49 protein-coding genes and 1 other annotated feature are annotated in these 57,671 nt (G+C 53.2%); of the genes, 37 read left to right on the forward strand and 12 right to left on the reverse strand.

From position 1 onward, the window contains the following. A partial coding sequence (locus HYD27_RS08265; protein ID WP_219213529.1) for a transposase occupies window positions 1-342 on the forward strand: 342 nt, incomplete at its 5' end. A 210-nt stretch (window positions 343-552) separates the two neighbouring features. On the opposite strand, the gene HYD27_RS08270 is transcribed toward HYD27_RS08265, so the two are convergent. After that, window positions 553-942 carry a hypothetical protein gene (locus HYD27_RS08270; protein ID WP_219213533.1) on the reverse strand — a complete coding sequence of 130 codons (390 nt, stop codon included), beginning with the start codon at window positions 940-942 and terminating at the stop codon, window positions 553-555. Between the two features lie 325 nt (window positions 943-1,267). On the opposite strand from HYD27_RS08270, the gene HYD27_RS08275 reads away from it, so the two are divergent. The 3 genes from HYD27_RS08275 to HYD27_RS08285 all read left to right on the forward strand — a co-directional run bounded on the left by HYD27_RS08275 (window position 1,268) and on the right by HYD27_RS08285 (window position 3,179). Next, window positions 1,268-1,750 (forward strand): transposase, encoded by a 483-nt coding sequence (locus tag HYD27_RS08275; RefSeq protein WP_255596434.1) that lies wholly within the window; start codon window positions 1,268-1,270, stop codon window positions 1,748-1,750. A 484-nt stretch (window positions 1,751-2,234) separates the two neighbouring features. Next, the gene (locus HYD27_RS08280; RefSeq protein WP_228745049.1) at window positions 2,235-2,558 is read left to right on the forward strand and encodes a TrkA C-terminal domain-containing protein; all 324 of its coding nucleotides are present in this window, start codon (window positions 2,235-2,237) and stop codon (window positions 2,556-2,558) included. A 165-nt stretch (window positions 2,559-2,723) separates the two neighbouring features. Next, window positions 2,724-3,179, forward strand: coding sequence for a Dps family protein (locus HYD27_RS08285; protein WP_219213539.1), 456 nt, complete (start codon window positions 2,724-2,726; stop codon window positions 3,177-3,179). A gap of 133 nt (window positions 3,180-3,312) precedes the next feature. On the opposite strand, the gene HYD27_RS08290 is transcribed toward HYD27_RS08285, so the two are convergent. Further along, a complete protein-coding gene (locus HYD27_RS08290) occupies window positions 3,313-4,017 on the reverse strand; it encodes an AIM24 family protein (protein WP_219213542.1) in 705 nt (234 codons plus the stop codon). Between the two features lie 24 nt (window positions 4,018-4,041). Then, entirely contained in the window at window positions 4,042-4,551 is a 510-nt protein-coding gene (locus HYD27_RS08295) for an MlaD family protein (protein ID WP_219213545.1), read from the reverse strand. A gap of 282 nt (window positions 4,552-4,833) precedes the next feature. On the opposite strand from HYD27_RS08295, the gene HYD27_RS08300 reads away from it, so the two are divergent. The 10 genes from HYD27_RS08300 to modB all read left to right on the forward strand — a co-directional run bounded on the left by HYD27_RS08300 (window position 4,834) and on the right by modB (window position 15,267). Then, entirely contained in the window at window positions 4,834-5,520 is a 687-nt protein-coding gene (locus tag HYD27_RS08300; protein WP_219213548.1) for a M50 family metallopeptidase, read from the forward strand. A gap of 186 nt (window positions 5,521-5,706) precedes the next feature. After that, the gene (locus HYD27_RS08305) at window positions 5,707-6,390 is read left to right on the forward strand and encodes a hypothetical protein (protein ID WP_219213551.1); all 684 of its coding nucleotides are present in this window, start codon (window positions 5,707-5,709) and stop codon (window positions 6,388-6,390) included. 232 nt (window positions 6,391-6,622) lie between these two features. Beyond that, window positions 6,623-7,585: a helix-turn-helix transcriptional regulator gene (locus HYD27_RS08310; RefSeq protein WP_219213554.1), complete on the forward strand. Its 963-nt coding sequence runs from the start codon at window positions 6,623-6,625 to the stop codon at window positions 7,583-7,585. A 251-nt stretch (window positions 7,586-7,836) separates the two neighbouring features. Beyond that, complete coding sequence (locus tag HYD27_RS08315; protein WP_220101553.1) at window positions 7,837-8,826, forward strand: ABC transporter ATP-binding protein; 990 nt, start codon at window positions 7,837-7,839, stop codon at window positions 8,824-8,826. After that, window positions 8,823-9,815 carry an ABC transporter ATP-binding protein gene (locus HYD27_RS08320; protein ID WP_219213556.1) on the forward strand — a complete coding sequence of 331 codons (993 nt, stop codon included), beginning with the start codon at window positions 8,823-8,825 and terminating at the stop codon, window positions 9,813-9,815. The genes HYD27_RS08315 and HYD27_RS08320 overlap by 4 nt, the downstream gene beginning before the upstream one ends. Before the next feature lie 117 nt (window positions 9,816-9,932). Next, window positions 9,933-11,597, forward strand: coding sequence for an ABC transporter substrate-binding protein (locus HYD27_RS08325; RefSeq protein WP_219213559.1), 1,665 nt, complete (start codon window positions 9,933-9,935; stop codon window positions 11,595-11,597). A gap of 80 nt (window positions 11,598-11,677) precedes the next feature. After that, window positions 11,678-12,682 carry an ABC transporter permease gene (locus HYD27_RS08330; protein WP_219213562.1) on the forward strand — a complete coding sequence of 335 codons (1,005 nt, stop codon included), beginning with the start codon at window positions 11,678-11,680 and terminating at the stop codon, window positions 12,680-12,682. A 10-nt stretch (window positions 12,683-12,692) separates the two neighbouring features. Then, entirely contained in the window at window positions 12,693-13,589 is an 897-nt protein-coding gene (gene nikC / locus HYD27_RS08335; protein WP_219213564.1) for a nickel transporter permease, read from the forward strand. 190 nt (window positions 13,590-13,779) lie between these two features. Then, window positions 13,780-14,565 (forward strand): molybdate ABC transporter substrate-binding protein, encoded by a 786-nt coding sequence (gene modA / locus HYD27_RS08340; protein WP_375373902.1) that lies wholly within the window; start codon window positions 13,780-13,782, stop codon window positions 14,563-14,565. Between the two features lie 39 nt (window positions 14,566-14,604). Then, entirely contained in the window at window positions 14,605-15,267 is a 663-nt protein-coding gene (gene modB / locus HYD27_RS08345) for a molybdate ABC transporter permease subunit (RefSeq protein ID WP_219213570.1), read from the forward strand. A gap of 1,410 nt (window positions 15,268-16,677) precedes the next feature. Here modB and HYD27_RS08350 read toward each other — a convergent pair. Together HYD27_RS08350 and HYD27_RS08355 are read right to left on the reverse strand one after the other, a co-directional pair. Further along, window positions 16,678-17,664: a substrate-binding domain-containing protein gene (locus HYD27_RS08350; RefSeq protein WP_219213573.1), complete on the reverse strand. Its 987-nt coding sequence runs from the start codon at window positions 17,662-17,664 to the stop codon at window positions 16,678-16,680. Window positions 17,665-17,789: 125 nt separating this feature from the next. Continuing rightward, window positions 17,790-18,563: a polysaccharide deacetylase family protein gene (locus tag HYD27_RS08355; RefSeq protein ID WP_219213575.1), complete on the reverse strand. Its 774-nt coding sequence runs from the start codon at window positions 18,561-18,563 to the stop codon at window positions 17,790-17,792. Window positions 18,564-18,828: 265 nt separating this feature from the next. Here HYD27_RS08355 and HYD27_RS08360 point away from each other — a divergent pair, with 265 nt between their 5' ends. Next, on the forward strand, window positions 18,829-20,238 hold the full coding sequence (locus HYD27_RS08360; RefSeq protein WP_219213577.1) for a deoxyguanosinetriphosphate triphosphohydrolase family protein: 1,410 nt from the start codon (window positions 18,829-18,831) through the stop codon (window positions 20,236-20,238). 113 nt (window positions 20,239-20,351) lie between these two features. Here the strand turns inward: HYD27_RS08360 and HYD27_RS08365 are convergent, their stop codons facing one another. Further along, window positions 20,352-21,308 (reverse strand): D-2-hydroxyacid dehydrogenase, encoded by a 957-nt coding sequence (locus HYD27_RS08365; protein WP_219213580.1) that lies wholly within the window; start codon window positions 21,306-21,308, stop codon window positions 20,352-20,354. 90 nt (window positions 21,309-21,398) lie between these two features. On the opposite strand from HYD27_RS08365, the gene thpR reads away from it, so the two are divergent. Beyond that, entirely contained in the window at window positions 21,399-22,004 is a 606-nt protein-coding gene (gene thpR / locus HYD27_RS08370) for an RNA 2',3'-cyclic phosphodiesterase (protein WP_219213582.1), read from the forward strand. An 82-nt stretch (window positions 22,005-22,086) separates the two neighbouring features. Further along, entirely contained in the window at window positions 22,087-22,971 is an 885-nt protein-coding gene (locus HYD27_RS08375) for a cell wall hydrolase (protein WP_219213585.1), read from the forward strand. Between the two features lie 250 nt (window positions 22,972-23,221). On the opposite strand, the gene HYD27_RS08380 is transcribed toward HYD27_RS08375, so the two are convergent. Further along, window positions 23,222-24,424, reverse strand: coding sequence for an MGDG synthase family glycosyltransferase (locus tag HYD27_RS08380; RefSeq protein WP_219213586.1), 1,203 nt, complete (start codon window positions 24,422-24,424; stop codon window positions 23,222-23,224). A gap of 261 nt (window positions 24,425-24,685) precedes the next feature. Between HYD27_RS08380 and HYD27_RS08385 the strand changes: the two genes are divergently transcribed. The 5 genes from HYD27_RS08385 to HYD27_RS08405 all read left to right on the forward strand — a co-directional run bounded on the left by HYD27_RS08385 (window position 24,686) and on the right by HYD27_RS08405 (window position 34,955). Next, window positions 24,686-25,261 carry a TetR/AcrR family transcriptional regulator gene (locus HYD27_RS08385; RefSeq protein ID WP_219213588.1) on the forward strand — a complete coding sequence of 192 codons (576 nt, stop codon included), beginning with the start codon at window positions 24,686-24,688 and terminating at the stop codon, window positions 25,259-25,261. A gap of 177 nt (window positions 25,262-25,438) precedes the next feature. Beyond that, the gene (locus HYD27_RS08390) at window positions 25,439-27,793 is read left to right on the forward strand and encodes a YhgE/Pip domain-containing protein (RefSeq protein WP_219213591.1); all 2,355 of its coding nucleotides are present in this window, start codon (window positions 25,439-25,441) and stop codon (window positions 27,791-27,793) included. Between the two features lie 479 nt (window positions 27,794-28,272). Beyond that, the gene (gene gltB / locus HYD27_RS08395) at window positions 28,273-32,868 is read left to right on the forward strand and encodes a glutamate synthase large subunit (RefSeq protein ID WP_219213594.1); all 4,596 of its coding nucleotides are present in this window, start codon (window positions 28,273-28,275) and stop codon (window positions 32,866-32,868) included. 391 nt (window positions 32,869-33,259) lie between these two features. Beyond that, window positions 33,260-34,177 (forward strand): ABC transporter ATP-binding protein, encoded by a 918-nt coding sequence (locus tag HYD27_RS08400; RefSeq protein ID WP_219214013.1) that lies wholly within the window; start codon window positions 33,260-33,262, stop codon window positions 34,175-34,177. Next, window positions 34,170-34,955, forward strand: coding sequence for an ABC transporter permease (locus HYD27_RS08405; protein ID WP_219213596.1), 786 nt, complete (start codon window positions 34,170-34,172; stop codon window positions 34,953-34,955). The genes HYD27_RS08400 and HYD27_RS08405 overlap by 8 nt, the downstream gene beginning before the upstream one ends. A 13-nt stretch (window positions 34,956-34,968) precedes the next feature. Here HYD27_RS08405 and HYD27_RS08410 read toward each other — a convergent pair whose 3' ends face one another. Together HYD27_RS08410 and HYD27_RS32545 are read right to left on the reverse strand one after the other, a co-directional pair. Next, window positions 34,969-35,418 carry a bactofilin family protein gene (locus HYD27_RS08410; RefSeq protein WP_219213599.1) on the reverse strand — a complete coding sequence of 150 codons (450 nt, stop codon included), beginning with the start codon at window positions 35,416-35,418 and terminating at the stop codon, window positions 34,969-34,971. Between the two features lie 116 nt (window positions 35,419-35,534). Then, window positions 35,535-36,731 carry a M23 family metallopeptidase gene (locus HYD27_RS32545; protein WP_219213602.1) on the reverse strand — a complete coding sequence of 399 codons (1,197 nt, stop codon included), beginning with the start codon at window positions 36,729-36,731 and terminating at the stop codon, window positions 35,535-35,537. A 289-nt stretch (window positions 36,732-37,020) separates the two neighbouring features. Between HYD27_RS32545 and cls the strand changes: the two genes are divergently transcribed. Further along, a complete protein-coding gene (gene cls, locus HYD27_RS08420; RefSeq protein WP_219213605.1) occupies window positions 37,021-38,451 on the forward strand; it encodes a cardiolipin synthase in 1,431 nt (476 codons plus the stop codon). Window positions 38,452-38,690: 239 nt separating this feature from the next. Further along, a complete protein-coding gene (locus HYD27_RS08425) occupies window positions 38,691-39,530 on the forward strand; it encodes a YitT family protein (RefSeq protein WP_228745053.1) in 840 nt (279 codons plus the stop codon). A 194-nt stretch (window positions 39,531-39,724) separates the two neighbouring features. Here HYD27_RS08425 and ligD read toward each other — a convergent pair whose 3' ends face one another. From ligD to ku, 3 genes are read right to left on the reverse strand one after another with little or no spacing between them, the layout of a single operon-like run. Then, complete coding sequence (gene ligD, locus HYD27_RS08430; RefSeq protein WP_219213609.1) at window positions 39,725-40,609, reverse strand: non-homologous end-joining DNA ligase; 885 nt, start codon at window positions 40,607-40,609, stop codon at window positions 39,725-39,727. Between the two features lie 35 nt (window positions 40,610-40,644). Further along, the gene (locus HYD27_RS08435; protein WP_219213612.1) at window positions 40,645-41,592 is read right to left on the reverse strand and encodes an ATP-dependent DNA ligase; all 948 of its coding nucleotides are present in this window, start codon (window positions 41,590-41,592) and stop codon (window positions 40,645-40,647) included. 3 nt (window positions 41,593-41,595) lie between these two features. Next, window positions 41,596-42,570, reverse strand: coding sequence for a non-homologous end joining protein Ku (gene ku / locus HYD27_RS08440; RefSeq protein WP_219213615.1), 975 nt, complete (start codon window positions 42,568-42,570; stop codon window positions 41,596-41,598). 142 nt (window positions 42,571-42,712) lie between these two features. Here ku and HYD27_RS08445 point away from each other — a divergent pair, with 142 nt between their 5' ends. From HYD27_RS08445 to HYD27_RS08505, 13 genes are all read left to right on the forward strand, one after another. Further along, window positions 42,713-42,886: a hypothetical protein gene (locus tag HYD27_RS08445; protein WP_219213617.1), complete on the forward strand. Its 174-nt coding sequence runs from the start codon at window positions 42,713-42,715 to the stop codon at window positions 42,884-42,886. Window positions 42,887-43,023: 137 nt separating this feature from the next. After that, the gene (locus tag HYD27_RS08450) at window positions 43,024-43,209 is read left to right on the forward strand and encodes an H-type small acid-soluble spore protein (RefSeq protein ID WP_219213619.1); all 186 of its coding nucleotides are present in this window, start codon (window positions 43,024-43,026) and stop codon (window positions 43,207-43,209) included. Window positions 43,210-43,638: 429 nt separating this feature from the next. Next, window positions 43,639-44,646, forward strand: a complete 1,008-nt coding sequence (locus HYD27_RS08455) for a DMT family transporter (protein ID WP_219213621.1) — start codon at window positions 43,639-43,641, stop codon at window positions 44,644-44,646. Window positions 44,647-44,757: 111 nt separating this feature from the next. Further along, window positions 44,758-45,249, forward strand: a complete 492-nt coding sequence (tsaE, locus tag HYD27_RS08460; RefSeq protein ID WP_375373903.1) for a tRNA (adenosine(37)-N6)-threonylcarbamoyltransferase complex ATPase subunit type 1 TsaE — start codon at window positions 44,758-44,760, stop codon at window positions 45,247-45,249. After that, the gene (tsaB, locus tag HYD27_RS08465; RefSeq protein WP_219213625.1) at window positions 45,246-46,088 is read left to right on the forward strand and encodes a tRNA (adenosine(37)-N6)-threonylcarbamoyltransferase complex dimerization subunit type 1 TsaB; all 843 of its coding nucleotides are present in this window, start codon (window positions 45,246-45,248) and stop codon (window positions 46,086-46,088) included. The genes tsaE and tsaB overlap by 4 nt, the downstream gene beginning before the upstream one ends. Further along, window positions 46,088-46,612 (forward strand): ribosomal protein S18-alanine N-acetyltransferase, encoded by a 525-nt coding sequence (rimI, locus tag HYD27_RS08470; RefSeq protein ID WP_219213628.1) that lies wholly within the window; start codon window positions 46,088-46,090, stop codon window positions 46,610-46,612. The genes tsaB and rimI overlap by 1 nt, the downstream gene beginning before the upstream one ends. Further along, the gene (gene tsaD, locus HYD27_RS08475; protein ID WP_219213629.1) at window positions 46,609-47,658 is read left to right on the forward strand and encodes a tRNA (adenosine(37)-N6)-threonylcarbamoyltransferase complex transferase subunit TsaD; all 1,050 of its coding nucleotides are present in this window, start codon (window positions 46,609-46,611) and stop codon (window positions 47,656-47,658) included. The genes rimI and tsaD overlap by 4 nt, the downstream gene beginning before the upstream one ends. An 854-nt stretch (window positions 47,659-48,512) precedes the next feature. Further along, window positions 48,513-48,805 (forward strand) — a binding site (T-box leader). A 350-nt stretch (window positions 48,806-49,155) separates the two neighbouring features. Next, on the forward strand, window positions 49,156-50,715 hold the full coding sequence (locus tag HYD27_RS08480; RefSeq protein ID WP_219213630.1) for a 2-isopropylmalate synthase: 1,560 nt from the start codon (window positions 49,156-49,158) through the stop codon (window positions 50,713-50,715). A 1,466-nt stretch (window positions 50,716-52,181) separates the two neighbouring features. Further along, complete coding sequence (locus tag HYD27_RS08485) at window positions 52,182-54,239, forward strand: BglG family transcription antiterminator (protein WP_219213632.1); 2,058 nt, start codon at window positions 52,182-52,184, stop codon at window positions 54,237-54,239. Between the two features lie 17 nt (window positions 54,240-54,256). After that, window positions 54,257-54,745: a PTS sugar transporter subunit IIA gene (locus tag HYD27_RS08490; protein WP_219213633.1), complete on the forward strand. Its 489-nt coding sequence runs from the start codon at window positions 54,257-54,259 to the stop codon at window positions 54,743-54,745. Beyond that, window positions 54,742-55,026: a PTS sugar transporter subunit IIB gene (locus HYD27_RS08495; RefSeq protein WP_219213635.1), complete on the forward strand. Its 285-nt coding sequence runs from the start codon at window positions 54,742-54,744 to the stop codon at window positions 55,024-55,026. The genes HYD27_RS08490 and HYD27_RS08495 overlap by 4 nt, the downstream gene beginning before the upstream one ends. Window positions 55,027-55,093: 67 nt before the next feature. Next, window positions 55,094-56,356: a PTS galactitol transporter subunit IIC gene (locus HYD27_RS08500; protein WP_219213638.1), complete on the forward strand. Its 1,263-nt coding sequence runs from the start codon at window positions 55,094-55,096 to the stop codon at window positions 56,354-56,356. A 179-nt stretch (window positions 56,357-56,535) separates the two neighbouring features. Next, on the forward strand, window positions 56,536-57,567 hold the full coding sequence (locus tag HYD27_RS08505; protein ID WP_219213639.1) for a zinc-binding dehydrogenase: 1,032 nt from the start codon (window positions 56,536-56,538) through the stop codon (window positions 57,565-57,567). Window positions 57,568-57,671 lie beyond the last annotated feature (104 nt).

Here is a 57,671-nt window from a genome sequence, read left to right on the forward strand (position 1 = left end):
GATTTATGGCGTTTTTATAACCAGCGGTGTTGTATGGAAAACTACATCAAGGAAGCCAAACGCGGATTCTCTATCGATAAGATCGCCACGAGCTCCTTTGACGCCAATGAACTGGATCTGCTGATCAAGCTACTCGCGTACAACGTGTACGAACGCTTTAAACACGACTGCTGCGAACCAGTACATGCCGGGTATACGATTGCAAGGTTTCGACTGGGATTTTTTCAATGCGCGGCGACGCTTGTGAGTCACAGTCGAAGAGTGATGCTCAAACTCTCCAAAGAGTTTCCAAACCGTTACATCTGGAAACGGATGGAATCTCGTGTGGCCCAGTTAGAATGAGCCCCCTGGAATTTAACATGGAAATCCGAAGCCCGGTCCTCCTGGGGTAGGGGGAAGTGTGTCTTTTTCTCCACTTCGTCCATATTTCTTATGGATAGTCTTCCTTTTTATGTTATCTTTCGTGAGAGGTAATTTCAGGTAGGCCTTGTAGCTATGGGCTTTCGAAATTTAGGTTTATATGTTTTGGGGAAGCGAAGCTTATCCGCTATTTCACGGCTGCGCTGTATATGAAAGAATGGACCGGGACTTCGGCCAAGCAAACTGCGGTATTGCGTTGGCCGCAGCGGGCAGGTAGAGCAAATCAGAGGCAGAAGTGCCTTTGAATTTGCCTGAAGTCGGCAGGACGGTGAAATCAAAGGCAGAAGTACCTTTGATTTCGCCCGAAGCCGGCTGGACGGTGGAATCAGAGGCAGAAGTGCCTTTGAATTCGCCTGAAGTCGGCAGGACGGTGAAATCAAAGGCAGAAGTACCTTTGATTTCGCCCGAAGTCAGCTGGACGGTGGAATCAGAGGCAGAAGTACCTTTTAATTCGCCCGAAGCCGGCTGGACGAGGGAATCAGCGCGAAATAATTCTTCTCCTCCCCATTGAAATGGCAGCATTCTTATTATAGGACGCCGATAGGCGTCTTTCTTGAAATATAAGTTAAGATGAACAAAAAAGGCCAGCTCACGTTTGCAGGGCGTAGGTTAAAATGGAAGCGAGAAACCCCATTTCAGAGCTACAAGCAAAGGAACTGGTTGAAATGAATTATACCACAAAACGATCACACCGCCAGCGGAAATCAAGCGCAGGTGGACCAAACGCTACCGGCTGTGGCTGGAGGGGCTGGAGCTGGAGCTGGAAGCGCAAGCGATCACGTTTCGGGAATATCTGCACGCAGTAAAAGAAGGAGAAGAGCGGCTGAAGCGGATTGAAAGCGGACTTTTGGAACAAGCCGCCCAGGGGGCGAACGGAGCATGGGTCCAAGCGCTGCAAGGGTTGCGTGGAGTGGCGTTCGTGACGGCGGTGTCGCTGGTGGCTGAAATCGGCAGCTTCCGACGTTTTCGCAGTCCGATGCAGCTGATGGCGTACCTGGGGCTGGTGCCAAGGGAGTATTCATCGGGGCAGAGCGTGCGGCGGGGGAAACGGACAAAGACGGGGAACCGGCATGCGCGGCGTTTGCTGGTGGAAGCGGCGTGGAGCTGCCGGCACAAGCCGGCGGTACGGGGTGAGATTGCGAAGCGGCAGGAAGAATGGAGCCCGCAGATTCAACGGATTTCGTGTAAGGCCCAGGAACGGCTGCATACGAAATACCGGAAGTTGGTGCAGCGGGGCAAGGCGAAGAATCTGGCGGTGGCCGCGGTGGCGCGTGAGTTATGCGGGTTTGTATGGGCGGTGGCCTGCGAAGTGGAAACAGGGGCTAAATAAGGTCAACGCTCTAAGAGGGAACAAGGAATGTCCGGGTTGGAAGGCTGGGCCCGGGACAAAAGAAAAGGTTGGAGAGAATCCGCGATAAATTCTTGCACCCGGGATTCATCCAGGACGTGCGTTCTAAGTTTGCGGAAGCTCTCCATACGAAGGCTTACCCTGTGGTATCCAACCCACGAATAGCAGTGTGCAAGCCGACGACTGTATTTTTGTCCCGTGCCGAGCTGTATAGCCCTTGTGTGCAGCTGTGTGCTTGACAGATTTGTTCATAGCAGAATTTATATGTTTCACGCTATCCATTATCCTTCTATTTTTGGAGAAACGGATACCGTCTTTCAGAGGACGGCAAAGCCGTTTCTTCTTGTGTTGTTTTCTTTGTGGTACTAACCTCGGCGGTCATTCAGGGGACAACCATTTCCCCATTGACCTCCAGACTCAAGCTGGTTGGAAAAGACGATGGCCTTCTCTTATGGAGCTGGTGGCTTTGGGCAAGACGGACTCTGAATTCAATCATATTGCCATCGACAGGCATATGCCGATAGCCGGTATGCAGATTGCGCAGATGGGACTGCCCGGGGACATTCTTTTTACCGCCATCATCCGCAATAAAAGCATCGTGACTCCGCACGGGAACACTGTAATCGAGCCGGGCGACACGGTATATGTGCTCAGCCCTAAATCCAAGCAGGACGAGATGCGGGCATCTTCCGCAGCGGTAAAGGAAAGGCGGCGGAATCAAATATTCCAGCCATGTAACTTTATCTGCCGCAATGGAGTGATTTATGGCAATATCGCTGCTTTTGGCTAAATGTGATAGAAATAACAGGAGCGTAAGAGAGAGGTATGCTAGAATTTGCAACAACAAAAACCGTAAAACAATTGCAAAATCTGTTGGGATGTGTTAAATTGTATATAGATTTAGAACAAGTCTAAATACAAATAACAAATAAATAGTCCATAGGAGGTTATTGGAATGAGTACACAAATTAAAAACCAGACTGAACTGCATGCTGCCTTGAACCGTCAAACCGCAAACTGGACACTGCTGGGAGTAAAGCTGCATCACTATCACTGGTATGTCAGCGGGACCCAATTCTTCTCGCTGCATGCCAAATTCGAGGAGCTGTATACCGAAGCAGCCACTTATGTGGATGATCTGGCAGAACGCCTGCTTGCCATCGGTGGACAACCGGCCTCAACCATGACCCAATATCTTGCCCTTTCCGAGCTTAAGGAAGCGATTGGCGGCGAAACGGCACAGGAAATGGTTACCCAGCTGATTAAGGATTTCGCTGTTGTTGCCGAAGAACTGAAGAGCACGATCTCCGCAGCGGAAGAACTGAGCGATCAGCCTACTGCCGACCTGCTGATCGGAATCCGCAACAGTGTGGAGAAATCCGCCTGGATGCTGAACGCTTTTCTGGCGTAATACCGCCTTCTAAGACTTCTTACGGGTGCCCGCCATCAGTTACAGGGAGCGATGGGCATACCGCATACACAAAGAGCGCCGCGCGAAGCGATTCGCGGGCGCTCTTTTGCATAACGTATTTATATGGAGCTATTTATTTAATGAAGACTCCGCCGAATGGCAGGGCTTCACGCAGGAAACGCTTGATAATGCCGTCTTCGTTATTGTCACGCTCAAAGCGGCGGCTCTGGCGTCCTGCCTGGAACATCACCGGCCCGTGGCCGGTCATTTTCCAGTGATAGCTCATATGCTGGCTGGCTAAGTGATTGCCGTAGACGGTCAGCTCAAGCTTGGCATTTTCGGGATAGGCAATAATACTGCCGGCATCTACATATAGCGGATCGAAGGGATGCAGCTCGGCCTCGCACACTGTGCCTTCAGTCAGAATGCCGATGCTGCCCGGCCCGGAGAACTTGACCTTGATAATATCGCGTGTTACAAGCATGTTTCTCATGCTCAGAACCCTGGTCTCCATGGTAATTCCTTTGCTGTAAAAGAACAGATGCCTGAAATCATAGAGCAGATCGCTTTTCCTGTCCAGCTGGAAGGTTTTGACCCGGTAGCCGGGAGGCAGGGCGGCGACGAAGCGGCAAGGTCCAGTCATATCCGAGCGGATCAGCTTGCGCTTGCGGCACATGCCCTTGACATCCATCAGCCGGTCTGCGCGGCCTGAAGAAGGGCCCTGGTAGGCGATGATTTGCTGCGGATGCAGCACATGGATCTCTTCGCTCTCTTCGACCGTGAAGGCTACGGCCTGTCCACTGCCGCTGTCGCCTTCGCTCTGGACCTCAACGTTCATAATTTACACTCCCTCATATACACATTAACGCAAGCGGTCGCTTTTTCTGGACCGGTGACGCATGGACAGCCGAAGCAGCCGGATCAGCAGAAAGTAACCGAGTACAAGCGCAAGTCCCGTAATTACGGTAACTTTGATCCTGTTATAGTAGTTCTCCCTCGACGTACGGTCATTCTTCAGCTCATCGACCACTAAGCTAAGCTGGCGGTTCTGCTCCTGCAGGGCCGCATTCTGGGCCTGGTAATCAGCCATCTGCTGCAGGGTCTGTCCCAATTGATCTTTGGTCTCTCCAAGCTCGTCCACAGTCTGTCCCAGCTGTTCCCTGGTCTGCTGAAGCTCCTCTGCAGTCCGCTGGTAGCTCTCCTGGAGCTGATTGACTTCGCCGGGAAGCTCCGAGAAATTCTGCAATCCATTATATAAATCACTGAAATAATTAGCATTTGCCGCAGGAGCGGGGGATAGGACTGACAACCCCAGGAGCAGCAGCACTGAAGATAACAGCTTCGCATAATTGCGTTTAACCCTTTGCTTCATTAAGAATCACCACCCGGTCTAGGCTAGCCTGCCTTTTTATTTTATCATAGCAGCGCGGAATTGGCGCGGCATAAGGTGACGGAGATTGGCGTGATTTGGCGGCTTAATGGATATTTTGTCTTGAGCAGGAGCTTACAAGTTCTTACCCTGCCGTCTGCGTGGATAACCATCTCCAAATGTAATACAGCATAAGGACCCGAATGGTTTCTATTCGAGAGCCTTTGCATGGCTACCGTTTCCGCCTGAATTCAAGTATACTTTGACGGAAAGGGGCTGCATGCTATGAACAAATGGCTCAAAACTCTGCTGTTTCTTGCAGGTTCTGCATTACTGACACGGTTCATTCCATTCTCATCCCTGTTCCGTAATCTGGATACGATGTTTCATGAGTTCGGCCATGCCCTGGTGACACTGCTGCTCTCGGGCAGTGTGCTGCGCATCGAGCTGTATGCCGACCACAGCGGAGTGACCTACTCGGCTATAGAAGCGGGAAGCAAGGCTATCCTTGTCTCGCTCTCCGGTTATACGCTGGCGTCCTTATTCTCGCTGCTGCTGTTCTATTTGTATACCAGAGGCCGTTACAGATGGGGGCTGCTGCTGGCATCCGGTGTGGCGCTGATTATGCTCGTTTTGTATGTTCGGGGCGGCTTCGGAATGATATGGCTGAGCGGGTTCATTCTGCTGAATCTCATTATGCTGTTGGTCTGGCCCAAGGCCGGCAAATATTATTATTTATTTCTGGCTTTTTTGACCCTGGAGGAATCCGTCACGGGTACGCTTTTTCTGGTCTCGGCTGCGGCGCTTACTCCCGGCCGTGCGGGGGATGCGGCTAATTTGGCGGGACTTACACCGCTGCCCGCCATCGTATGGGCGCTCCTGTTTTTCGTATTCTCGCTCCTGTGCGCCAAATGGGCACTGGGCTTCTTCTTTAAGGAAGAGCGAAGCCGGCGCAATCCGATAAGCCGTTAGAATAATGGCAATCTTTCGCCATGTTTAGACAAAAGAATGATCTTTCGTAAAGAGGCACTCTACTTTTAAAGGAGATGGCCTCTTTTTTGTCGATATTATAGGACCGAACATATATTCCATGACAAGGAGTTGTCCGCCAATATTGGTACATTAATAGAAGACCCAAAAAAAGAAAGAGGTGGAAATATGCAAGCAAGTATTCAGCCCATATTTACATGGAGCCAGGAGCGGATTTTTGCGGGCTGTGCCCGTAATGTAGTTCTGCTTATAGAGTGGGAGGGAATCTCGAATCATGAGGAAACCCGCAAGCGAAGCCGGAAAATAGCGGCCCGTGAAATTGAGCTCAGGGTTTGGCTGGAGGGGCATGTGACTGTCACCGGCTGCCATGGCTGCACAGCAGAAGCAGGGGAAGGCCGCTCCATACTGCTTAAGCTTGGCAAAATACATTCCGGAATGCGCAAATATATCGCTCTGGAATTCAGGATAGCGGCCAAACCGGCAGGGATTCACGAAGCGCTCTGGCTCCAATGGCAGTACAAGCAGCCTCCGGTAGAACGTATCCGTGAGCTGCCTTTGAAAAAGCTCAGCCTGGAACATACGCATCATACAGATGTGCTGTCAGAGAGATGCTGTTTCCATGTCGAGAAGCACCTGGGGCTGCTGAAGACTGAAAAACTGCTGGAAGAAGCGGCCGTGCAGCGGGCCAAAAGCCCTATCCGGACGGACTTTGAGCATTTGCGCAGGCAAGCTGACAATCTGCTCCTGCTGGCTGCGAGATCCGGAGATATGCAGCTTGTGAAGGAAGCGGAAACAGTGTATAAACAGCTTGACGCAGAGGGGCAGTTATGGTGGAAGACAGCAACTAGATAGGGGGGGCTGCAGCATCAATACGCAATCCTGCCAGTACATACATATGCGCAATCTTTCACAATGCGTTGCGCGGATTTGTTGACAGTTAATGTGATTTATAAGTGTGGTAATATAGTAAAATAGTTCTATTATATTTTTTAATTTCGGTTATTACATCCAAGATTATAGATATATATAACTAATTTATTTAAAATAATGGGTCTATTTTACCATAAATCAAGGGGAACTGAATATGACAGACCGATTAATCCGGCTAATGCGCATTATTACGCTAGTGCAAGCCAAACCTGGAATTTTGGCCCGCGAACTGGCGGAACGCTGCGGCAACAGCGAGAGAACGATATACCGGGATATGGATGCGCTGAGCGCCATGCACATCCCTATAACCCATTTGGGACATGGGAAAGGATATGCTTTTATCGGTAATTTTGCATTGTATCCTTTGGATTGGTCGGAAGAAGAAGCGGCCGCATTTTCACAGCTGCGAGGTATTATGGATGATATCAAACACATGCTGCCCCCCAGCTTTGAGAGCGCCTATGAGAAAGTAATGGCCGCAGCTTACAAGCAGAAGGCGGAAAGGGAAGAAACGATGGAAACTGCCAAAAAAGAAGCCGGACAGCCCTGGATGGAAAACGGACAACTGGACGAGCCACCGCCCTTTTTGACCGAAATTTTAGCCGCCATTATGAAGCAAAACAGTATTTTGGCCGACTATAGTGAGAATACCTATGACGAAAGAGGCATCCAAATTGATCCCTATTGCCTTGTTCCCTTGGAGAATCGTTATCATTTAATTGGTTTTTGTCATCGATTCGGAATTATCCGCACCTTCCATTTGGGTGGATTCTCCAATGTGAAGCCGACGAATCTTTGGTTTTCCAAAGAGCAATTTGACCTGCAGGCTTTCATGGAGCAGAAGTGGTCCCTGGACCAGGACAGTCTGCAGGTAGAGTTTAAAATCAGGTTTTCGGAACAGATGATGGACCGGATCAAGAACGAGGATATGATTGTAAAGCCGAGCAAAGTAGACCGCCAGAGCAGGTGTCTGCATTTTAAAGTCGCCGTTGAACAGGACATCGGTTTTGTCCGGTGGATCCTGAAATTTGAAGAAGAGGCTGAGATTTTGGAGCCGCTTTATTATCGGGATATGCTGAGAAATCAGCTGGAGAAATGGCTGTCGCTATACAAGTAGCACAGTTTTTCTGTAATTCAGGACGGAATTATTCCATTAAAACCACTGGTGTTAGTTATATTCATAAATTTTCCTTGTCTACCATGGATTTATATAGTAATGTTATACATTAAATAACAACTATGTTGATTTAACCCCATATTTCTACCGTTTAATGTCAGATGTGAGTTATCCTTCTTCTCCTCTGTGAGATAACTCACTTTCCTGTCATTTGACCTTTGTTCAATTTTTAGTGGAAGAGAGGTATCATCTTGATTCAGCCCATTCTGAAAATTGAGGATCTGCATACCCATTTTTTTACCGACCGCGGCGAAGTACCGGCAGTGGACGGGGTTGATCTGTACATTGATCCAGGCGAGGTTCTGGGTGTGGTCGGCGAATCGGGCTGCGGCAAAAGCGTCACTTCGCTGTCCATTCTGAAGCTCGTTCCGAATCCGCCGGGCAAAATAGTGAGCGGACGTATTTTGCTGAAAGGCCAGGATATCGTGCCGCTCAAAGAAAAAGAGATGCGCAAAATCCGCGGCGATGCCGTGTCGATGATTTTTCAGGAGCCGATGACCTCCCTTAATCCGTTGTTTACCGTCGGCCAGCAGATCACCGAAACCGTGCGGCTGCACCGGGGCCTGGCCAGAAAGGATGCGCGTGTGCACGCGGTGGACATGCTTCGCAAGGTGGGCATTCCACGCCCGGAAGCCATTATCGATGAGTACCCGCATCAGTTGTCGGGAGGCATGCGGCAGAGGGTGATGATTGCGATGTCGATTTCCTGCAGCCCCGAGCTGCTCATTGCCGATGAGCCGACCACGGCGCTTGATGTAACGATCCAGGCGCAGATTCTTGACCTGATCCGCAGACTGAACGAAGAGCAGGGAACTGCGGTCATGCTGATCACTCATGATCTTGGCGTTGTGGCAGAGATGTGCCACAGGGTTGCCGTAATGTATGCCGGCAAGGTGGTGGAGGAAGGCCGTGTACGTGATATTTTTAAGAACCCGCTGCATCCGTATACCCGTGGTCTTATCGAGTCGGTGCCAAGAATGGACCAAACCCGGGAGCGCTTGCATTCCATACCCGGCAATGTGCCTGTTCTGAGCAAGGAAATGCAGGGCTGCCGGTTCGCTCCGCGCTGTCCGAATGTGATGGAGATCTGCCGTCAATCGCTTCCGCAGCTGAAGCTGCAGGAGGCAAGCCACAGCTGCAGATGCTGGCTGCATGACAGTCAACAGGAGGATGCGGTATGAGTGAACGCCTGCTCGAGGTGAAAAACCTTAAGAAATATTATCCGATTAACAAGGGATTCTTCAATAAGACCCGCGGATACGTCAAAGCCGTCGATGATATTTCCTTCTCTGTCCGGAAAGGCGAGACCTTTGGCCTTGTAGGGGAGAGCGGCTGCGGCAAATCGACAACCGGACGTTCCCTGCTTCGTCTGATTGAGCCGACTGCGGGGGAAATCTGGTTCGAAGGCCGGGATATTACGAAGCTGCCGCTGGAAGAGATGCGCAAGCGCCGGCGGGAAATGCAGATTGTTTTCCAGGACCCGTTCTCTTCACTCGACCCGCGCAATACCGTGCAGCGCATACTGGAAGAGCCGATGATCGTGCACGGCGCAGGCGATGCGAAAGAGCGGCGGGCTGCTGTTGAACGGCTGGCGGATGTGGTGGGGCTGTCCAAGGCGCACCTGCAGCGGTATCCGCATCAATTCTCCGGAGGGCAGCGCCAACGGATCGGGATCGCCAGGGCGCTTGCCTTGCAGCCGAAGCTGATTATTGCCGATGAGCCTGTGTCTGCGCTTGATGTGTCCATCCAGTCGCAGGTCATAAATCTGATGCAGGATTTACAGAAGGAATTCGGGCTAACCTACATATTTATCGCCCATGACCTCAGTGTGGTGAAGCATATCTGCGACCGTGTCGCCGTAATGTACCTGGGACGGATCGTGGAAATTACCGACAAGAACAAGCTGTATGATCAGCCGCAGCATCCATATACACAAGCGCTGCTGTCAGCGGTTCCTGAACCCGACCCTGATATCCGCAAGGAGCGGGTTATTCTGCAGGGAGAAGTGCCAAGCCCGGCGAACGCACCGGTAGGCTGTGCTTTTAATACCCGGTGCCCGCGGGTGATGGATGTGTGCCGTAATGTAAGACCGCCGCTGCTGGAAACCGGTGCCGGACATTTAACCGCATGTCATCTGTATGACGGCGAGGTTCACCCTCAGCTGGCCTAGAGGGTACAACGGGAGACAGTCCCGCGCGGCCGTTGGTCTTGGTATATGGCAGCGCTTTGGCGCAGCTCCATATAAACGTTTTAACACTTTTAATGGAAGAAGGGAGTTTTTCTGGAGATGAAGAAATGGAGTAGTCTTGCACTGGCAGTAACTCTGGGGGCGGCTCTGACATTAAGCGGCTGCGGAGGCAATAACAACAATGCCGGCACAGAAGCAACTGCAGGCCCGAATGCAGCAACCACCGCACCGGACAGCTCATCGGAAGCGGCGTCAACGCAGGATACCTTGATTTTGGGGCGCGGCGGCGATTCTGCCTCGCTGGACCCGGCCATAGTAACCGATGGCGAATCTCTTAAGATTGCCCATCAAGTATTTGATTCCCTGCTGGAGTACAAGCCGGGAACCTCCGAAGTACAGCCATCGCTTGCTGACAGCTGGGAAGTTTCCGCTGACGGTCTGACTTACACCTTCAAGCTGCATCCGGGTGTGAAGTTTCACGATGGAACGGATTTTGACGCTGAAGCTGTAGCATTCAACTTCACCCGTTGGAGCGATCCGGCAAGCGAATTCAAATTCGAAGGCGACACCTTTGATTACTACGACTCCATGTTCGGTCCTGACGGCAGCCGTGTAATCAAGGAAGTGAAGGCAGTGGATGCCACAACCGTACAATTTACACTGAACCAGCCGCAGGCGCCCTTCCTGCAGAACCTTGCAATGACCTCCTTTGGCATTGCCAGCCCTGCGGCTATCCAGGACAAGAAAGAAAACTTCAAGAATGAGCCTGTAGGCACCGGACCTTTTGTCTTCACTGAATGGAAGCACAATGATTCCATCACGTTGGACAAGAACGCTGACTACTGGAAAGAAGGACTCCCTAAGCTGAACAAAGTTATCGTTCGTTCGATTCCGGACAACTCGGCACGCTTCACTGCCCTCCAGAACGGGGAGATCGACCTGATGGAGGACTTGAGCCCGGATGATCTGTCCACGCTTGAAGGCAACACCGAGCTGCAGAAGATTGAGCGTCCGCCGTTCAATGTCGCTTACCTCGGCTTCAACTTTAATAAGAAACCTTTCGACAACGTAAAAGTAAGACAAGCCCTGAGCTATGCCGTCAATAAACAAGCAATCATCGATGCCTTCTTCTCGGGGCAGGCTACTGCCGCAGTGAACCCTATGCCACCATCGCTGTGGGGCTATAACGATGCTGTGAAGGATTATGAATACGATCTGGACAAGGCCAAATCGCTCCTGGCTGAAGCGGGATATCCTGACGGTCTGCCGGATACGGTAACATTGTACGCAATGCCTGTATCCCGTCCTTATATGCCTGACGGCAAAAAGGTTGCGGAGGCCATTCAGGCCGACTGGGAAAAAATCGGTGTGAAAACCGTTATTGAATCCCCGGAATGGGCGACTTACCTTGATGACACCAAAGCCGGAGATAAGGATGATATCTACATGCTCGGCTGGACCGGCGACAATGGGGACCCGGACAACTTCCTGTACACGCTTCTTGATAAGGATGCGATTCCCGGCAATAACCGCAGCTTCTATGTAAATGAAGAGCTGCACACGATCCTGATCAATGCACAGAAGGAAACGGATCAGACCAAACGCTCCGATCTGTACAAACAAGCCCAGGAAATTATCAAAGCGGATGCGCCTTGGATTCCGCTGGTGCACACCACTCCGCTGCTGGCAGCCAAAGCCAATCTGAAAGGTTATGTTCCAGGCCCGACAGGTACGGAATATTACAGCGGTATTTACTTCGAATAGTATGCTCCACAGGCATGTCCTTGCCGCCGCTGCCTGCGGCGGCAAGTTATGCTTAAGGAACTCTGGAAGGTGAGCCGAATTTGAATTCTTACCTATTAAAACGTGTTATGGTACTGATCCCTGTGCTGATCGGGATGACAATTATTGTTTTTTCCATTATTCATGCGATACCGGGTGACCCTGCGGAGACCATTCTTGGCCAAAAGGCTACGGAGCAGTCCAAGCAGGCGCTGCGGGAGCAGCTTGGTCTGGACAAGCCCTGGCTGCAGCAGTACTTCAATTATATGGGCGATTTGCTGCAGGGTGATCTGGGGACCTCGATCCGCACCAAAACGCCGATTGCCAAAGAAATCATGCCTTATCTGGCAGCTACGCTGGAGCTTACGGCCGCCAGCATGCTGTTCGCTACAATTGTAGGCGTCAATGCGGGGATTCTGAGCGCTTGGCGGCAAAATTCATGGTTCGACTATACCGCAATGGTTATTGCGCTCATTGGCGTATCCATGCCGATTTTCTGGCTTGGGCTGATGGAGCAGCTGCTGTTCGCGCTGAAGCTGCACTGGCTGCCTTCCATAGGAAGGATGGACCAGCGCAACCCGGTGGAGAGCATCACCAATCTCTATGTGATTGATACGATAATCGCCGGACAATGGGGCCAGCTGTGGACTGTTATCAAGCATTTAATCCTGCCAAGCATAGCACTGGGAACCATTCCGATGGCAATTATCGCCCGGATGACCCGTTCCAGCATGCTGGAGGTTATGAATTCCGACTATATCCGTACGGCAAAAGCCAAAGGCATGTCGCAATTCCTTGTCGTGTACAAGCATGCGCTGAAGAATGCGCTGATCCCTGTGCTGACTGTAATTGGTTTGCAGACAGGCGCTCTTCTCGGCGGCGCAGTGCTGACCGAGACGATCTTTGCCTGGCCGGGCGTGGGAAGGTATATATTTGAGGCGATCAGCTCCCGTGACTATCCGGTAATCCAGACGGGGATTCTGATCATTGCCTTTATCTTTGTCGTGATCAATCTGCTTGTGGATCTGCTCTATGCCACCATTGATCCGCGCATCAATTACAAGTGAGGGGTGAACTATGGGACAGGCATCAATTAAGGCCACACCTCCGACTGCTGTACCTGCCGACAAGGTATCCGGACCCTGGCGCGATGCGTGGAAGGCCTTCCGCAAGAACAAGACGGCTATGCTTGGATTATGCATTATCGTATTTTTTGTACTGATAGCGCTGCTGGCTCCATTCATTACGCCATACGGCTTCAAGGAGCAGGAACTGGTCAACCGGCTGAAAGCGCCGTCCGCGGATCATTGGTTCGGCACGGATGACCTTGGAAGAGATTTGTTTAGCCGGGTGATCTACGGCGCCCGCATTTCGCTTTGGGTGGGCTTCTTCTCGGTTATCGGCTCCATTATTGTGGGTACGTTTCTCGGAATTCTGTCCGGATTTTACGGCAAATGGGTGGATATGCTGATTTCCCGCCTGTTCGATATCCTGCTTGCCTTTCCGAGCATTCTGCTGGCGATAGCTATTGTGGCTATTCTCGGACCTTCGCTGCGGAATGCATTGCTCGCCATTGCGATTGTTAATATTCCGACATATGGGCGGCTCGTCAGGGCCAAGGTGCTAAGCTTGAAGTCGGAGGAATATATTACGGCGGCGAGAGCGATTGGAATGAAGAATAGCCGGATTCTGCTGACACATATTCTGCCGAACAGCCTGACGCCGATTATTGTTCAAGGTACGCTGGGGATCGCCCATGCCATTATTGAGGCAGCCGCCCTTGGCTTTCTTGGCCTCGGTGCCCAGCCGCCAGACCCGGAATGGGGCAAGATGCTTTCCGATTCGCGGCAATTTATTCAGAAGGCGCCTTGGACGGTAGTGTTCCCCGGGCTGTCCATTATGCTGACCGTGCTGGGCTTCAACCTTATGGGCGACGGCCTGCGCGATGTGCTTGATCCACGGATGAAAAATTAAAGCTTTCGTTAAAGCCCTTTAGGCGTGTCTGTTGCGCTTAAAGGGCTTTTTATATTTTGGAGTATACCATTCCCGGTGTTGTACAACACGCGCATAACTAAATATATACAAACATAATCAAATGTATAGTAAAACAAAAAAAGATATGCTAGAATAGCATCTAAATATACAAGATACATAAACGGGAGGAATGGAAATGTTCAAGAAATTAACAATGGTTATAATGACTGTGCTGCTGGCCGTGGGTTTATCCGCAGTACCGGAGAAGCAGGTAGAGGCAGCCGGCAAGACCGAGATTATCGTCTCCGCCGCAGCGAGTCTGCAGGACAGTCTTGACAAGATTGCCGTTCTCTATGAAAAGCAGAATCCCACTATTGACCTTGTCTTCAACTACGGAGCTTCCGGCACTCTGCAGAAGCAGATTGAGCAAGGGGCTCCGGCTGACCTGTTCTTTTCAGCCGGCGATAAGCAAATGAAAGCTCTGGTCGATGGCGGACTTATTTCTGACAACAAGGAGCTTTTGAAAAATCAACTGGTGCTGGTAGTACCCTCGAATTCCAAAACCTCCATTTCAACGATTACGCAGCTCACAGATAAAGCCTTCAAGAAAGTGGCTGTCGGACAACCCGAATCAGTTCCTGCAGGCCAATATGCACAGCAGTCGTTAACAGCGAAGAATGTATGGACTACGCTGCAAAGCAAGCTGGTATTTGCCAAGGATGTCCGCCAGGTGCTCTCTTATGTAGAAACAGGAAATGCGGATGCCGGATTTGTCTACAAGACGGATGCACTGACTTCCAAGAAAGTGAAGATTGCCCTTACGGTAGGCGCACATGTGCATTCTGCGATCAATTATCCGGTAGGCATCGTGAAGGAGTCCAAGCATCAGGCGGAAGCCAAAGCCTTCTACAACTATGTTCAGACCAAGACAGCAAGCGACATCTTTACAAGCTATGGCTTTAAGCTTGCTCAATAATGTTTATCATGGGCCAGATCATAAACGGGGTGAAGAGAGATGGAGATAAATTGGACAGATTTTTTCGCCCCGGTCTGGCTTTCGGTGAAGATTTCAGTCATAACCAGCATCATCGTGTTCCTGCTGGCGACGCTGGCGGCCAAGGCGATGGCGGGCCGCAGATTTCCAGGCTACAGTCTGATTGAAACGGTGCTGCTGCTTCCGCTCGTGCTGCCGCCAACCGTGGTCGGGTTTGTGCTGCTGGTGATTCTGGGCCGGCGCAGCTGGATCGGGGAGCTGTATGAGCGGTTCACGGAGCATACCATTCTGTTCACTTGGGGTGCGGCAGTCATTGCTGCCGTTGTCGTTGCTTTCCCTCTGGTATACCGTACAGTGAAGGCGGGCTTTGAAGGGGTGGAGAAGGATCTGGAGGATGCAGCGCGTGCGCAGGGAGCCAGTGAGCTTCAGGTGCTTGCATATGTGACGCTTCCGCTGGCCAGCCGTTCGCTGGCCGCCGGATATGTGCTCGGATTTGCCCGCGGGCTGGGCGAATTCGGAGCCACGATTATGGTGGCTGGGAATATCCCCGGCCGGACGCAGACTGTGCCTACCGCCATATATGTGGCCGTCGACGGCGGCAATATGACGATGGCCTGGATGTGGGTATGCTCCATAATTGTCATCTCCGCGCTTATGCTGATGTTCGTCAACCGCCGTTCCTAATCTTGGGAGGCTATTATAGATACTCGTTTCAGCGCAAAAAACAGGTCTCAGGCATTTGCCGGAGACCTGTTTCTCGCCGTTTAGGAAATTATGCTTCTCGTCAATTGTGGATAAGGCAGGTATGAAGTTAGGGGAAATTATAATGCGTCTTAATCGTGCTGAATGGTGCTGAGCTTGCTGAACTGTGCTAAGCCTGCAGAGTTTGCTGAATTGTGCTGATTCTCCTGAGCCGTGCTGAGTCTGTGGGTTCTATGTTTTGCAGGAGGAAGCGGGAATAGAACGGGTCCAACCGAGGCCGCTACTGGGCAGGACATGAAGTGGAATGGAGTGAAGTGGAATTCGTAAGAATTAGTACACCTACACGGACGGAAAAGTCTTAAAGGAATAGTGGAAAAAAGTCGGCTCCATCTAAAAATTAGGGGCCGGCATTAAGTGCGAACACAGCGGAGGGTCAGAGGAATTCCGGAGAAACGAAAGTGTTCGCTTTTAAAGCCCGGTTTCAACCTGCAATCCTATTCCAATGAGGAAACCGGGCTTTAGCAGCGGCCGGAAGAACCCTCTGAACCCGCAGCGGATTTCATTCATATCGTCAACCGCTGATTTTGATTTTGCGCCAACCGCCAACAAGGTAATTTTAAGGTAATTTTAATGTATATGAATTGAACCGGAGAACCTGAAAAAGCTGATGAAACGCAAGGAGATTCATAGGGAACGAAAGCGAAGTGTAAAAAGTAACACTAATGGGCTGGAATTCTGGCTTTAACGGGCTTTAGTGGGATTTTGTACACTTCATAGAGGCCTGCTCCCCCTATCCGGCTGATTTCAGCCGGATTAGTTGTACTTTTTCCCGCTAGGGATGATCCAGGATCCGAATGCGCTACCTTAGTGTTACTTTTTACAACTAAAATGGCTGCCCTTTGGATTAATATTTCAAATTCATCTTAATTTAGGCGTATTTCCCTGAAAGGGAGAGAAACGGATCAATTAGTTGAGAAAACCCATTTTAAATGATTTTCGATTAGAAAACGCCTTATAAAATCAAAGGTTTATTATTCCGATCTCCTCAAAAAAGCTACTTTCTCAACAGTCTGACTTTTTCCACTTGGGCGTAGCCGCCGGGTCTCAGCAGGAAGGTCTGGAAGGATCGGGGAGGAGGAGCTTCAGCCGGCCAGGGGAACCGGAGAGCCAGGGCCCGCAGCCAGCCTTATGCCTGAAATGATAACAGCTGCGCTGACCGGTCAAGGACGGCATAGCCGTTTTGTTCAAAAGATAAGAATATATATGTTTCACGCTGTACATTAACCTTATCTTTCTCGCTGAAACGGATACCGTCTTTATAACGACGGCGAAGCCGTTTCCACTTGGCTCTGTTACTTCACTTAAGAAAAGAAGCAGCCCCAGGAAAGCGCATCAGGTTTCGTAAATGACGGTGCCGGTCTCGCTGAGGTCATAGCCATGAATGGAGATGAGCTCGTTCTGGAAGGCGGATGAGCGCAAAATATCAATGACGGTCCCGATCAGGCCCTCGTGCTCCGGCTTCTTGACCATCACCAAATCGTACCGCTCCTGAATGAGCGGGAGGAAATCAATGCCGTCAATGATTTTGGCGGCTTTTTCTGTGCCGATGGCCACATCGGCTTCTCCGCGGGCCACTCTGCCGGCAACGGCAAAATGGCTGTTCTCCACAGAGGCATACCCGCTGATCTGGGCGGAAGGAATGCCGTGAAGGCGCAGCTGCTCATCGAGCAGCACTCTTGCCCCTGCGCCGCGTTCGCGGTTAATCAGCCTTATTCCGCTCTGCTTCAGGTCTGACCAGTCACGGATATTTTTGGGATTGCCTTTTTGCACATAGAAGCCCGCACTCCTTGACAGCATGTGCACGACGATATAAGAAAAGCCGACCAGCAGCCTGCGGATGTAGGGCAGGTTGTATTCCCCGGTATCCCCGTCCAGCAGATGGGTGCTGACAATATCGGATTCTCCGTGATACATCGCGATCAGGCTGTCCAGACTCCCGGCATATGAACGCAGTGGACGGAGGGAAGACTCGCTGCGCTCCAGATGGGTTGCCAGAATGTCCAGAGACATATCCTGACCGGTAATCACCACATTGACACCGGCGGATTTGCCGCTGTGTGCAGGTGTCTGCGCAAGCTGAAAGGGCGGAGACGCGGAAAGCGGAGTATCCGCCGCCCCTTGAGCCGGCAGGATATTTCCGGCAGTGCCGCTGCGCGAATGCTGCTTATACGCTTCCAGATCCGAAAGATCCACCCGCATCTGCTTGCCGACGCGGTAGGAGGGAAGCTCGCCCTTTTTAATCAGATCGTAGACCTTGAGCTTGGATATCTTCAATAACCGGGCGATTTCCTCGGTTGTGTAGGAAGTATTCTCGGACATAGATAAAGCCTCCTAAGGATGAACTGCGGCAGTTCTCAGAATAAAGCCATAATAGCTCAAGACTACCTTATTTTGAGTTCCTGCGCAATTAAAGAACTTGGGAGGCTATCCGCCAGGGAGACTGCCTAAAAAGCCAGATGTCTGCTGTTCTTGGCCTGCCGGGCATCCGACAGCCCGATCAGCTCAGAAACGGTTACAAACCGGAAGCCCTGCTTCTGTAATTCAGGCAGTATAATCTTCAGCGCCTCCCGGGTTTGCGATTGTCCGTGAACATGATCATGGAACAGCACAATATCGCCGTTCCGTGCATTGCGGATCACCCGGCTGGAGATGCTGTATACGCCCGGGCGGTTCCAGTCGCGTGTATCCTGATGCCATGACCAGAGGACAGGCGTAAGGCCCATGCTGTTGGATACATCCACAAGGGTCTCGTCGTACATGCCGCCCGGCGGTCGGAACAGGCTGCTGTGTCTGCCAGATACCTTTACAATTTCCCTCTCTGTCAGCTCCAGTTCCTCTTGAATCTGCTGCTCGGAGATCGGCTTTTTGAAATAGACATGGTTATAGGTATGGTTAGCCAATTCATGTCCTTCGGTGATTACTCTCCGGGCGACTTCGGGATAGGCGGCAATTCGTTTGCCGATGGCAAAGAAGGTGCACTTGGCGTTGTACTGATGAAGCACATCCAGAATCTGACCGGTCTCCGAGGGATCGGGACCGTCGTCGAAGGTCAGGGCAATCACCTTTTGGCTGGTATGCACTTCCCAGATCATCTCGCCCCTCTCCTCGTAATAATCGCGGTTTTTGACATGGGGGCCGGCCAGCGCGGGGCTTGACAGGCCGAATACTAGTGTCACTGCTGCAAAGGCAGCTGCGGCGGTTTTCCAAATGGCTGTCATTTATGTTCAGGTCCATTCCACACTGTAGCCGGGTACAGGTTATTTGCGAATATAAGAAAGTGCGGCTTAATCCGGCCAGCCTTCAAAGAAGCGGCAAAGATGCTTCTGCTGGTGCGCTTTGCTTTAGAATGCGCCAGGCCCTATAAGAAATATTCATTCCTGTCCAGGTGCGCCGCATATTTCTATTTTAGAGTGAAAGTTCCGGGCAAAATGACTTATAATGAAATACTAATACAATACAGATCAAGGAATAGGGGCAGCGGATATGACACTAATTGAAAAAAGAGAGCATCGGCAATATCCGGAGATCACCCGTCTGGAAACCTCTAGAGCCGCATATGAACGCGATTACTCGCGTCTGATCCATTCGCCGACTTTCCGCCGGCTGCAAGGCAAATCCCAGGTGTTCGGCGCAGGCACGGGCGATTATTACCGCACACGCTTGACCCATTCGCTGGAGGTGGCGCAGATTGCCCGTGAGGCGGCGAAAAGCCTGCTGCGCTCCTACCCGGAGGTGGAAACGGACCAGGCCGTGAATCCCGGCCTGGTCATCGATCCGGAGGTGGTGGAATGTGCGGCTATCGCCCATGACTTCGGGCACCCGCCGTTCGGCCACAAAGGGGAAGAGGTGCTCGACAGCATTTTGGAGCAGCTGATTGTGAAAAAGACGGCGGAGGCGGTGCGGAAATCCGGCGCAGGCCCGGTGCAGCAGCAGACGATCCGCGAGAGCATGAGACGGCAATATGAGCATTTTGAAGGCAATGCCCATAATTTCCGGCTGATTATGTTTCTGGAGAAACGCGAGAATATCGACGGGCTGAACCTCTCGGATGCGGTGCTGCTGGGGATTAATAAATATCCGTTTCCCGGCACGGTATTGAAGAAGGGGATGTATCTGCATGAATGGAATTATATTTCGCACATCCGCAGCCAGTGGGGGATACCGGAGGGGAAGAAGACGCTGGAAGCCCAATTGATGGACCTCTGCGATGATATTGCGTACTCCGCGCATGATCTGGAGGATGGCATCAAAGCAGGTAAAATCGAGGTGCACGAGCATTTCATGCATGATGCATACATCCAGCATCTGATTGTAGAGAAAATCACCACATTGGAGGATGCCTTCTGGACCGGCTGGAAGGAAGCGGATATACACCTCAAAGTTGAAGAGGTGCTGAGCTCGTTCCTGCGCGTATGGATGGAGAAAATGCCCACCTGTGAGAATGACTATTCCCGCACCCGCCGTGAGGTCAAGGCTTACTGGGTCAGCACCTTTGTCGCCAGTCTTGGTGTCTTGGAGGACGGGAACTGGAAGAAGGTTACCTTCATAAAGGAGGGCCAGGAGGACGAGGATATGCTGCGGACCGTCAGTGTGCTGAAAAGCTTCGCCTGGGTCACGATGATCCGTGATCTGCGCGTGCAGCGGCTGCAGAAACGCAGCGAATGGATTCTGCGGCGTTTATGGGAGGCGTTCCTGGACCCGGAAGCCTCGCGGGCGATTATTCCCAGCGACTGGCTGCAGCGGTTTGAGAAGGATCAGCGGCAGGCCAAGCCGATCTGGACATGGGAGCATATGGTGATCGATTATATCGCCGGAATGACGGACGCCTTTGCCGAGAAAATATACAATGAGCTGTACGGCCTGAAGGTTGGCTCGATTTATGATCTGGATTAGGGTTAAGCGTGCAGCACCCTGTGCAGATGCACAGGGTGCTGCCGCTTCATGGCGAGTATATACAACGGGTGTTGTCCCTGGGGAAGGATGGCACCCGTTGGTTTTTGCCCCGGTCAATATTGGCGGCTGTAGTCCACCAGATTGCGTGAAGGGGTTCCTGTCTTCAGATAGGATTTCATATTCTCTGTAAAAATATCAACCAGCCGGTCCGCGTAGCGGTCCGTTACCCCGGCACAGTGCGGCGTGATGACGACCTGCTCCATTCCCCAGAGCGGATGCTCCTGCGGGAGCGGCTCGGCCTCGAACACATCCAGACCGGCACCGGCCAGGCGGCCGCTGTCCAGCGCATCCATCAGAGCTTCGGTATCGGTGGTGGCTCCCCGGCCGATATTGATATAATAGGCGCCTTGTTTACAGGCGGAGAAAATCTCTGCACCAAATATATGCTGCGTCTCATCAGTAAGGGGAAGGGTGTTGATTACGAAATCGCCTTGGCTCACGGCATCCTTCAGCTGGCCGGTTGTATAGACCTGATCAAAGCCGTCAACCGGCTTGCCGGAGCGGCTTACCCCTACGGTTGCCATCCGGAAGGCTTTGGCGATTCGTGCCGTTTCACTGCCGATGGAGCCGGTTCCGGCAATAACGGCGGTTTTGCCGGTGAGCTCGCTCTCTCCGCCCTCCGAATGCCAGCGGCGGTTCAACTGGTTGCGCACAGCCGTATGCAGGTTCCGGGTGAAGAGCAGCATGAAGCCAAAGATGACAGCCGTAATCGGTTCGGCGTGCACGCCGCTGGCGTTGGTCAGGTGAATTCCTTGGTTCTCCATGGCTTCAAGCGGAAGCTTCTCGACTCCGGCCGACCAGGTCTGCACCCAGCGCAGCGGCGAGTCCGGCTTCAGCAGTGTATCGCTGATCCCCTTGCCCCAGCCGATAACAATTTCCGCTTCGGCGAGCAGCGCAAGGTCGGGGTCTTTGGCGTTTCCCAGCGCAAGGGTATAACCTGGGGCGGCGGCACGGATTAGCTCCTGCTGCCGGGATGATAGAGTCTGCAAACAAACAATGGATTTCGTCAAAAGGGTTCCCTCCCGTTATACTGTTTAGTAGAGCTGGCTGTTTCTGTATAGAATAAGGATAACAAATCTGTCTTGAAAGGTGAAATTGAAATGGAACGCAAAGGCTCTGACACCGGCACTGAACGGCTGTTCATCGCGGTAAAGCTTCCCAATTCACCGGGCGAAAGCCTGGCGTATGAGTGCCGGGCCTTGTCCGCCAAACTGAATTTTGCCAAATGGACACATTCTGAGGATTATCATATTACCCTGCAGTTTCTTGGGGATACGCCGAAACGGTCGATTCCTGCCGTTCTTGAAGCCTTGAAGAAAGCTTCTTCCGCTTGTTCGCCCTTCCAATTGCAGCTGGACAACTGGGGGACGTTTGGGCTCCCGGATGCGCCAAAGGTGCTCTGGGCAGGCGTTTCCGGAGAAATCGACAAGCTGAGGGAGCTTCAGCGGCTTGTGATTTCCGTTACCCGTCCTCTTGGTTTCATACCCGAAGCAAGAGAGTTTAAACCTCATATTACGCTGGCCCGAAAATATAGGGATGAGCAGCCTTTCAGTCTTGGGAGACTTGCTGTTCTGCGCGCCCGGGAGTCCGCTTCGCAGAAGGAAGCTGGAACGCCGGACTGGACGGTAGACGGTTTTGTGGTGTATGCTACCAGGATGCATGCCATTCCTATGTATGAAATGATCGAAAAATTGACCTTTTTCTGATGTTAAATCGACAAGAAAGTTTTCAAAGCTTCCATTTTCGGTTACATACAATAGGAATGTGCCGTAAAATAGGAGGTAAGCAATGGTAATTTTTAAACAAAACCGCTGTATTGCGCTGCTTGTCGGCGTTATTCTAGTGTGTTTCTCTGCGATAAGCCTGATGAGCTCTGAAGGAGCTGCCAAGGGCAAAAATACAGTACAATGGAATGACCCGCAGCCGAAGGGGCAAGCTGCAGCATCCACCCAAACATCGACAATCTTGCTGAGGACCAACAGTACCTCCAAGCCCATGCTCTACACCACAGCCGCCAATCTGGTCCAAATCCAGAAGCTCAGGCAAACCGTGGAATGGATCAGTCCGAAGAAGCTGAAGCTGCCAAGCGCAGCAGTGAAGACTGATATTCTCCGGCAAAAGGCGGCTGTGGTGAAGACAACTCCGCCGGTGGCGCAGCAAGCGCCCAAGAAGGCGGCGGCCAAGGGGAGCCAGACCGTAAATACCAAAAACACGGCAATTCAGCAACATCCCCCCACAAAACTGTTCTTCTCTCGGACAAAGCTATTAAGCCAGGAGCAGCGAGGTCAAGCGACCTGGAGCTACGCGGTATCCGAAGAAGACCTGCTACTGCTGCAAAAAATCGTCATGGCAGAAGCAGAAGGCGAACCGTACCAGGGCAAGGTGGCAGTCGCCAACGTTGTTCTGAACCGGCTGCGGTCAGCCAATTTCCCCGACACCATATATGAGGTAATCTATCAGAAAAGCCAGTTCAGTCCTGTGGCCAACGGGCGTCTTAAGCGCGTAAAGCCAAATGAGGACAGCATCAAAGCGGTGGCCGCAGCCCTTTCCGGAACCAAAGCGGTAACCGATGATACGTATTTCTTCCTGTCGCTGACGCTTGCCCAGGATCTGACGGTGCATCATTCCAGACAGTATGCCAAAACCATCGGCAATCATACTTTTTATAAATAAGCTGCCAAGGCCATGCATATCAATACGGGCGGCAGCTATGATCTGCAGCGGTAAGCTGCACGCCTCAAGCTGCAAGCTGAAAAGACGTCCCATAAGCCATGAACATGGCTTATGGGACGTCTTTGTTTAAAAAGATAACGTAGCCTCCGACAGGGAAAGCAATCCAGCAGCGGAATTTGGTGAAATAATGAATTTCCTGTCTGCAGGGGCGTGCAAAGCAGTTCCCTTATTGCAGACTTTCATTTCCCTCCTAAGGTGTAACGTACACCGCTTCTTCATTCCGCGGCTGGGCGGCTGCCCGTGCCGCGCGCAGATCCGCAGCCGTTCCGGCTCCGGCCGCTGGCTGGCCCAGCATCTGCAGGACAGTGGAGGCGCAGTGGCTGGGCTGCTGGCGGTCCGGGCCGAGCCGCCGTCTGCGGAGCTCTTCAAGGCCGGCGTATTCACGCAGCAGCAGCGAGAACCATTTGTCCACCACCCCGGAATCCAGAACCTCTGCCAGGCCAAGCTCCACGAAATATTGGCAGTTCTTCTCTTCCTGGCCGGGAATGGCGCTGTAAAAAAGCATCGGAATGCCCTTGGCCTGGCCCTCCGTACAGGTCATTCCGCCGGGTTTCGTGATCAGCAGATCGGAGGCGTCCATCAGCTTGTTAATCTCGCTGCTGTACCCCAGAATCTTGACGTTAGGGTGGTTCAGCAGCGGGTTGGCCCGCATTTTGGCTACAAGCTTGTCATTGCTGCCCATGCAGAAGATCAGCTGAATGTCATCCATCCGGGCGGTGAGCGAGTCCATGACTTCCTTCCCGAACATAAGTCCCCAGCCGCCCCCCATAATCAGCACGGTGGGGATGTCGGCAAGTCCGAACTCCTTGCGCAGCAGCGTTTTGTTCGAACGCTCCCAGAACTTGGGATGCAGAGGAATACCTGTGACGGTAACCTTCTCCGGAGAGACGCCACGGCCGGTAAGGATCGACTTGACCCGGGAAGTGGATACCAGATAGCGGTTCACTTCATCATTGACCCAGCTTCCATGCGCGTCATAATCCGTAATCAATGTATACAGCGGCACATCCAGCCCTTGCCGTTTCAATCTGGAAATGACAGCGGCCGGAATCGGATGCGTGCAAATAATCAGATCTGGCTTAAGCTGTTCGATGACCTGTAAAGCATGCGTATAAAAAATCCGGTGAAGCGCCAGCTTGGTCAACCGGTTCAGAGATTTATGATATTGGGTCTTATACATCATGCCGACCAGCTTTGGCTGTCTGCTGACTGTCTTGCGGTAAGCTGAAAGAATCCAGGGAGCGACCGTAGGATTAAGAAATCTGCCAAGCTCAATCACCCGGCACTGCACATCCGGGCTAAGACGCTTTATTCCTTCGGCCAGAGCATAGGCTGCCCCTGTATGGCCCGTACCGAAGCCTTCCGAAAACAGCAGTACTCTTTTCTTTCGCATAAGTTCACCTGCTACTTTCTTTCATGGGTAGGATAATACTTCTCTTATATTATACTAGGGAAATTGCTTCTTTTCTCACATTATACAAATAAGACGTAAATAGAAAGTTAAAACACTGCAAAAATAAAAAATAAAGATTGCCTTCAAGTATTGCAAACACACAGGCAACGTGATAAAGTGATTGTTGACCGAGTGACCAAAATGGTAAAATGGTCAAATGGCTGTGGCGGCGATAATATCGGAAAGAAAGGATGTGCGCGGATGGCTGTGGTAGATCGAAGGCAGCAGGTGCTCCAGGCTGCGACCAAGTCTTTTTCATTATTCGGCTACAAGGCGACTACAATGGACCAGGTCGCGAAGATTGCGAATGTTGGCAAAGGAACCATCTACACCTTTTTTACAAACAAGGAACAGCTGTTTGATGAGATTTTGCATGATGTCATGACGGATATGAAAGTGATTGCTGAACGGGAAATTATGCGGAACAGGTCTTTTTTTGATAATCTGCACCATGTTCTGGATGCCTTGCTGGAATTTCGCGGCGAGCATGAGCTGTTCATCAAGCTGTCGCAGGAAAGCCGTGATTTCGGAACCCCGCAGGCTAATGAAGGTCTCGACAAACTGGAGAATGTCGTCCTCGAATATTTGCAGCGGGAGGTGGAGCATGCGATGGAGCAGGGGGAAATTAAGCCCTGCGATCCCAAGATTGTCTCAATGGTAATGTTCAGACTCTATATCGTGCTTACGGCTGAGCTGAACAAGGTGCATGTGCCTTTGACCAAGGAGCAGATCAAATGTTATTTCCATTTATTTTTGGCAGAGGGATTAGCACAATAGCTTCACAAATATTGAACTTGCAGCCTCAAACAACTCCGTCAGGAGTTTTTATTTGCTTTTGAATGACCGAATGGGGAAAATGGTCATTCAGTGTTACTGCAATTTTTCAATAGAACCGCATTTATAGTAGCTTATCGCATTTTAAAGAGAGCATATGATCAGAAGGAGAGAACCAGAATGAAATCTTTATCCGTATTTACCAAGGACCTGGCTGCAGTGCTTAAGAAACCCAAGGTGCTGATACCAATGTTTGTCGTCCTGTTCATTCCGGTGCTGTACAGCGGCTTGTTCCTGAAGGCATTCTGGGACCCTTACGGCAAAATGAATGAACTGCCCGTCGCAGTCGTCAATGAAGATAAAGGCGCCGACTATGAAGGCACAAAGCTTGCTGCCGGGAATGATCTGGTGGAGGAGCTTAAGAAGACTGACGGGTTCAAATGGAATTTTGTTACCCGGGCGCAGGCGGAGGCCGGCATGAAGGACGAGACCTATTATATGACGATTGTGGTCCCGGAAGATTTCTCCGCCAATGCAACCACACTGCTCGATGCCAACCCGCAGCCGGCCAGAATTATCTATGAGCCGAACGAAGGCTACAACTTTCTGGCCGGTCAAATCGGCGGTACCGCAGTGAAAGATATCAAGACTAAAGTATCTGCCAAAATTACGGAAGCCTATGCCACTTCCGTTTTTGACAAAATCACTGATATCGCCGGCGGCCTTGGCGAAGCGGGAGACGGCGCCGCCAAGATTGCAGACGGTGCCGCCAAGCTGGATGACGGCGCGCTCAAGCTGCAGGATAATCTGCTTGTGCTGACCGAGGGCACCGGCAAGCTGCTGGAGGGTGCAGCGCCGCTTACGCAGGGCGCGGCGGATCTGAACACCGGTGCAGCCGCCCTGCAGACCGGAAGCAGCACGCTGGCTGGCGGACTCCGGCAGCTGTCTGCAGCGCACAAGCAGCTTCAGGACGGAGCTGTACAGACGGCAGACGGCAGCAAACAGTTGAATGCCGGCCTGCAAAAGACGGCTGAAGGCGCAGCAGCGCTGCAGGCCGGTACGAAGTCGGCGGTGGATGGTACCGCCAAGCTCCAGGCCGGAACCCAGTCCGTTGTCGACGGCAGTGCGAAGCTGGAAGCGGGGCTGGCCTCTTCCGTCGACGGCAGCGCGAAGCTGGAGGAAGGGCTTAAGGCTTCGAAGGACGGCAGCGCGAAGGTAAGCGCGGGCGCCCAAGCGGTAGCAGCCGGCCTGCAGCAGCTGGCCCAATCGAACCCGCAGCTGGCGGCCAGCCCCGAGGTGCAGCAGCTGCTGGCGGCAAGCACAGCAGTCGCTCAAGGCACCGCACAGCTGGACCAGAGCCAGCAGCAGCTGCTTGAAGGCGCAGCAGCGCTGCACAGCGGGCAGGAACAGCTGGTGCAGGGGGCGGACCAGCTGCATGCCGGTTCGCAGCAGCTGGATGCCGGAGTCAGCCAGCTGCATGACGGGGCACAGCAGCTGAATGCCGGCAGCACCCAGCTGCTGCAGGGACAACAGCAGCTTCTGGCCGGAGCCGGAGCGCTGGAAACCGGCGGCAGCAAGCTTGCCGCCGGCATGCAGCAGTTCGGCGCGAAGCTGGATGAGGCTGCGGCAGGCGGCGCGAAGCTGGCCGCTGGCGGCACAGAGCTGGAAGCCGGAACAGCGAAGCTCTTGGATGGAGCCGGACAGCTCAGCAGCGGCCTTGGCTCAGTAGCAGACGGCTCGAAGCAGCTGAGTGATGGGGCCGGACAGCTTAAGGATGGACTCGGTGATCTGAAGGCAGGCTCCGGTGAGCTGGCTTCGAAGCTCGGCGATGCCGCTTCACAGACCGGCTCGGTCAAGACAAGCGATGCGCTTGTCTCAATGTTCGCTCAGCCGGTACAGCTTGAAGAGAAGGAATTTACAACTGTAGCCAACTATGGTACAGGTTTTGCCCCTTATTTCCTGTCTCTTGGTTTGTTCGTAGGCGCACTCATCTGCACTATTGTCGTTCCAATGCGTGAATCCGAGGTGATCGGTGCCAGCCGGTTCAACCGTTTCATCAGCCGTACACTTACCTTCTCGATGATGAGTCTGCTCCAGTCCCTGATGGCTATTCTTATTGTTCTCTACGGACTTGGGCTGAATGTACAGAATGTGCCGCTGTTCTATGCTTTTACCTTCATCACCAGCATCGCCTTCATGTGGATGATCCAAGCCATTGTTACCTGGATGGACCAACCCGGACGGTTCGTCGTTATCGTCTTGCTGATCTTCCAATTAACAACAAGCGCAGGTACCTTCCCGCTTGAGCTGATTCCAGGCTGGATGAAGTTCTTCAATCCCCTGCTGCCCATGACTTACAGCGTAAGAGGATTTAAGGCAGTGATTTCCACCGGCGATTACAGCGTTATGTGGAGCGATGCCGGGCTGCTGGGGATTTACGGAATTGTATTCCTCGCGTTTACCTTCACCTATTTCATAACCCGTGACCGGGATAGTGAAGTGGCCGTGAAAAATGAACAGGTAATGACCGTATAATTGAACGTTATTCATAGGTGAACAGCAAAAGAACGCCTCTTGCCGGGGCGTTCTTTTGTTATAGAGGCCAGAAACCGCCGCGCTTGGAGCCTTATTCAGCTGATCGAATGCATGAATATCGTTTTGCAGCAATTTTTTCCTTGAATTCGTATTATGGAAGTGTTTTGCGTATTCAGGAATAAAAACAGGCCCAAAAGTGCCATGATTGTGTCAGGAAAATGAATGAAGCGTTTTCATTGAATAAGGTCTTATTCGCTAATCATGCATATTTATGCATTTCAAGGTTTTTTTACGCTTTTATTCGCTAAAGCTGTGACGCAAAAGCATTTGTTAATCGAACTCATAAAAAAGTTTAAATTGCGCTCATGTCAGGTCGATGATAAAATAATATAACCAATCTGCCTTGAATATTTATTAAGTATTTCCACTGAAAAAATTTCCTGAAATCCGTTTATTTTATAATAGAAAGGTTGCGTACAATGAGACACACTGAACTGCCCGTCAAACAGGGCCTGTACGATCCCCAGTTCGAAAAGGATGCCTGTGGCATGGGGTTTGTCGCCCATATTAAAGGCAAGCCGTCCCATGATATTGTAAGTAACGCTTTGACCATGCTTTTCAACATGGAGCATCGCGGCGGCCAGGGAGCCGAGCCAAATTCGGGTGACGGGGCCGGCATTATGCTGCAGATTCCGCACCGTTTCTTTTCCGGTGAAGCCGGCAGGCTGGGCTTTGAGCTGCCGGACCAGGGGCATTACGGCGTGGGCATGATCTTTTTGTCTCATAACGAGGAGATCCGGGCCCGCCATGAGGCGCTCCTGAGCGAGATTATCGCCGAAGAAGGCCAGGAGGTGCTCGGCTACCGCGATGTGCCTACCTATGACGAGATGCTGGGCAAGACTGCCAAGGCGGCCAAGCCTTACGTGCGCCAGGTTTTCATCGGACGTTCCGAAGGCATTAAGGATGATCTGGCCTTTGAGCGCAAGCTGTACGTTATCCGCAAGCGCGCCGAGCTGTCCATCCGCTACGGCGGTGCTGAAGAGGGCGAATCGTTTTACGTGCCAAGCATGTCCTGTCGAAAGATCGTATACAAAGGCATGCTGACCACTGTGCAGGTAGGCCAGTTCTATCTGGATCTGCAGGATGAGTCGTTCGAGTCGGCAATTGCGCTTGTCCATTCCCGTTTCAGCACCAACACGTTCCCGAGCTGGGAGCGCGCCCATCCGTACCGTTTCATGATCCACAACGGAGAGATCAACACTTTGCGCGGCAATGTGAACTGGATGCACGCGCGCCAGTCGCTGTTCAAGAGTGAGGTGTTTGGAGAAGACCTGGGCAAGATCAAGCCGGTGGTGAATCCAGACGGCTCGGACACCGCGATGTTCGACAACACCTTCGAGTTCCTCTACCTCAGCGGGCGTTCGCTGCCGCATGTAGCCATGATGATGGTTCCCGAGCCCTGGAGCAACCATGACAGCATGGACGAGAAAAAGAAGGCATTCTATGAATACCACAGCACACTGATGGAGCCATGGGACGGACCGGCTGCCATGGGCTTCACCGACGGCGTGCAAATCGGTGCGATTCTTGACCGCAACGGTCTCCGCCCTTCGCGTTATTATGTAACCAAAGATGATTTGATTATTTTATCCTCGGAAGCGGGAGTACTTGATATTCCGGCGGAGGATGTACTATACAAAGACCGTTTAAGACCGGGCCGCATGCTGCTGGTGGATACGAATCAGGGACGGATCATTTCCGACGAAGAGGTTAAAGCCGCCATCGCGTCCGAGCAGCCTTACCGCGAATGGCTGGATGAGCATCTGATTAGCCTTGACGAGCTTCCGGATGCGCCTGAGCTGCCAAATCCGAAGCACGACAATGTGCAGCAGCTGCAGCAGTCCTTCGGGTATACCTTTGAAGATCTGCGCAAGGTGCTGGAGCCGATGGCTTCCACCGGTGCCGAAGCCGTAGGCTCGATGGGCTATGACGCCCCGCTGGCAGTGCTGTCGGACCGGCCGCAGCGGCTCTACAACTATTTTAAACAAATGTTCGCGCAGGTAACCAACCCGCCGATCGATGCGATCCGTGAAGAACTGGTTACCTCCACGGCGACAACCATCGGACCTGAGCGCAACCTGCTCAAGCCGGAACCGGAGAGCTGCCGGCAGATTTCACTGGATTCACCGATCCTGTCCAATGAGGATTTCGCGAAGATCCGCCATGTCCGCCGCGCAGGCTTCAAGTCAATGTCGATTCCGATTCTGTTCCCGGCTGAGCTTGGTGCGGAAGGGTTGCGCATCGCGCTGGAGCGGATGAATGAGGCTGCCGACCGCGTCATGGCCAAGGGACATAACATTCTTATTCTGTCCGACCGTGGCGTAGACCGTGAGAATGCCGCGATTCCGGCACTGCTCGCCGTTTCAAGCCTGCATCACCATCTGATCCGCTCGGGAACACGCACCAAGGTCAGTATCCTGCTGGAGTCCGGCGAACCGCGCGAAGTGCATCATTATGCGCTGCTGCTTGGATATGGTGTAAGTGCGGTCAATCCGTATCTTGCCTTTGAGAGTCTGGATGACATGATCGGCCAAGGCCTGCTGCGCGGAATCTCGCATGAGAAGGCTGTGAAGAATTATATTAAGGCTGCGACGAAGAGCGTAGTTAAAATCCTGTCCAAAATGGGCATCTCGACGATTCAATCCTACCGGGGCGCACAGATTTTCGAAGCTGTCGGCCTTAATGCGGAGTTTGTGGACCGTTACTTCACCTGGACGCCTTCCCGCATTGGCGGCATTGGCCTGGAAGAAGTGGCCGCTGAGGCACTTGCCCATCATAGCCGCGCCTTCACCGACAAGGACGGCAATGACAAGGTGCTGGATTCCGGCGGTGAATATCAATGGCGCAGCGACGGGGAAGATCATCTGTTCAACCCGCAGACGATTCATATGCTCCAGCACTCCGTACGGAGCGGCGATTACGCTCTGTATAAGAAATACGCTGCGCTTGTGCAAGGCGAGAGCGAGAAGCACCAGACCCTGCGCTCCATGCTGCAGTTCAAGCCTGCGAATTCACCGGTTCCGCTGGATGAGGTTGAATCCGCAGAATCCATCATGAAACGCTTCAAGACAGGTGCGATGTCCTTCGGCTCCATCAGCAAGGAAGCGCATGAGACGCTGGCGGTTGCCATGAACCGCATCGGCGGCAAGAGCAACACCGGCGAAGGCGGCGAAGATCCGGCCCGCTTTATTCCGGACAGCAACGGCGATTCCCGCCGCAGTGCGATTAAGCAGGTGGCGTCGGGACGGTTCGGGGTGACCTCGAATTATCTGGTCAACGCCGACGAGATTCAGATCAAGATGGCGCAGGGGGCCAAGCCGGGTGAAGGCGGACAGCTTCCGGGGCGCAAGGTATATCCTTGGGTTGCCGAAGTGCGCGGTTCCACAGCGGGTGTGGGTCTGATCTCGCCGCCTCCGCACCATGATATTTACTCTATTGAGGATCTGGCAGAGCTGATCTATGATCTGAAGAACGCCAATCCGCGTGCCAATATTAACGTTAAGCTCGTGTCTGAGGTCGGTGTCGGAACCATCGCCGCCGGGGTAGCCAAAGGCCGTGCCGATATTATCCTGATCAGCGGCTATGACGGCGGTACCGGCGCATCGCCGATGAACTCCATCCGCCATGCCGGCCTGCCTTGGGAGCTGGGTCTGGCCGAGACCCATCAGACCTTGATGCTGAACAATCTGCGGGACCGTGTTGTGCTGGAAACGGACGGCAAAATGCTCAGCGGACGCGATCTGGCCGTTGCTGTCCTGCTGGGTGCTGAAGAATACGGATTCGCCACTGCACCGCTGGTTGCTGTAGGCTGCATTATGATGCGGGTATGTCAAATGGATACCTGTCCGGTCGGTGTAGCCACACAGAATCCTGAGCTGCGCAAGAACTTTACCGGCGATCCGCAGCATGTCGTGAATTTCATGACCTTTGTGGCTCAGGATCTCCGTGAGATTATGGCGGAGCTTGGCTTCCGCACCATCCAGGAAATGGTCGGCCGTACAGACTGTCTTGATGCCGTCAAGGCTTCAAGCCACTGGAAGAAGAAGGGCGTGGATTTGAGCAGCCTGCTGCATACTCCTGCTATGCCGGAAGGAAGCACGCGCTTCAACAGCCAACGCCAGAATCATGGCCTCGAAGAAACATTGGATGTGTCGAAGCTGCTGGAATTGGCCGCGCCGGCTCTGGAATCCGGCACTGTGGTTGAAGCCTCCCTGCCGATTACGAACGTCAACCGGGCGGTTGGAACGATTCTGGGCAGTGAGCTGACACGCAAATATGGTGCAGCAGGTCTGCCGGATGATACAATCCGCCTGCATTTCACCGGTTCGGCCGGACAGAGTCTGGGTGCGTTTGTGCCGAAGGGGATCACGATCACCGTTGAAGGCGACTCCAATGACTACGTCGGCAAAGGACTCTCCGGAGGCAAGCTGATCATTAAGCCGTCCCCCAAGGCGACCTTTGCCGCCGAGGACAATATCATTATCGGGAACACGGCGCTGTACGGGGCTACCGGCGGTGAGGCTTATATCAGCGGAATTGCCGGGGAAAGATTCGCTGTCCGCAACTCCGGCGCGAATGTTGTTGTTGAAGGCGTGGGCGACCACGGCTGCGAATACATGACCGGCGGCCGTGTGGTTGTGCTTGGCGCAACCGGACGCAACTTCGCGGCAGGCATGTCGGGCGGTATCGCCTATGTGTACGATCCGGATAACTCGTTTATCAAGCGCTGCAACCTGGAGATGGTTCTTCTGGAGCGCGTGGAAGAGCCTGATGAAATTACTGAGCTGCAGAGGCTGATTATCCGCCATACCGAGCTTACAGGCAGCAATGCCGGACAACGCATCCTTGAGGCTTGGGATGAAGCCCTGCCGAAATTCGCCCGTGTCATTCCGAAGGATTACAAACGGATGATGGAGCAGATCCGGAAGGTAGAGCAGGCCGGTCTGACCGGCGAGGCTGCCCTGATGGCTGCGTTTGAAGCGAATATGCGCGAGCTTGCCCGTGTCGGCGGCTAACCGCGAGCGCATTCGAAATAGTTAAGAATGGTACAACAAACCAAGGGACAACAGTCCCTCCTTAACCGGAGGGAGGTTGTCCCTTTTACTTTTGCTGCATTTTTTTCCGCTTTTCAGGAAAAAGGGAAGTTGTGGTAGAATAAAAACCATATAAAATGAATTGATAAAAAATGAAGGTGAAAGTAATGGAGGGGAAGTTTGAAACCGGAGGAGCGAATGCGACCGCCTTTGTCTGCGGATTTCAACCGTGAACAGCGGTACAAATTGAAGAAATCTGCGGACAATAGCGGCCGGAGGTCCAAACATTCACCGCAGTTACGGCCAACACCTCAATTGGAAGCTCATGCTCATTTTATATCCCCCGACGAAAGGAAGCGAAACCATGCCGAATATGGCAGAAGTGGTGAAGCCCGTAGCCAGCCTGATGGGTGTAACCAAAAAGATCGGCAGCAAAACGCTGGTCAGCGACTTGACGCTTGACATCCCGCCCGGTCAAATCTTTGGATTCCTTGGACCGAATGGCGCCGGCAAAACAACCACCATCCGCATGATGGTCGGATTGATCTCCATCAGCCGAGGGGATATCCTGATTTGCGGCCGCAGCATTAAAGACCATTTTGAAGAAGCGGTTGCCAATATTGGTGCTATCGTGGAGAATCCGGAGATGTACAAGTTCCTGACCGGGTATCAGAATCTGCGCCAGTATGCGCGTATGGTGCCGGGCGTGGACCAGAAGCGCATTCATGAGGTGGTTGAGCTGGTTGGACTGGGCCAGCGGATTCATGACAAGGTGAAGACCTATTCGCTGGGGATGCGCCAGCGGCTGGGCGTGGCCCAGGCACTGCTGCACCGTCCGAAGCTGCTGATTCTGGATGAGCCAACGAACGGGCTTGATCCGCAGGGGATTCGGGAGCTGCGCGACTATTTGCGCCGTCTGTGCCAGGAGGAAGGGACCACAGTATTCGTTTCCAGCCATTTGCTGTCCGAGATGGAGCTGATGTGCGACACGGTGGCGATTATCCAGAATGGCAAGCTGATTGATGTGAAACAGCTTAAGGCTGTAGGCGCTGAATTGCCGCCGGCCCGCGAGACGCTGTTTGAGGTCAGTGACCCCGAAGCGGCACTGGCTCTGCTGGGAAGCGGGAAGCTGCAGGATGGAGGAATTGCCGTCGCCGCAGACCGTGAAGCCATCGCCGAGCTGAATGCGAAGCTGGTAGCGGGCGGGATTAAAGTATACGGCATCAGAGTATTGTCCCGTTCACTGGAGGATCAATTCCTGGAAATCACCGGAGGTGAAGGCATTGGGTAATTTCGCAGCTCTCATACATAATGAGAACGTCAAAATCTACAGCCGTGCGCGCACATGGATTATGCTGATTATTCTGGCGGTGATGAGCGCGCTGTTTCCTGCGCTGTTCTATTTCACCAGCAGTGATACCTCCACAATGGAGCTGTGGAACAGCTTTCAAATGACCGTGAGTGTTGCTTTTTTCCTGAATACGATATTTACCGTCGTCATTGCCTCCGACTCCGTAGCCGGCGAATTTTCCTGGGGGACGATTAAACTGCTGCTGATCCGCCCTTGGAGCCGTTCCAAAATACTGCTGTCCAAATACATTTCCCTAATCCTGTTCAGCCTGCTGAGCACTGCTGTACTGATCGTATTCGGATATGTGTCGGCGCTTATATTCTCCTCTCCGTCCGGCTCCGGCGGAGCTTCAATGTCGGAATGGAGTCCGGCTGAATACACCTTCCTGGGTATCTTATGCAGCTATGCCGAGCTGTTTGTGACCGCTGCGCTGGCCTTTATGGTCTCCAGTGTTTTCCGCGCAAGCGGACTGGCGATCGGACTGTCGCTGTTCATTATGTTTGCCAAGGATATCATTACCCTGATCTTCAGCCCAGAACGTTATGTGTGGGCTAAATATCTGATCTTCACCCATATGGATCTGCATGGTTATCTCCTGACAGACAAGGGTCCGGGAGGGGCCACGCTGGGCTTCTCCCTCGCGGTGCTTGCCGTCTATTATCTTATATTCATGCTGGTATCCTGGATTGTATTCCGTAAAAGAGACGTCGCAGCGTAAAGGCTGTTGCTCTTTAGCCGGCTTCAAGGCTGTTCTGCGCTTTGGAGCCGCGTTTGCCCGCCTTGTCCGTATTCTCATTAATATGAAGTCCGCCTGCTTTTTCCGTGGCGGGCTCTTCGGTCATGGCAACGGAGCCGTTCAGCACACTGCCTTCCATAATGTTTAAGGAGCCGGCCACAATATTGCCGTGCAGCCGTCCGGTGCCTGTCAGTGTCAGCCTCTGGCCGGCAATAACATCGCCATAGACCTTGCCCGCAATGATAATGTCCTGTGCTTTGATGCTGGAACGGGCGGTTCCCTGTTCGCCCACAGTGACGGTGCCCAGGCAATTGATTTCCCCGGTGAAATTGCCCTCAATCCGCAAATTGGTGTCGCAGTGCACCTTGCCCTCAAGTGTGCCGCCATGCCCGATAAGCGAGTCAGTGGCCTTGACCGGCGCGTGCTGCTTATTCTTGCTCCACATGCAATCAACCTCCTAATTTTTTGAGTATTTTCTCCGTTGATTCAGCTGCACACAAAAATCATTCCGGAAGCAGAAGACCGTGTGTTGTTATTCAAATCCAGCATGTTCTGTACAGCCTAAGGCTTAACATAACCCAAAGGGTTCACCGGCTTGTTTTGTTTGACTACCTGAAAATGAAGATGGGGCCCTGTGCTGCGTCCGGTATTGCCCAGCAGGCCGATATTCTGGCCCTTGCTCACCTTGGTGCCCGGGGAGACGAGCATACCGTTCAGATGCATGTACCAGGTCTCCAGTCCGTTGTCGTGCCGGACGATGATATATTTGCCGCGGGCGCCCATCTGCTCGGCTGCGGTCACCACGCCGTCCATAGCCGCATATACGGGATCGCCGATGCTGCCTGCAATATCGATGCCGGAGTGATAAGCCGAAACGCCGTTAAACGGGTCGGACCGGTAGCCGAAGCTGGAGGTAATAACCTTCGATTGGGTCGGCCAGATCACGGCCGGTGCGAGCCGGGCTTTTTCGGCGAGTGCTTTTTTGGCCTGCAGATTGGCCTTTGCGGTATTCGCTTTCTCTGCTTCTGTAATTGTAGCAGAGATGCTGCTCATCATTTCGTCCAGCATGCTGCGGATTTCCTCATAGTCATCCTTCGTTTCCCGTACCAGCTCCAGCGGGTCATCCTGGTAGACCGCTATATATTCCCCGCCAACCTGTGGAGTGACGGTGCGGTCCAGCGCCGATGTCATCGCCCCGATACGGAAATTGACTCCGGACAGCGGGGATGAGGCAGGGGGTGATACAGCTGCAACGAGGGAGCCGCTTCCTGACTGTGAGTCAGCAGGAACGGACAAGGCTGTTTCCTCCACAGCCGCAGAGGTGTTTGCTGAGCCGGATGCTTTGGAGTCAGACGGGTCCTCGTTGCCGCCGGAGCCAGAGGTATTCTCTTTGTCAATGAGGGACTGCAGCTGCGCTTCCAGCTCGCTGACACTCTTCAGCTTGTCTTTGATGCTGTCCGCCTGCTCCGACAGCTCGGTTACCTGGCTGCGAAGCTGCAGCAGGGCCTGATCCTTGTCGGCCACCTTCATTTCCATACGCAAATTGGTCAGAGACAGTGCTGCGGCTTCGGCTTCCAGCTCGGAAATGGAGCGCGAGGCATGAAAATGCATGGAAGTGACCAAACTGGAGAGAGAAAGAGCGGCTGCGGCGGGCAGGGCCAAGGCCAGCGGCTTGGATAGCTGAAGCTGACGGACCGGACGCCCGGCTTCGCGGACGACGAGCAGCGTGATCCGGTTATGATCGGGCTGATTCTTCATAGCTTCTCCTTCCTGCGGCTGGTGCAGCCGCTTTGTGTTCACTGAAGTCTGTTTTCTGTGGGCTCATCCGAATCGTCCTACTACTCTATGTATTCCATGTCTGCGGGGAACATGACAATGGTTTGCTTGAATAAAGAGGGAGGTTTAGGGCAAAAGCTGTAGTGAAATCAGCTGGAATTGAACGCGGAAGTACGGATATTCCGGGAGAAAGACAAATATGCAAACGGGATAAGGCTAACTATAAATTTGGTGTATGCTGTGCTGATAGAACTTTCAGGAGGATGACGGTTTGAAAATATTCGCTCTGATTCTGTGCCTTTTTATTCTGCAGCTTGCTGTAATCCTGCTGCTCGAATTCCGCCGCCCCCAAAGAGCGCTGGCCTGGCTGTTCCTTACCTTCTGCTGCCCGCCGCTTGGTCTGCTGTTCTATTATTTCTTCGGGCGGGATTATTGGCAGAGCCGCAAGCTGGACAAGCGGTGCATCTCCTTGTTTCGGGAGATTCGCGCCCATGTGTCCGGCAAAATTAAACTTGTAAAGAATGCGGAGGAAAGCGGGAATCCGCAGTTTGCAGACAACAGGGAACTGCTGTACCAGCTCTCCCGGATATCCGAGAGCCCGATCACCGGCCGGAATAAGTGTCAGGTGTTATCGAACGGGAGGGAAGCCTATGACTCAATCCTGGAAGCGATGGAAGCGGCACGGGAACACATCCATATGGAATTCTATATATTTCGTGATGATGAGATTGGAGAGCAGTTTCAGGAGGTTATGATCCGCAAAGCGTGTCAGGGGGTAAGGGTGCGTCTGCTCTGTGATGGGCTCGGCAGCCATAAGCTGAGCCGCAGATTTATCCGGACCTTGAAAAATGCCGGAGTGGAGGTTCATTTCTTCCTGCCGCCGCTCACCTCGCTGCTGGACCGCCGGTTCAACTTCCGCAACCACCGTAAAATCGTCGTAGTTGACGGGCGTGTGGGGTTCACCGGAGGCATGAACGTGGGCGATGATTACCTGGGCAAAAACCCGAAGCTGGGGTATTGGCGGGACACCCATCTGCGTCTGGAGGGGGACGCGGTCTACAGCCTGCAGTATGTTTTCCTGAAGGATTGGCGTCTGGCGGCGGGTGAAGGGATGAGCCATCCCCGCTTTTTTCCGGCGCATGAATGTACGGAGGAAGCCGCAGTTCTCGTTGTCGCCAGCGGACCGGACGGGGCTCTGGACGCTTCACAGGAAATGTATTTTGCAGCAATTGTGGCAGCCAAGCGGCGGATATGGATTACGTCGCCATATTTTATCCCCGATCCTACCATCTGCCGGGCGCTGAAGAGCGCGGTACTGAGCGGAGTGGATGTGCGGATTATCATTCCGGACAAACCGGACAACAGACTGGTGTACCATGCCTCTCTTTCATACCTGGAGAACCTGCAGGACGCCGGAGTGAAGTTTTACCGTTACCGGAAAGGCTTCATGCATGCCAAGGTTATGATTATCGATGATCTGCTGGGGACGATAGGCAGTGCCAATCTGGACATGCGCAGCTTTTATTCCAATTTTGAACTGACAGCGGTCCTGCTCAGACCGGAGCAGATTGCCGGGCTGGCATCCGGCTTCGAACAGGACTTGGAGCACAGCGGGTTTATTGATCCGGCAAGGTTCCGGAGAAGAGGAAGGAATGTCAAACTCATTGAAGGCCTTTGTCAGCTGTTATCCCCGCTTTTATGACAGATTAAGTGACAGAAACTTGTGTTTTCGAAGGTTCTACCATGTTCCATGCCTTAAAGGACCTTCTTTTATGATATAATATAGGCATAAGAAGAAATGTAAGAAAGTATATCTCAAAATAGCACTTTCGGACCCTTCTTAACTATAATTTTCATAGGGGGAGTTCTATGACTGTAAGCCAGCAAATATTCGTGAACGAGGAGGAGCAGAAGAAGCCTCAGAAATCAGGGGCTCTGAAGATGGCCCGGCTGGCCCAAAGGATCGTGATGATCATGCTTGGAGCCAGTATGATGTCTGTCGCGCTCGAAATTTTCCTCGTTCCCAATGAGCTGATTGACGGAGGAATTACCGGTATCTCGATTATGCTATCCCATATTTTTAATATCCCCCTGGGGATTCTCCTGACCCTGCTTAACCTGCCGTTTCTTGTCATTGGCTATAAGCAGATTGGGAAAACCTTTGCCATATCCACATTGTTCGCGGTCGTTGTGATGTCCATCGGAACCCAATTGCTGCAACCTGTGCACCCGATTACGGTTGAACCGCTGCTTGCCGCTGTGTTTGGAGGCGTTATTCTGGGCGTGGGTGTGGGTCTGGTGGTTAGGTACGGAGGGTCGCTGGATGGAACAGAAATCGTTGCCATTCTGGTATCGAAGAAGCTTCCGTTCTCCGTGGGTGAGGTAGTCATGTTCTTCAACCTGTTTATTCTTTCCGGCGCAGGCTTTGTGTTTGGCTGGAACAATGCTATGTTCTCATTAATCGCGTATTACATTGCTTTTAAGTTGATTGATGTTACGCTTGAGGGTCTCGATCAATCGAAATCCGTCTGGATTATCAGCGAGAAATTCCGTGATATTGGAGAAGCGCTGACCGAGCGTCTTGGACGCGGTGTTACTTATCTGGACGGAGAAGGCGGATTCTCAGGAGATAACAAGAAGGTTATTTTTGTAGTCATTACCCGCTTGGAAGAAGCGAAGCTTAAGTCTATTGTTGAGGATTGGGATTCCGACGCATTCATCGCGATTGGCAATATCCATGATGTTAAAGGCGGCCGCTTTAAAAAAAAATCAATTCATTAGAGGCACCCGCAAGCACGGGAGCGTTGACCGAGGAAGGTATATTTACGAACGTCAGAGCAATCAATTCGGCGCCTTTATCTTGTCCCGCCGTATTCTCATATATAATACCTTCCGTCCATGAACTGGACGCCGATAAGCCCGCAGCCGGAACAGGCTTCTGCGGGCTTGTTGCTTTTTGGGGGAGCGGAAGGGAATTAAGGCAATTTGGAAATAATGGCCTCCACCGGCTGCGGCGGCAGCTTGGCGATCAGATCTCCCAAACGGCTTAGGCGCTCTTCAATATTCAGCAGGTGGAATTCTTCAGGCGAAACATTGCGTTCAACCTCTTCCCACAAAAGCGGGGTGGAGACGGTCGCCAGCGGCCTGGCTCGGGGCGTATAGGGCGCAGCAAGTGTTTTGCCGCCATAGTGCTGGAGGTAATCGAAATAGATTTTGTCTCCCCGGTGCTTCTTCAACCGCTCCAGCGTGAACAGGTCCGGGCGTTTTTCCGTTACATACCGGCCGACGAAATGGCCGATCCGGCGCAGGTCATCGAAGGTCACCCCGGGACGGACAGGAACAATAATTTGCACACCTGTTGCACCTGAGGTTTTGGGCACCGAGGCAAGTCCAAGAGATTGCAGCACCCCGCCTACTGCCGATGTTGCTTCCATGATTCGCGGCTCGACTTCGAGTGAGGGGTCCAGATCAATCATCCATTCGCAGGGCAGTCCGCTGCCGGCATAATGCAAGGAGGGATGGAACTCAAGAGCGGCCAGGTTGCCCAGCCAGAGCAGCTCCGGCAGTCCTTGCAGCAGGACATAGGTGATGCCGTCTTCGGTTGCCGTATTTACGAAATCGGGCAGGGGCTCCGGCGCATTTTTCTGGTAAAAGGACATGCCGGCAACGCCGTGCGGATAGCGGATAACCGTCAGCAGCCGGTCTCGGCAGTAACGCAGAAGGTACGGCGAGAGCGCGGCGAGCTTTTGCAGATAGATCCGTTTGGTAATGCCCCGCTCCGGCCACAGCGGCTTATCCGGATTGGTGATGGCAATCTCCCGCCCTTCGACGGTAATGGAGCCTCTGATGGTCTTGGGCATGCGGCATCCTCCTTTCAAAATGGGTTCTGTTGGCGCTATCCCTTTGGCTCCAGCCGGCATGACAACGGAGGGAGATCCAATTGGGCCTGAATGACCGGCTGGCGCAGGGTTCCGGAGCTGTTCCATTCCAGGAAATGCAGCTTGAACACCAGCTGGGGTGTGATCCAGACGGCTCCTTTACTCCGTTGCGGGGTTCCGGCGAAGGGCATATCCCCGGTCCGGAGCGGCTCAATCTGTGCGGTTAAGGCGCGCCAATCCCGGGCGTTCAACCGGCCGGCTCCGGCATGCCCGATGTAATGGAGCCTGCCTCCGCCATCGAAGAGTCCCAGGAGCAGGGCATTGACAATTCCTTCACGGTAGGTCACTCCACCGGCCACAGCGTTTATGTCCAAAATGATCTTGCGCTTTTGCCAGCGGCTGTCTTTGCCGCCGGGAGCATAAGTCCCGCCGATGTCCTTGCACACAATCCCTTCCAGGCCACCGCTTTGCGCAGCGGTTAAGAGCTCGGAGGGATTGGCATAGCTGGGTACGTTCTGCACGTATGGATGCGGGAGCAGCTTATCGCTGAGTATTTGCTGCCGCTTCGACAGCGGCTGGTCCAGAAGCCACAAGCCATCGCAATACAGAATGTCAAAAACCATATAGAGCACGGGAACCTGCCTGCTGACGGCCGAGATGGCGGCGGTGTTCTTCAGGCTGTCCCGGCGCATGACCTCGTGGAAGGAGGGCTTGCCGCCTTCAAGCGCGATGACCTCACCGTCCAGGATGACAGAGCGGGCGCGGCAGTAAGCTCTGGGGTCGGCAATCTCGGGATACTGCAAGGTGCGCCGGTTGCCGCGCCGGTTAATCAGCTCGGCGTCAGTTCCGTCGCAATAGGAGAGCATGCGCACGCCGTCCCATTTAATCTGGGCAATCCACTGCTCTCCCTGGGGCAGCTGCGGGGTCAGTACAGGCTCGAAGGGAATAATCGGCTGCAGCTTCATCAGTTAAACACCGGATTCCCTGGTCTTGGCTGTGCGGCGTTTCGGTTTGGGAGCGATAACCGGGATCGGCCCGGTAGCTTCGCCGATGACTGCTGCGCCTGCGGCATTGTCCGGTTTGGCAGCGGCAGTTTTCTTCTTGGAAGCCGCACCGGTTTGCGGTTTGGCCTTCGGGGCAGTCTTGGACACAGGCCGGCCAGGGTCTGTTGGAATATGCTGTACAGCTTCGATGCTGGCCTGAAGTGCGGCCATCAGGTCAATCACATTGTTCTCCTGGCGTGCAGGGGCAATATGGAATTCCTCTCCGGCAATTTTATGGGTAATCAGATCCAGCATCCGCTGGCGGTAATCATCGGTATATTTAGCCGGTTCAAACGGTGTGGACAGCTGTGAAATCAGCAGCTTGGCCATATCCAGCTCCTTGTCGTTCACAATGCCGGGTTCCGGCAGGCCCGGAACCTGCGATACAGGCCGCACCTCGTCGGGATAATAAATGGTTTCAATCGCCAGGCAGTCAGCCAGCACCCGGATCGCGGCGAGACTGCTTTTGGAGCGGATGGAGATTTTGGCGATGCCGATTTTGCCGGTCTGGCGCATGGCTTCCATCAGCAAACGATAAGCATTGGCTCCCGCCTGGTCGGGGGAGAGGTAATATGTTTTTTGGAAATAGATCGGGTCAATCTCCGTCAAATCCACGAAATCCAAAATGGTTATGCTCTTGCTGCTCTCTTCCGTCAACTGGTCCAGCTCTTCTTTGTCGAACAGGACAAACTTTCCCTTTTCATACTCATAGCCTTTGCCGATTTCCTCCCAGGCCACTTCCTTGTCGCAGACGGGGCATTTGCGCACATACGACAGCGGACTGCCGCATTCCTTATGGATATAGCGCAGCGAGATGTCTTTATCCTCAGTAGCGGAGAACATTTTGACCGGAACATGGACAAGCCCGAAGCTGATGGCCCCTTTCCAAACGGTATGCATGAATATCGCCTCCTGATCCAAAGTGCTTTGACTTAGTATGGGATGGCAGGGCTATTTCTAGCCTGATGCATTTTTTGCGCAGGATGGGAAAAAATAAACCCAGGCGCCGGGCATAATCTGCGCTTGACTGGAGGCAGAGAAAATGGAACAGGAACGGGGCGGATGGATCGATGCATTGCCTGAGGAGGACATTCCGGGTGAAGCCGTGGACTGGGAGAGCATTGTAGAGATTCGCAATGACGAAGAGCTGCCCGAAGATTTCGACCGGCTGGATGCTGAAGCGACCATTGGCGAACCGCCGACTGCAGAGGAATAGGGAAGTCAGCATCTGCTTCAGAAGCGGTTTTGTACGAAGAATATCGAGGATTATGTGCTATACAAAACTTTAAATGTGTGGTGAAAAAGTGGCCGCAGGCCACGACAAAATCACCATTCTTCTGAGGAGATCAAAAAATGGACATACAACGGGCGAAGGAGATTTACGCCTCCAAGGACATGGTTTCTGTACATCTGGACGGAGAGCCGGTCTGGATTGAGCATGTGGATGCGGAGAACGGGATGGCTGCGGTTCAGGTGGGCTCACGCCCGGCCGATACGCATACGGTAGGCGTAGAGCGACTTGAGGAACAGGGCAGCTGAGCGGTCTGTGCCTGACAGCGAGGAAATAGAACGATGGCGCTGTTCAGAACGAATTGGGACAATTTAACTGAATCTTGAGCAGAAAACCGGTTGAGGGGACAATTCCGCTTAACCGGTTTTTTTTGGAAATATAAGCATTTATATGCTGGCACACTAGCTGATCCTTATATGTTTTGTGGTCCCCGCAAAGTACCTGAGTCATCATCGAAGCCAAGGCCCCACTTTGTGGGGTTATTTTGAAAGATAAGAATTTATATGTTTCACGCTATACATTAGCCTTATCTTTCTCGCTGAAACGGATACCGTCCTTATAAGGACGGCAAAGCCGTTTCTGCTTGAGCGGAAGGATAGCTGACACAAAGGTTGACGGAGGCCGCAGCAAACCCCTATATTGAATTTGTGAAAATGATGAAAAGAGAGATGATTCTTATGCGTCCCATATTGCTGGGTGTTTGTTCGGCGCTGTTTTTTGCCATAACCTTTGTGCTCAACCGGAGGATGGAGCTGGCTGGAGGGAGCTGGGCGTGGAGCGCTTCGCTGCGGTATTTGTTTACATTGCCGTTTCTTCTGGCACTTGTGGCCGGCCGTGGAAGGCTGAAGCCGCTTATGGCTGCTATTAGAGAACGCCCCTCCGCATGGCTGCTGTGGGGAACGGTGGGCTTTGGCCTGTTTTATGCCCCGATTTGTTTTGCCGCTGCCTATGCACCGGGCTGGCTTACCGCAGGCACCTGGCAGATCACGATTATCTCCGGCTCCCTCCTGGCCCCTTTTTTTGGTAAATGGGTCAGCGGTCCTTCCGGCAAATACTACATACGGGGCAAAATTCCCTTGCGCGGCCTGGGCTTGTCCCTGATCATCCTAATCGGTGTTGCGCTGCTCCAGGCAGAGCATGCACGGCAGCTGGCGCCGGGCCAAGTAATACTGGGGATTATACCTGTACTGGTCGCCTCCTTTGCCTATCCGCTTGGGAACCGTAAAATGATGGAGCTGTGCGGCGACCGGCTGGATGTTTTTCAACGGGTCCTGGGCATGACATTGGCCAGTCTTCCTTTCTGGCTGATCGTCGGACTGTACGGACTGGCGGACAGCGGCCTTCCCTCTTCCTCGCAAGTGGGACAATCGTTTATCGTTGCGCTTTCTTCAGGAATTATAGCGACTGTGCTCTTTTTCAAGGCTACAGATATGGTCCGCAGCAGTATGGGCGGCCTTGCAGCTGTAGAGGCTACCCAGTCGCTGGAGGTACTGTTCGCCCTGGCCGGAGAAATGCTGATCTTATCTTCACCGGTGCCTTCGATGCTCTCTTGGGTTGGAATAGCGGTAATTATTACTGGCATGGCTCTGCATAGCCTGTTATCCGGATACTCCAAGGACAAAGCGCCCTCTTCCCTGAAAACGGCAGCCCCGGCTCCTGCACTTGCAGCCAAAGGCAATGAGTGAAGGACGGCTGTTGCGGTAAAAGTATCATACCGATATAATTGAAGGTATTGTTATATGGCCGCTGTCTATCATTGGCACACGGCTTATTTTGCAAAAGGTGGTAGTTGCAGCTTGAACAACAACGCTGAAACGGTGTTCACTTACCGTTCATATAGCCTGGGGGATACGGAGCTGCTCGCGGCTGAACTGGCCGCTTCGGCGGGGGCAGGCATGGTCATCGGGCTGGATGGTGATCTGGGCGCAGGGAAGACGGCGTTCTCGCAGATGTTTGCGCGCCATTTAGGCGTGGAGGGGATCGTCAGCAGCCCCACATTTACGATTATTAAGGAGTATGAAGGGCGTCTGCCGCTGTATCATATGGATGTGTACCGCATTTCGCTTCAGGAAGCGGACGAGCTGGGACTGGATGAATATTTCTACGGGCAGGGTGTCTGCCTGGTGGAATGGAGCAGTATAATTACGGATTTGATGCCGCCGCGGCATCTCCATATAACCCTCCAAACATGCGGGCCGGAGGAACGGCTGATTACGGTGACCGGAAGCGGGGAGCCTTACGGCGGGGTATGCCGGGCTCTGATCCAGAAGTGGGGTAATGAAAGATGACGAATCAAAATGAAGAGCCGCGCAAGCGGTTTTTGGCGCTGGATACATCCACGGCTATCCTTGGGGTAGCGATAACTGAAAATGGCAAGCTGCTGCACGAAACGAATGCTTCCGGCGAACGGAACCATTCCGTGCACCTGCTGCCAATCATTGAGCAGGCGCTTCAGGCCACCGGCACAACCTCCGCCATGATCGGCGGAGTGGCTGTCGGGCTGGGTCCCGGATCATATACGGGAACACGGATCGCCGTTACAGCCGCCAAGACCCTGGCCTGGGCGTGGAAGGTGCCGGTAGCCGGCATCTCCAGCCTGCAGGCGCTGGCTTGGGGAGGTCTTGCTGCGGCCCTGGCGCAGCAGCAGAAGCAGACAGCCATTGCGGGGGATGCTGAGCCGGAAGAAATGTCCGGGACAGGCCCCGACTGGGTTGTTCCGCTGCTGGATGCGCGCCGGGGACAAGCCTATACGGCGCTGTTCGCTGCGGACGGGGAAGAGGCGCCCCGGAGACTTGAGCCGGATGCTGTCCGGCTTATGGCCGATTGGGTGCCGCAGCTGGCCGGCAGGCTGAAGGAGGCAACGGCAGAAGGCCGAAAGCCTCGTGTGATCTGGCTGGTTGGTGAGACTGGGCTGCACGGCAGTGCAGAATCGATCCGCCCGCTGCGGGAACTGGGCCGGGTGCAGTCTGTGCCCTATGAGCTGGAAGGCCGCTGGGCGGGGTATTTGGGAGAAGAGCGCCTGCAGGCGGGGAGCGATGATCTGCACAGTTTAATCCCGAATTATACTCAGCTTTCGGAAGCAGAAGCGAACCTGCGCCGGAGCCGTGAAGGGAGCCTGAATCAATAATGATGGAGTCGGAGCCGGTAAGAGATCAGGGTACGGAGCTGGTGTTTCGCCTGATGAAGCTTGGGGATATTCCCGAAATTCTGATTATTGAACGGGAAGCCTTCACCATGCCGTGGACGGAGGAGGCCTTCCGCAACGAGCTGACGCATAATCATTTCGCCAAATATATGGTTATGGAGCTGCGGGGGCAGATTATCGGCTATGCGGGGATGTGGGCGATTGTCGACGAAGCGCATGTGACCAATATTGCCCTGCTTGAGGCACACCGTGGACGCAAATTGGGCGAAAGACTGCTGGATGAGCTGATGAGGACGGCCGCCTTTTTGGGCATGAAGTCCATTACGCTGGAGGTCCGGGTCTCGAACGAAATTGCCCAGAATCTGTACCGCAAAAAAGGCTTCCGTCCGGCTGGCACCCGCAAGGGCTACTATTCGGATAATCGTGAGGATGCCCTGATTATGTGGGCGGATTTGCCGGAGTATGGGGAGCAAGGCATGATGGAAGGAAGCGTGGACCTGAAATGAAGACAGAAGCGGGTGCAATTCAGCCTATGCTTATATTGGCGATCGAGACCAGCTGCGATGAGACTTCCGCAGCTGTGGTGAAGGATGGCAGCGAGGTGCTCTCGAACATTATCTCCAGCCAGATCGAAACGCATCGCGCGTTCGGCGGCGTGGTGCCTGAAGTGGCTTCCCGCAAGCATGTGGAGGTTATTACCCTTGTGATAGAGGAAGCGCTGGCGGCCGCCGGCATTCAGCCGGAGCAGCTGACGGCGGTTGCGGTCACACAGGGTCCCGGCTTGGTAGGGGCGCTGCTGGTCGGCGTTGTAGCGGCCAAAAGCCTTGCGCTTGCCTGGGGCAAGCCGCTGATCGGCACACATCATATTGCCGGGCATATTTATGCCAACCGGCTGGTCAAAGAGCTGAAGTATCCGGGCATGACGCTTGTTGTATCCGGCGGACATACGGAGCTGGTCAGCATGGAACGGGAAGGGGAGTTCCGGATTATCGGCCGGACCCGCGATGATGCCGTAGGCGAAGCCTACGACAAGGTAGCGCGGGCGCTTGGTTTTCCGTATCCTGGCGGCCCCCATGTGGACCGCCTGGCCCGCGAGGCGGCCGAGGCGGTGCCGCTTCCGCGCGTCTGGCTGGAGCCGGACTCCTATGATTTCAGCTTCAGCGGCCTGAAGTCGGCTGTGCTGAATCTAGTCAACCAGAGCAAAATGAAGGGCCTTGCGCCGGATGTGGCCGGAATTGCCCGCGGCTTCCAGGAGTCGGTTGTCGAGGTGCTGGTTGAAAAGGCCGTACGCGCCGTCAAGAGAGACAAGTCCAAGCAGCTCCTGCTCAGCGGAGGCGTCGCCGCCAACAAAGGCCTGCGCGAAGCATTGACCGCCCGCTGCGAGGCGGAGGGCATCGAGCTGATCATCCCGCCTCCGGTGTACTGCACCGACAATGCGGCAATGATCGGCGCCGCAGCCTATGTGAAATGGCGGCATGACGGCGGCACGCCGCTGGATATGGTTGCCGATCCGGGGTTCTCGCTGGAAAAATGGTCGGCAACGGACTATTGACAGCTTTTGAAGATGGCGGGTATAATCAGTTCAATCATTATAATAATTTGAACAAACGCGATGAATGGAAGCAGTAAGGATACTCCGGGATTAGAGAGCTGCGGGCGGGTGCAACGCAGTCGAAGGAGACCTGAACTCATCCGGGAGCGGAGCGGTGGAAGCAGGAACGCCTTGTTAAGAGGCCTGACCGGCACAGTAAGCACGCCGGATCCTTCGTACACCGTTACGGCTTGCCTCCGTAAGAGGGTTGTTTTGTTAAGCGAAGGCTGGAACATGCAAGTGATTGTTCTGTTTTGCTGCAAGGCTGCAGAGTGGGTATCTTAGGAACGGCTAAAGCGCTGGCTGGACCGGGATATCAACAAGAGTGGTACCGCGAAGGTGAACAGCCTGTCGTCTCTTGAATGAGACGGCAGGCTTTTTGGTGTGGATTTGCCGGGTGATGGCTTGGCTGGTAGGGGGAACAGGGGGTCGGCTGAGGTGCTGCGAAGGGGCGCCAGAAGGTCTATTGCACTTTCTACAGCAGATTTCCCTTAAATCCGCCGGAAAATTGAATCTACTGCACTCTGTACAGCAGAATCCAATTCACGGCAGAATAAAGAGAACTCTATCCTGAAATAACATTGTCGGAGTGAGGGCATTGTTATGGAAGCCTCGGATTTGGCGAAGCCCAGTTGAGGGCCTTCCCCGAAAATTTCATCGTCTGAAGCGCCGCGATAGAGCGGCATGGATGTCTATTGCAGATAGTGCAATCATCTAAAAATTCTTTATTTGAAAGGTCAGACGGCCTAAGCCAGAGCATTATGAATCTGGGGCTGGCAGCAGGCAGAAGCACTATAGTTTACGGTTTTCATAGAATACACGCAATGAACGGGAACAGTAGATGATGAAGGCGGACAGAGAGCTGCGGGGTGGTGCGACGCAGTCACCGGAGTCATTGAAGCTCGCCCGGGAGCGGAGCGGCGGAAAGTGCATGAGGTATGCCGCTACGGATGTCCCCGTTACAGGACCTTCATAGAATGCGGCTGACATTACTGCCTGGTGAAGCATTCTGTGGGGATAAGCTGGACGCGGCTTAACGCTTTGCTAATACAGAAGGCCATGCGTCAAAAAGAGTGGTACCGCGGAGGGGTGACCCGCCGTCTCTTTACCGGAGACGGCGGGTTTTTGCGTTGTTCAGGTGGTAGCCGGATGAGGCCCCATCCTGGAGAAGCATTCAGAGAGTGAAGACGGTCTGCATAACTTGCAGCCGGTCCACTCTCTACTTGCTGCCGGCAGCAGTGGGAGGGAATCGAGCAGGCCGCAAGTCGACGTGCGGCTCTGTGCAAGGAACATGGAGCAAAGGAACGGTAAGTAAGTGAAAGGCAGATGAGGATGTCAGAGAGTTACAGTATGCAGCTTGTGATTTCTTCATTAGGGAGTATTGGTTAAGCAAGTTTTGATAGTGTACGAGAAAGAGCCGTGAAGTTAAATACACATTTGCTTGTAGGAGGGTTTCCCATGATTATTCCGGTAAAGAAACGCATTCAGATTTTCGACACGACGCTGCGTGACGGCGAGCAGGCCCCCGGTGCGAGCCTGACTCCCGAACAAAAGATCATTCTGGCCCATAAGCTGGCCGAACTGGGCGTGGATGTGCTGGAGCCGGGGTTCCCCGTATCCAGTCCCGGTGATTTTGCCGCCGTGGAGGCGATCTCCCGCAAGGTGCAGGGCGTGGAAATCTGCGGCTTCGCCCGTGCGGTCAAAGGAGACATTGATGCTGCGGTCCGGGCGACCCGCGATGCGGAGCGGCGGCGGATTCATCTGTTCATCTCATCTTCCGATATTCACCTGCGCCACCAGCTGCGCAAGAGCCGGGCAGAGGTTGTGGCTGCCGCCCGCGAGATGACAGCGTATGCCCGCCAGTTCAGCGGGATTGTGGAGTTCACGGCCATGGATGCCGCGCGCACAGGAATCGATGATCTGATCGAAATGGTTGAGGCGGTCATTGAAGAAGGCGCGACGATTATCAATCTGCCGGATACGGTTGGCTACGCGCTTCCGCAGGAATACGGCGAGATGTTCCGCCGGGTCCGGCTCGGTGCCAGAGGCGGGGATACCGTGAGCTACAGCGCCCATTGCCACAATGATTTGGGGCTGGCTGTAGCGAACAGTCTGGCGGCGATTGCCGGCGGAGCTTCCCAGATTGAGGTTACGGTCAACGGTGTGGGCGAGCGCACCGGGAACTGTGCGCTGGAAGAGCTGGTTATGGCACTGGAGACCCGGTGCGATGCGCTTGGCGCAGAGACCGGCATTGTATTGGATAAGCTGTATGATGCTTCGCGGATTGTCAGCGGTGCGATGCATTTTCCGATTGCCTACAATAAGCCGGTCGTCGGCAGGAATGCCTTCCAGCATGAATCGGGGATTCATCAGGATGGGCTGCTCAAGGACCGCAGCACCTATGAGATTATGGACCCTGAGCGTCTGGGCATTCCGCGCAGCATGATTATCCTGGGCAAGCATTCCGGCCGGCATGCGCTGAAGGACCGTGCGGCGAAGTATGGCATTGCCCTGGATTCAGCGGAGCTGGACGCGCTGTATGAATCCTTCAAGGAGACGGCTGACCGCCAGAAGGCCGTCAGCGACGATGAGCTGCTGCGGATGGTCAGCAGCACGACCGGGCAGCAGGCGCAGGTCTACGGGCTGGGCGAGGTGCAGGTCCTGGCCGGCAGCGCGCCGCGCCGCGTAGCCGCCGTTACGGTGCGCCACTTGAGAAGCGGCGAGGAAACGTCGCATACCAGCACCGGCGACGGGCCGCTGGAAGCGATCATAGCGGCGATCGGGCAGGGAATCGCCGAGGAGATTTCTTTTGCCGGGCTTGAGCTGCATTCGCTGGGCAGCGGCGAGAATGCGCAGGCCGAGGCTGCGGTCATGGTGGAGTGGAAGGGGAATAAATTCAGGGGGACGGCCATCCATCAGGATATTGTTATGGCGGCGGGCATTGCTTATATTGCGGCCTGCAATTCGGCATTGCTCTCAGATTCTGCTGCAGCCTCCCGGTCTTTGCCGGCTGTATAGCGCGGAAATCGCCGGCCCGCCCCTGCTCAATATACTTGAAAAAAACCTGTGGGTTTTATGATTTGCAGGAGGAAGCGCAGGGGCGGCCGGGATTACTGCCGGGCAGGGAAGTAAAGTGGAATGGAGTGAATGAAGTGGAATTCGTAAGAATTAGTACACTTACACGGACGGAAAAGTCTTAAAGGAATCGCGGAAAAAGTCGGCTCCATCTAAAAATTAGCGGCCGGCATTAAGTGCGAACATAGCGGAGGGTCAGAGGAATTCCGGAGAAACGATAGTGTTCGCCTTTAAAGCCGTTTTCAACCAGTAATCTTATTCCACAGGAGACCGGGCTTTAGCAGCGGCCGGAAGAACCCTCTGAACCCGCAGCGGACTTCATTCACATCGTCAGCCGCTGATTTTGGTTTTGAGCCAAAAAGACAATTGAATGTATAGGAATGGAACCGGAGAACTGAACAAGCTGATGGAACGCAAGGATATTCATAGGAACGGAAGCGAAGTGTAAAAAGTAACACTAATGGGCTGGAATTCTGGCTTTAACGGGCTTTAGTGGGATTTTGTACACTTCATAGAGGCCCGCTCCCTCCATACGGCTGATTTCAGCCGGATTAGTTGTACTTTTTCCCACTAAGGATGATCCAGGATCCGAATGCGCTGCCTTAGTTGTACTTTTTCCCACTAGGGATGATCCAGGACCTGAATGTGCTGCCTTAGTTATCCTTTTTTTTACCACTAAAATGGCTGACCTTTTTATGAATGTGTTTCAAGTTCATCTTAAATTAGGCGTATTCCTCTGCAAGGGGGCGAAACGGGCCGGTTAGGGATCCTTTTTCCCGCTAAGAGACTGCGACGAAATAAAGTACCGCTAAATTGTTAACAAAACTCCCAAAACCGTGGAGATTTTGTCAACAAAAGCGGGTACTCATTTCCTCGCAGCTCCTAACGCAAGCAAAAAAGGAAAGTGGGGATTAAGTTTCCTTTTTCCACTTGGGCTTAGGCCGCCGGGTCTGAGCAGGAAGGTCTGGAGGGATGGGGAGGAAGAGCTTCAGCCGGCCGGGGAACCGGAGAGCCAGGGAACCGCAGCCGGCCTTACATCAGAAATTCCAAACGGCTACGCCGTCCATCCAAGGACGGATAGCCGTTTTTATTTTTGCGCTCTTATGGTTTGCCGCCGGCAGCAATTAACAGAACTCCGGAGAGTGGAGTGCGACGCATCACAATGCTGTACAATTTTGCAGCTAGAAATTGGGATGAAAACGTGTACATTTATTGGGGTGCCGATGATAAGATAATTTTGGGAGAAGAAAGTTGCAGTGGCGTAGCCCCTTTGCATAAGGCGTTTACGGTAATGCCTAGCTTTTGTCTCCACACCCGGACGGCAGGAAATGGCCAACTGAGCGTCCCGTTTGTAAGCGCAATCAAATTTTCTGTACCGGCAATAATCAGCTTTGAAGGAAGGGGAAGACATGGAACTTGATGCTAGAAGCAGCCAGCTGCTGCAGGAGGTGCTCACAAATTCCGGGATCAGGAACAAAGATCTGGAGCTGAAATACGGATTAAGCCGCAGACAGATCGAATACAGTCTCGGCAAGATCAATGATTGGCTTGAAGCCCGCTATCTGCCGCAGATCAAGCGGACCAGAACAGGACAATTCATGTTTCATAAAGCACTTCTGACAGCGTTGTCCATTGACCAGAATCAGCAGGCAGGCAGCGCGTACATCCTCTCTGAAGAAGAACGGACGAGTCTGATTATCCTGATGCTGTTAAGCAAGAGCGGGGATTTGTCACTGCTGCATTTCACGGAGGCGCTGGGAGTCAGCAAGAATACGATACTGAGTGACTTGAAGAATGCCCAGGTCCTTGCAGGCGCCTACAATCTGGCAGTGAAGTATTCCAGAGTTCTGGGATACTCGTTGGAGGGCAAGGAATTCAACAAACGCCAGGCGCTGATCAATATTGTGTACAGAACAATAGATATGTACAGCGGCGAGAGCTGGATCAGACAGCTGTCAGGTGCGGACAGCGGAGAGATATCGGCATTGCGCCGCAAGATCGAAGCCGTTGAAGGCAAGCTGAACCTCAAGTTCACGGATGAGAAAATTGAAGCTATGCCGTATATCCTCCTGCTGTCCTTGAGGCGGATACGGCAGGGGCAAATCGTCGAGGGCTTCCATATCCACTGCGATGAGCTTTCGGATACCAAGGAGTACCGGGCAGCGGAGGAGCTTCTGCATGACCTGCCCGGCATTCCCATGGAAGAGAGAATGTTCATTACTCTGCATTTGCTTACGACGAACGTCTCCTCGATGGCTTACCTGTCGGAGGACACATTGCCTGAGCTGACACAGGCTCTGGCTGAGATGCTCTCCCTGTTCGAACGGAGCGCGTGTGTGGCATTGCAGGATAAGGAGCAGCTGCTCAATAAAATTCTGCTGCATCTGAAGCCGGCCTATTACCGCATCAAGTACCAATTGACCATTGCCAATCCGCTGCAGGAAACCGTCGGCAAAGAATTCAAGGAGCTTCATCATCTGGTCAAGCAATCCAGCGTGCCCCTGCGCGAACTCATCGGCGTGGATATCCCGGAGAGCGAGACGACTTATCTGACGATGCTTATCGGAGGCTGGCTGTCGCGGCAGGGAGACAGCCTGCAGAAGAAGATCAAGGCGCTTGTCGTCTGTCCCAAGGGCGTATGCGTATCCAGGCTGCTGCAAAGCACCCTGCGGGAGCTGTTCCCGGAATTTGTCTTCTTCGATGCGCTTTCCGTGCGGGAATTCCACAGCTATGCGCTGGAGTATGATGCAGTTTTTTCCACAGTCTATCTGCCCACAGACAAGAAGCTGTTTCTGATTAAGCCTTTTCTGGAGAAGGAGGATAAATACAGGCTGCGCCAGCAGGTGATGAGGGACATGAGCGGCTACAGCCCCTCCGAATTCAGCATGGAGCTGATCATGGAGATCGTCGGAAAGCATGCGGTTATCGGGAATAGCCACAGCCTGCGCACGGAGCTTCAGGAGCATTTCAATCCGGGAGGCAAAGCAGCCGAAAAGCCAATGGCGGATGACCTCATGCCTGATTTAAGCGGGCTGCTGCTACCGGACACAATCCGGCTGGAGGAGCGTGCCGATTCCTGGGAGCATGCCATCCGCCTGGGTGCGGAGCCGCTGCTGCAGCGCGGTGCGGTTACAGGGGAGTATGTCGAGGCGATGATCGGCTCCTATGATCCGGAAGATCCCTACATTGTCATCGGCCCAGGTCTGGCAATTCCTCATGCCGATCCCCGTTATGGCGTCAATGAAGTATCGATGAGTCTGCTGCGTCTGGTGGAGCCTGTGAGCTATTCGGAGGAATATCCGGTCCAGGTCATTGTGATTATTGCGGCCAAGGACAAACACCAGCATCTGCGCTCCCTGATGCAGCTGATGAAGCTTGCCGGCAGCCCGGAGGATGTAAGAGCGGTGATTGAAGCTGATTCAGCGCTGCAGATTCATGAGATTGCGGTGAAATTTTCCAATGATTAAGAGAGAAGGTACGGCAAATGAACATGGATATGATGGATGAATCTTTCATTCTGATTGGTGTGGAAGGGGAATGCAGGGAGGATATACTGGCCCGGATGGCCGGGAATCTGGTGGAGCACGGGGTCGTGAAGGAGAGCTATGTTGCCGCGATTATTGAACGCGAACGGGCATATCCTACAGGTCTGCCGACCAAAGCCTGTTCCGTGGCCATTCCCCATACCGATATTGAGCATGTGAACCGGAAGGCCATTAGCATCGGAGTGCTGAAGCAGCCGGTTGACTTCGTCATTATGGGAGAAGAGGAGGAGACTACCCCTGTTGAACTGGTCTTCATGCTTGCCATGGATCAGAAGCACTCGCAGCTGAAGCTGCTTACCCGGCTGATGATGATCATTCAGAATGAGGAGCTGCTGACAGCGCTCAGCCAGGAAACCAGCCGCGCCAATATCAAGGAAATCATGAACGCCAAGCTTCAACCCGAAACCCAAGGAGGTTCATTATTATGATCAAAAAAACAATTCTTGTAGCCTGCGGCGCAGGCATCGCCACCTCGACTGTTGTAAATGAAGCGCTGAAGACTCTTTGCAAGGAAAATAAAATTGACGCCAATCTCATTCAGTGCAAAATTACCGAAGTCTCCTCGCTCGCCGACGGAGCGGATCTGCTGGTCAGCACCACGATCGCCAATAAGGAATATCCGTTTCCGGTGATCAACGCCAGAGCTTTTCTGACGGGAATCGGCATTGAGGAAGTGAAGCAAAGAATACTTGCCGAGCTGACCAAGTAATTCCTTTGCGGGAGTCGGTTACTGGACAGCAGGCAGCACAATCGTTAATCCATTAGGGGGAATCTCAATGCAAGGTATGGTTGACGCATTACGTTCATTTCTGGATCTCGGTCCCACCGTTATCCTGCCAGTTGCAATTTTCATTCTTGGCCTGATCTTTGGGCAAAAGCCGGGCAAGGCATTCCGCTCCGGGCTTACCATCGGCGTGGGATTTATCGGCATCTCGCTTGTTGTGGATCTGCTGGTTAACAACCTCGGTCCCGCAGCGAACAGAATGGTGGAACGCTTCGGTGTTCAGCTTAACGTTATCGACGTAGGCTGGCCAGGCTCGGCTTCCATTTCCTGGGCCTCGCCGATTGCAGCTTTCATTATTCCGCTTGGCCTTTTGATCAATGTAATCATGCTGGTGACCAAAACCACCAAGACCATGAATGTTGACATTTGGAATTTCTGGCATTTTACCTTTACCGGAGCCTGTGTTTATGCTCTGACCCAGAGTCTTGTGCTCGGTCTGATCGCTGCCGTTATCTTTCAGATTGCCGTGCTCAAAATTGCTGACTGGACGGCGCCGATGCTGGAGAATTATTTTGATCTTCCGGGGATTTCCGTACCGACGGGCAGTACCGTTTCCTATGCCATATTGGGTATTCCGCTGGTCAAGCTGGTGCAGAAGATTCCCGGAATCAACAAGCTGCATGCTGATCCGGAGAGTATTCAAAAGCGTTTCGGCGTATTTGGCGAGCCGATCTTCATGGGACTTATTCTCGGAATCGGGCTGGGTGCCCTCGCAGGCTACAATGTGGGTGAGGTCATCAAGGTGGGCATGTCGATGGGCGGCGTGATGTTCCTGATGCCCCGTATGGTCAAAATCCTCATGGAAGGCCTGATGCCGGTATCCGAATCCGCCCGGGACTTCCTGAGACGCAAGTTCGGCGCAGAGAATGTCTATATCGGTCTGGACGCGGCGGTTGCCATCGGCCATCCATCCGTAATCGCTACCGCGCTGATTCTCGTACCGATTACGGTTGCGCTTGCCGTATTTCTGCCGGGAAACAAGGTGCTGCCGTTCGTCGATCTCGCAACAATTCCGTTTATCGTGGCGTTCATTGTCGGCGCGGCCAAGGGAAACATTATTCATTCGGTCATAGTAGGAACGATTGTTATCGCCCTGTCGCTGTACATGGCGACCGACCTTGCTCCGCTGCATACACAAATGGCCATTGACGCGCACTTCAATATGCCGGAGGGAACCGCACAAATTTCCAGCATCGACCAGGGCGGCAACCTGATCAACTACGTGATCTATAAAGTTTTCGCTTTGTTTAATTAAAGAAAAAATCAAAAGACAAATAAGCCTATATTAAGATTTTAAAAAAAATAGGCCAGCCCGAAAAAATATGCTTAAAATTCAATGGATATCCGCAAAAAGATCAATCCACCATTCTTAGTATACTCATTTTTACCATGCAGTACCAGTCAAGCCAATAAAAAAAGTGGAGGGAACCTGCTATGAAAGCATTAGTAAAGAAAGAAGCCGGATATGGACACATGGAGGTAATGGACGTCGAGGAGCCGGAAATCGGACCCGATCAGGTGAAGATTGAAGTTAAATATGCCGGAGTTTGCGGGACGGACCTGCATACCTATGAAGGCAGATACAAGGTGAAGGCACCGGTGACGCTGGGCCATGAATTCTCAGGCGAGGTGGTGGCAGTCGGAGACCATGTGACGAATGTGCAGGTAGGCGACCGGGTGACGTCAGAGACGACATTCTACATCTGCGGCTCATGCGAGTACTGCAAATCCGGACATTACAATCTTTGCAGCACACGCAAAGGCCTCGGCACCCAGCAAAACGGAGGATTTGCCAAATATGTCGTCGCCCGCAAGGAAAGTGTTCACCGGCTGCCGCACAATGTGGATTATCTGTCCGCTGCGCTCACTGAGCCGCTGGCCTGTGCGCATCATGCCGTCTCGAAAGCGGCAGTGAAGCGGGGCGAAGTGGCCGTGGTGCTCGGTCCGGGTCCGATTGGGCTGCTGACTGCGCAGATTGCCAAAAGCCGCGGAGCGACGGTGGTCATTACGGGACTTGAGAAGGACAAAATCCGTCTCGACAAGGCACTGGAGCTGGGGATTGATTATGTCATTAACATTCAATCCGAAGATGTGAAGAAGCTTGTGGACAGTCTTACGGAGGAATACGGGGCCGATGTTGTGCTGGAATGCACAGGAGCTGTGCCTGCCGTGACCATGGGCCTGGATTTGCTGGCCAAGAAGGGCCGCTATGTGCAGGTGGGCATCTTTGGAACGGCGGAAATCCCTGTGGATTTTGAAAAGATCATTCAGAAGGAAATCAAGGTTATTGGCTGCCGCAGCCAAAATCCGTTTGATTGGGGGCCTTCCCTGCAGCTGATGAATGATCAGAAGGTCAATGCGGAAGCGCTGGTTACCCACCGCTTTGATCTCTCGCAGTGGGAGCAGGCGTTCAAGCTGATGAAGAACGGGGAAGCGATCAAGGTGGTACTTACACCGCTTCAATAATTTTCGCCAAAGGTGCTGAAGGAACGGAGAGGGAGATCCTCAGGGCAGGCAGGGCTCGGCACGAGCTTTGCAATGCAGCTTATAGAAGGGATAAGCGCAGCCTG

This window comes from Paenibacillus sp. S150, assembly GCF_019352175.1.
GTDB lineage: Bacteria > Bacillota > Bacilli > Paenibacillales > Paenibacillaceae > Paenibacillus_AQ.

Bases quoted from the DNA above. Each gene is read 5' to 3' on its own strand.
- nikC (WP_219213564.1), top strand. From the start codon at position 12,693: ATGGGACAGGCATCAATTAAGGCCACACCTCCGACTGCTGTACCTGCC.
- HYD27_RS08300 (WP_219213548.1), top strand. From the start codon at position 4,834: ATGAACAAATGGCTCAAAACTCTGCTGTTTCTTGCAGGTTCTGCATTA.
- HYD27_RS08505 (WP_219213639.1), top strand. From the start codon at position 56,536: ATGAAAGCATTAGTAAAGAAAGAAGCCGGATATGGACACATGGAGGTA.
- HYD27_RS08480 (WP_219213630.1), top strand. From the start codon at position 49,156: ATGATTATTCCGGTAAAGAAACGCATTCAGATTTTCGACACGACGCTG.
- HYD27_RS08500 (WP_219213638.1), top strand. From the start codon at position 55,094: ATGCAAGGTATGGTTGACGCATTACGTTCATTTCTGGATCTCGGTCCC.
- HYD27_RS08375 (WP_219213585.1), top strand. From the start codon at position 22,087: ATGGTAATTTTTAAACAAAACCGCTGTATTGCGCTGCTTGTCGGCGTT.
- HYD27_RS08445 (WP_219213617.1), top strand. From the start codon at position 42,713: ATGGAACAGGAACGGGGCGGATGGATCGATGCATTGCCTGAGGAGGAC.
- HYD27_RS08285 (WP_219213539.1), top strand. From the start codon at position 2,724: ATGAGTACACAAATTAAAAACCAGACTGAACTGCATGCTGCCTTGAAC.
- HYD27_RS08400 (WP_219214013.1), top strand. From the start codon at position 33,260: ATGGCAGAAGTGGTGAAGCCCGTAGCCAGCCTGATGGGTGTAACCAAA.
- tsaB (WP_219213625.1), top strand. From the start codon at position 45,246: ATGACGAATCAAAATGAAGAGCCGCGCAAGCGGTTTTTGGCGCTGGAT.
- HYD27_RS08490 (WP_219213633.1), top strand. From the start codon at position 54,257: ATGAACATGGATATGATGGATGAATCTTTCATTCTGATTGGTGTGGAA.
- HYD27_RS08270 (WP_219213533.1), bottom strand. From the start codon at position 942: ATGCTGCCATTTCAATGGGGAGGAGAAGAATTATTTCGCGCTGATTCC.
- ku (WP_219213615.1), bottom strand. From the start codon at position 42,570: ATGCATACCGTTTGGAAAGGGGCCATCAGCTTCGGGCTTGTCCATGTT.
- HYD27_RS08425 (WP_228745053.1), top strand. From the start codon at position 38,691: ATGGCCCGGCTGGCCCAAAGGATCGTGATGATCATGCTTGGAGCCAGT.
- ligD (WP_219213609.1), bottom strand. From the start codon at position 40,609: ATGCCCAAGACCATCAGAGGCTCCATTACCGTCGAAGGGCGGGAGATT.
- HYD27_RS08435 (WP_219213612.1), bottom strand. From the start codon at position 41,592: ATGAAGCTGCAGCCGATTATTCCCTTCGAGCCTGTACTGACCCCGCAG.
- HYD27_RS08385 (WP_219213588.1), top strand. From the start codon at position 24,686: ATGGCTGTGGTAGATCGAAGGCAGCAGGTGCTCCAGGCTGCGACCAAG.
- HYD27_RS08350 (WP_219213573.1), bottom strand. From the start codon at position 17,664: ATGTCCGAGAATACTTCCTACACAACCGAGGAAATCGCCCGGTTATTG.
- rimI (WP_219213628.1), top strand. From the start codon at position 46,088: ATGATGGAGTCGGAGCCGGTAAGAGATCAGGGTACGGAGCTGGTGTTT.
- HYD27_RS08295 (WP_219213545.1), bottom strand. From the start codon at position 4,551: ATGAAGCAAAGGGTTAAACGCAATTATGCGAAGCTGTTATCTTCAGTG.
- tsaD (WP_219213629.1), top strand. From the start codon at position 46,609: ATGAAGACAGAAGCGGGTGCAATTCAGCCTATGCTTATATTGGCGATC.
- HYD27_RS08305 (WP_219213551.1), top strand. From the start codon at position 5,707: ATGCAAGCAAGTATTCAGCCCATATTTACATGGAGCCAGGAGCGGATT.
- HYD27_RS08325 (WP_219213559.1), top strand. From the start codon at position 9,933: ATGAAGAAATGGAGTAGTCTTGCACTGGCAGTAACTCTGGGGGCGGCT.
- modB (WP_219213570.1), top strand. From the start codon at position 14,605: ATGGAGATAAATTGGACAGATTTTTTCGCCCCGGTCTGGCTTTCGGTG.
- thpR (WP_219213582.1), top strand. From the start codon at position 21,399: ATGGAACGCAAAGGCTCTGACACCGGCACTGAACGGCTGTTCATCGCG.
- HYD27_RS08355 (WP_219213575.1), bottom strand. From the start codon at position 18,563: ATGACAGCCATTTGGAAAACCGCCGCAGCTGCCTTTGCAGCAGTGACA.
- HYD27_RS08360 (WP_219213577.1), top strand. From the start codon at position 18,829: ATGACACTAATTGAAAAAAGAGAGCATCGGCAATATCCGGAGATCACC.
- HYD27_RS08495 (WP_219213635.1), top strand. From the start codon at position 54,742: ATGATCAAAAAAACAATTCTTGTAGCCTGCGGCGCAGGCATCGCCACC.
- modA (WP_375373902.1), top strand. From the start codon at position 13,780: ATGGAAATGTTCAAGAAATTAACAATGGTTATAATGACTGTGCTGCTG.
- HYD27_RS08410 (WP_219213599.1), bottom strand. From the start codon at position 35,418: ATGTGGAGCAAGAATAAGCAGCACGCGCCGGTCAAGGCCACTGACTCG.
- HYD27_RS08380 (WP_219213586.1), bottom strand. From the start codon at position 24,424: ATGCGAAAGAAAAGAGTACTGCTGTTTTCGGAAGGCTTCGGTACGGGC.
- HYD27_RS08450 (WP_219213619.1), top strand. From the start codon at position 43,024: ATGGACATACAACGGGCGAAGGAGATTTACGCCTCCAAGGACATGGTT.
- HYD27_RS32545 (WP_219213602.1), bottom strand. From the start codon at position 36,731: ATGAAGAATCAGCCCGATCATAACCGGATCACGCTGCTCGTCGTCCGC.
- HYD27_RS08320 (WP_219213556.1), top strand. From the start codon at position 8,823: ATGAGTGAACGCCTGCTCGAGGTGAAAAACCTTAAGAAATATTATCCG.
- HYD27_RS08455 (WP_219213621.1), top strand. From the start codon at position 43,639: ATGCGTCCCATATTGCTGGGTGTTTGTTCGGCGCTGTTTTTTGCCATA.
- HYD27_RS08310 (WP_219213554.1), top strand. From the start codon at position 6,623: ATGACAGACCGATTAATCCGGCTAATGCGCATTATTACGCTAGTGCAA.
- HYD27_RS08485 (WP_219213632.1), top strand. From the start codon at position 52,182: ATGGAACTTGATGCTAGAAGCAGCCAGCTGCTGCAGGAGGTGCTCACA.
- HYD27_RS08390 (WP_219213591.1), top strand. From the start codon at position 25,439: ATGAAATCTTTATCCGTATTTACCAAGGACCTGGCTGCAGTGCTTAAG.
- HYD27_RS08290 (WP_219213542.1), bottom strand. From the start codon at position 4,017: ATGAACGTTGAGGTCCAGAGCGAAGGCGACAGCGGCAGTGGACAGGCC.
- gltB (WP_219213594.1), top strand. From the start codon at position 28,273: ATGAGACACACTGAACTGCCCGTCAAACAGGGCCTGTACGATCCCCAG.